The organism is Micromonospora sp. DT81.3 (assembly GCF_049847225.1).
In the GTDB taxonomy this organism is placed as follows: Bacteria; Actinomycetota; Actinomycetes; order Actinomycetales; family Microbacteriaceae; genus Microbacterium.
Genome location: NZ_JBNCNY010000002.1, coordinates 113,083 through 168,450 on the forward strand (window position 1 = coordinate 113,083; position 55,368 = coordinate 168,450).

At 68.4% G+C, this 55,368-nt stretch carries 55 protein-coding genes and 1 pseudogene (1 of these 56 only partly in view); 18 read left to right on the forward strand and 38 right to left on the reverse strand.

What is annotated here, in order from left to right:
* From ACPW96_RS04735 to ACPW96_RS04755, 5 genes are all read right to left on the reverse strand, one after another.
* On the reverse strand, positions 1–43 hold the 5' end (the start) of the coding sequence (locus ACPW96_RS04735; RefSeq protein ID WP_425882202.1) for a YhjD/YihY/BrkB family envelope integrity protein. It extends 995 nt beyond the left edge of the window; 43 of the gene's 1,038 nt are visible here — the first part of the coding sequence; the start codon lies at positions 41–43; its stop codon lies beyond the left edge, outside the window.
* Between the two features lie 76 nt (positions 44–119).
* The gene (locus ACPW96_RS04740) at positions 120–674 is read right to left on the reverse strand and encodes a prepilin peptidase (RefSeq protein ID WP_425882203.1); all 555 of its coding nucleotides are present in this window, start codon (positions 672–674) and stop codon (positions 120–122) included.
* 244 nt (positions 675–918) lie between these two features.
* Positions 919–1,212, reverse strand: coding sequence for a DUF1905 domain-containing protein (locus tag ACPW96_RS04745; RefSeq protein WP_425882204.1), 294 nt, complete (start codon positions 1,210–1,212; stop codon positions 919–921).
* On the reverse strand, positions 1,209–1,631 hold the full coding sequence (locus ACPW96_RS04750; RefSeq protein ID WP_425817838.1) for an SRPBCC family protein: 423 nt from the start codon (positions 1,629–1,631) through the stop codon (positions 1,209–1,211). Before ACPW96_RS04750 ends, ACPW96_RS04745 begins: the two co-directional genes overlap by 4 nt.
* Positions 1,632–1,694: 63 nt before the next feature.
* On the reverse strand, positions 1,695–2,642 hold the full coding sequence (locus ACPW96_RS04755; RefSeq protein WP_425817837.1) for a L,D-transpeptidase: 948 nt from the start codon (positions 2,640–2,642) through the stop codon (positions 1,695–1,697).
* A 395-nt stretch (positions 2,643–3,037) separates the two neighbouring features.
* Between ACPW96_RS04755 and ACPW96_RS04760 the strand changes: the two genes are divergently transcribed.
* Positions 3,038–4,039 carry a fatty acid desaturase family protein gene (locus ACPW96_RS04760; protein WP_425882205.1) on the forward strand — a complete coding sequence of 334 codons (1,002 nt, stop codon included), beginning with the start codon at positions 3,038–3,040 and terminating at the stop codon, positions 4,037–4,039.
* Positions 4,040–4,129: 90 nt separating this feature from the next.
* The gene (locus ACPW96_RS04765) at positions 4,130–4,333 is read left to right on the forward strand and encodes a cold-shock protein (RefSeq protein WP_425817835.1); all 204 of its coding nucleotides are present in this window, start codon (positions 4,130–4,132) and stop codon (positions 4,331–4,333) included.
* A gap of 171 nt (positions 4,334–4,504) precedes the next feature.
* Here the strand turns inward: ACPW96_RS04765 and ACPW96_RS04770 are convergent, their stop codons facing one another.
* Positions 4,505–5,134, reverse strand: a complete 630-nt coding sequence (locus ACPW96_RS04770; RefSeq protein WP_425882206.1) for a hypothetical protein — start codon at positions 5,132–5,134, stop codon at positions 4,505–4,507.
* Positions 5,135–5,314: 180 nt separating this feature from the next.
* Here ACPW96_RS04770 and ACPW96_RS04775 point away from each other — a divergent pair, with 180 nt between their 5' ends.
* Together ACPW96_RS04775 and ACPW96_RS04780 are read left to right on the forward strand one after the other, a co-directional pair.
* Entirely contained in the window at positions 5,315–5,728 is a 414-nt protein-coding gene (locus tag ACPW96_RS04775; protein ID WP_425882207.1) for a DUF4383 domain-containing protein, read from the forward strand.
* Between the two features lie 3 nt (positions 5,729–5,731).
* Positions 5,732–6,229 carry a hypothetical protein gene (locus tag ACPW96_RS04780; RefSeq protein WP_425882208.1) on the forward strand — a complete coding sequence of 166 codons (498 nt, stop codon included), beginning with the start codon at positions 5,732–5,734 and terminating at the stop codon, positions 6,227–6,229.
* A 200-nt stretch (positions 6,230–6,429) separates the two neighbouring features.
* On the opposite strand, the gene ACPW96_RS04785 is transcribed toward ACPW96_RS04780, so the two are convergent.
* The gene (locus tag ACPW96_RS04785; RefSeq protein ID WP_425882209.1) at positions 6,430–7,356 is read right to left on the reverse strand and encodes an alpha/beta hydrolase; all 927 of its coding nucleotides are present in this window, start codon (positions 7,354–7,356) and stop codon (positions 6,430–6,432) included.
* Positions 7,357–7,596: 240 nt separating this feature from the next.
* A complete protein-coding gene (locus ACPW96_RS04790; RefSeq protein WP_425882210.1) occupies positions 7,597–8,328 on the reverse strand; it encodes an MBL fold metallo-hydrolase in 732 nt (243 codons plus the stop codon).
* A 53-nt stretch (positions 8,329–8,381) separates the two neighbouring features.
* Here ACPW96_RS04790 and ACPW96_RS04795 point away from each other — a divergent pair, with 53 nt between their 5' ends.
* The gene (locus ACPW96_RS04795) at positions 8,382–8,921 is read left to right on the forward strand and encodes a WHG domain-containing protein (RefSeq protein WP_425817823.1); all 540 of its coding nucleotides are present in this window, start codon (positions 8,382–8,384) and stop codon (positions 8,919–8,921) included.
* A 37-nt stretch (positions 8,922–8,958) separates the two neighbouring features.
* Here ACPW96_RS04795 and ACPW96_RS04800 read toward each other — a convergent pair whose 3' ends face one another.
* A complete protein-coding gene (locus ACPW96_RS04800) occupies positions 8,959–9,996 on the reverse strand; it encodes an aldo/keto reductase (protein ID WP_425882211.1) in 1,038 nt (345 codons plus the stop codon).
* A 148-nt stretch (positions 9,997–10,144) separates the two neighbouring features.
* Here ACPW96_RS04800 and ACPW96_RS04805 point away from each other — a divergent pair, with 148 nt between their 5' ends.
* The 3 genes and pseudogenes from ACPW96_RS04805 (at position 10,145) to ACPW96_RS04815 (ending at position 12,972) form a co-directional block, all read left to right on the forward strand.
* Positions 10,145–12,025 carry an adenylyl cyclase gene (locus ACPW96_RS04805; protein WP_425882212.1) on the forward strand — a complete coding sequence of 627 codons (1,881 nt, stop codon included), beginning with the start codon at positions 10,145–10,147 and terminating at the stop codon, positions 12,023–12,025.
* A gap of 91 nt (positions 12,026–12,116) precedes the next feature.
* Positions 12,117–12,716, forward strand: a pseudogene (locus ACPW96_RS04810) (LLM class flavin-dependent oxidoreductase); the annotation flags it as partial.
* Between the two features lie 28 nt (positions 12,717–12,744).
* The gene (locus ACPW96_RS04815; protein ID WP_425882604.1) at positions 12,745–12,972 is read left to right on the forward strand and encodes a hypothetical protein; all 228 of its coding nucleotides are present in this window, start codon (positions 12,745–12,747) and stop codon (positions 12,970–12,972) included.
* A 23-nt stretch (positions 12,973–12,995) separates the two neighbouring features.
* On the opposite strand, the gene ACPW96_RS04820 is transcribed toward ACPW96_RS04815, so the two are convergent.
* Complete coding sequence (locus ACPW96_RS04820; RefSeq protein ID WP_425882213.1) at positions 12,996–13,709, reverse strand: SOS response-associated peptidase; 714 nt, start codon at positions 13,707–13,709, stop codon at positions 12,996–12,998.
* Positions 13,710–13,849: 140 nt separating this feature from the next.
* Here ACPW96_RS04820 and ACPW96_RS04825 point away from each other — a divergent pair, with 140 nt between their 5' ends.
* The gene (locus tag ACPW96_RS04825; protein ID WP_425882214.1) at positions 13,850–14,824 is read left to right on the forward strand and encodes an intradiol ring-cleavage dioxygenase; all 975 of its coding nucleotides are present in this window, start codon (positions 13,850–13,852) and stop codon (positions 14,822–14,824) included.
* A 44-nt stretch (positions 14,825–14,868) separates the two neighbouring features.
* Here ACPW96_RS04825 and ACPW96_RS04830 read toward each other — a convergent pair whose 3' ends face one another.
* The 3 genes from ACPW96_RS04830 to msuE all read right to left on the reverse strand — a co-directional run bounded on the left by ACPW96_RS04830 (position 14,869) and on the right by msuE (position 17,106).
* Positions 14,869–15,759, reverse strand: a complete 891-nt coding sequence (locus ACPW96_RS04830; RefSeq protein ID WP_425882215.1) for an alpha/beta hydrolase fold domain-containing protein — start codon at positions 15,757–15,759, stop codon at positions 14,869–14,871.
* 186 nt (positions 15,760–15,945) lie between these two features.
* Positions 15,946–16,380 carry an SRPBCC family protein gene (locus ACPW96_RS04835; protein WP_425882216.1) on the reverse strand — a complete coding sequence of 145 codons (435 nt, stop codon included), beginning with the start codon at positions 16,378–16,380 and terminating at the stop codon, positions 15,946–15,948.
* Between the two features lie 102 nt (positions 16,381–16,482).
* Positions 16,483–17,106, reverse strand: a complete 624-nt coding sequence (gene msuE / locus ACPW96_RS04840) for an FMN reductase (RefSeq protein WP_425817807.1) — start codon at positions 17,104–17,106, stop codon at positions 16,483–16,485.
* A gap of 163 nt (positions 17,107–17,269) precedes the next feature.
* Between msuE and ACPW96_RS04845 the strand changes: the two genes are divergently transcribed.
* Positions 17,270–17,626 carry a carboxymuconolactone decarboxylase family protein gene (locus tag ACPW96_RS04845; RefSeq protein WP_425817805.1) on the forward strand — a complete coding sequence of 119 codons (357 nt, stop codon included), beginning with the start codon at positions 17,270–17,272 and terminating at the stop codon, positions 17,624–17,626.
* 100 nt (positions 17,627–17,726) lie between these two features.
* Here ACPW96_RS04845 and ACPW96_RS04850 read toward each other — a convergent pair whose 3' ends face one another.
* From ACPW96_RS04850 to ACPW96_RS04890, 9 genes are read right to left on the reverse strand one after another with little or no spacing between them, the layout of a single operon-like run.
* A complete protein-coding gene (locus tag ACPW96_RS04850; RefSeq protein WP_425882217.1) occupies positions 17,727–19,070 on the reverse strand; it encodes an FAD-binding oxidoreductase in 1,344 nt (447 codons plus the stop codon).
* Positions 19,067–20,065: a ketopantoate reductase family protein gene (locus ACPW96_RS04855; RefSeq protein ID WP_425882218.1), complete on the reverse strand. Its 999-nt coding sequence runs from the start codon at positions 20,063–20,065 to the stop codon at positions 19,067–19,069. The genes ACPW96_RS04850 and ACPW96_RS04855 overlap by 4 nt, the downstream gene beginning before the upstream one ends.
* Positions 20,062–21,750 (reverse strand): dipeptide ABC transporter ATP-binding protein, encoded by a 1,689-nt coding sequence (locus ACPW96_RS04860; protein ID WP_425882219.1) that lies wholly within the window; start codon positions 21,748–21,750, stop codon positions 20,062–20,064. The genes ACPW96_RS04855 and ACPW96_RS04860 overlap by 4 nt, the downstream gene beginning before the upstream one ends.
* Positions 21,747–22,661 (reverse strand): ABC transporter permease, encoded by a 915-nt coding sequence (locus tag ACPW96_RS04865; protein WP_425817797.1) that lies wholly within the window; start codon positions 22,659–22,661, stop codon positions 21,747–21,749. Before ACPW96_RS04865 ends, ACPW96_RS04860 begins: the two co-directional genes overlap by 4 nt.
* Positions 22,658–23,644, reverse strand: coding sequence for an ABC transporter permease (locus ACPW96_RS04870; protein WP_425882220.1), 987 nt, complete (start codon positions 23,642–23,644; stop codon positions 22,658–22,660). The genes ACPW96_RS04865 and ACPW96_RS04870 overlap by 4 nt, the downstream gene beginning before the upstream one ends.
* A gap of 4 nt (positions 23,645–23,648) precedes the next feature.
* The gene (locus ACPW96_RS04875; RefSeq protein WP_425882221.1) at positions 23,649–25,316 is read right to left on the reverse strand and encodes an ABC transporter substrate-binding protein; all 1,668 of its coding nucleotides are present in this window, start codon (positions 25,314–25,316) and stop codon (positions 23,649–23,651) included.
* Positions 25,313–26,542, reverse strand: coding sequence for an acyl-CoA dehydrogenase family protein (locus tag ACPW96_RS04880; protein ID WP_425882222.1), 1,230 nt, complete (start codon positions 26,540–26,542; stop codon positions 25,313–25,315). The genes ACPW96_RS04875 and ACPW96_RS04880 overlap by 4 nt, the downstream gene beginning before the upstream one ends.
* On the reverse strand, positions 26,539–27,678 hold the full coding sequence (locus ACPW96_RS04885; protein ID WP_425882223.1) for an LLM class flavin-dependent oxidoreductase: 1,140 nt from the start codon (positions 27,676–27,678) through the stop codon (positions 26,539–26,541). Before ACPW96_RS04885 ends, ACPW96_RS04880 begins: the two co-directional genes overlap by 4 nt.
* Positions 27,675–28,550 carry a sulfurtransferase gene (locus ACPW96_RS04890; protein WP_425882224.1) on the reverse strand — a complete coding sequence of 292 codons (876 nt, stop codon included), beginning with the start codon at positions 28,548–28,550 and terminating at the stop codon, positions 27,675–27,677. The genes ACPW96_RS04885 and ACPW96_RS04890 overlap by 4 nt, the downstream gene beginning before the upstream one ends.
* A 509-nt stretch (positions 28,551–29,059) precedes the next feature.
* Here ACPW96_RS04890 and ACPW96_RS04895 point away from each other — a divergent pair.
* Positions 29,060–29,698 (forward strand): hypothetical protein, encoded by a 639-nt coding sequence (locus tag ACPW96_RS04895; protein ID WP_425882225.1) that lies wholly within the window; start codon positions 29,060–29,062, stop codon positions 29,696–29,698.
* Between the two features lies 1 nt (position 29,699).
* On the opposite strand, the gene ACPW96_RS04900 is transcribed toward ACPW96_RS04895, so the two are convergent.
* Positions 29,700–30,143 (reverse strand): thermonuclease family protein, encoded by a 444-nt coding sequence (locus tag ACPW96_RS04900; protein ID WP_425882226.1) that lies wholly within the window; start codon positions 30,141–30,143, stop codon positions 29,700–29,702.
* A 230-nt stretch (positions 30,144–30,373) separates the two neighbouring features.
* Here ACPW96_RS04900 and ACPW96_RS04905 point away from each other — a divergent pair, with 230 nt between their 5' ends.
* Entirely contained in the window at positions 30,374–30,631 is a 258-nt protein-coding gene (locus ACPW96_RS04905) for a hypothetical protein (RefSeq protein ID WP_425817781.1), read from the forward strand.
* A 173-nt stretch (positions 30,632–30,804) separates the two neighbouring features.
* On the opposite strand, the gene ACPW96_RS04910 is transcribed toward ACPW96_RS04905, so the two are convergent.
* Positions 30,805–31,893, reverse strand: a complete 1,089-nt coding sequence (locus ACPW96_RS04910; RefSeq protein ID WP_425882227.1) for an Ig-like domain-containing protein — start codon at positions 31,891–31,893, stop codon at positions 30,805–30,807.
* A gap of 254 nt (positions 31,894–32,147) precedes the next feature.
* On the reverse strand, positions 32,148–32,621 hold the full coding sequence (locus ACPW96_RS04915) for a hypothetical protein (protein ID WP_425882228.1): 474 nt from the start codon (positions 32,619–32,621) through the stop codon (positions 32,148–32,150).
* 701 nt (positions 32,622–33,322) lie between these two features.
* On the opposite strand from ACPW96_RS04915, the gene ACPW96_RS04920 reads away from it, so the two are divergent.
* The 5 genes from ACPW96_RS04920 (at position 33,323) to ACPW96_RS04940 (ending at position 40,503) form a co-directional block, all read left to right on the forward strand.
* Positions 33,323–34,564 carry an alpha/beta fold hydrolase gene (locus ACPW96_RS04920; protein WP_425882229.1) on the forward strand — a complete coding sequence of 414 codons (1,242 nt, stop codon included), beginning with the start codon at positions 33,323–33,325 and terminating at the stop codon, positions 34,562–34,564.
* A gap of 241 nt (positions 34,565–34,805) precedes the next feature.
* On the forward strand, positions 34,806–36,002 hold the full coding sequence (locus tag ACPW96_RS04925; RefSeq protein ID WP_425882230.1) for an Ig-like domain-containing protein: 1,197 nt from the start codon (positions 34,806–34,808) through the stop codon (positions 36,000–36,002).
* A 634-nt stretch (positions 36,003–36,636) separates the two neighbouring features.
* Positions 36,637–38,052: a S8 family peptidase gene (locus ACPW96_RS04930; RefSeq protein WP_425818607.1), complete on the forward strand. Its 1,416-nt coding sequence runs from the start codon at positions 36,637–36,639 to the stop codon at positions 38,050–38,052.
* A 234-nt stretch (positions 38,053–38,286) separates the two neighbouring features.
* Entirely contained in the window at positions 38,287–39,453 is a 1,167-nt protein-coding gene (locus tag ACPW96_RS04935) for a hypothetical protein (protein WP_425882231.1), read from the forward strand.
* A gap of 336 nt (positions 39,454–39,789) precedes the next feature.
* Complete coding sequence (locus ACPW96_RS04940) at positions 39,790–40,503, forward strand: hypothetical protein (protein WP_425882232.1); 714 nt, start codon at positions 39,790–39,792, stop codon at positions 40,501–40,503.
* Between the two features lie 247 nt (positions 40,504–40,750).
* On the opposite strand, the gene ACPW96_RS04945 is transcribed toward ACPW96_RS04940, so the two are convergent.
* The 3 genes from ACPW96_RS04945 to ACPW96_RS04955 form a co-directional block, all read right to left on the reverse strand.
* Complete coding sequence (locus tag ACPW96_RS04945; protein WP_425882588.1) at positions 40,751–40,990, reverse strand: recombinase family protein; 240 nt, start codon at positions 40,988–40,990, stop codon at positions 40,751–40,753.
* 58 nt (positions 40,991–41,048) lie between these two features.
* Positions 41,049–41,630 carry a dihydrofolate reductase family protein gene (locus tag ACPW96_RS04950; RefSeq protein ID WP_425882233.1) on the reverse strand — a complete coding sequence of 194 codons (582 nt, stop codon included), beginning with the start codon at positions 41,628–41,630 and terminating at the stop codon, positions 41,049–41,051.
* A gap of 62 nt (positions 41,631–41,692) precedes the next feature.
* Positions 41,693–42,562, reverse strand: coding sequence for a helix-turn-helix domain-containing protein (locus ACPW96_RS04955; protein ID WP_425882234.1), 870 nt, complete (start codon positions 42,560–42,562; stop codon positions 41,693–41,695).
* 126 nt (positions 42,563–42,688) lie between these two features.
* On the opposite strand from ACPW96_RS04955, the gene ACPW96_RS04960 reads away from it, so the two are divergent.
* Positions 42,689–44,695 (forward strand): ATP-dependent helicase, encoded by a 2,007-nt coding sequence (locus ACPW96_RS04960; protein WP_425882235.1) that lies wholly within the window; start codon positions 42,689–42,691, stop codon positions 44,693–44,695.
* Positions 44,696–44,873: 178 nt separating this feature from the next.
* On the opposite strand, the gene ACPW96_RS04965 is transcribed toward ACPW96_RS04960, so the two are convergent.
* The 10 genes from ACPW96_RS04965 to urtA form a co-directional block, all read right to left on the reverse strand.
* Positions 44,874–46,079, reverse strand: coding sequence for an MFS transporter (locus ACPW96_RS04965; RefSeq protein ID WP_425882236.1), 1,206 nt, complete (start codon positions 46,077–46,079; stop codon positions 44,874–44,876).
* Between the two features lie 327 nt (positions 46,080–46,406).
* Complete coding sequence (locus tag ACPW96_RS04970; protein ID WP_425882237.1) at positions 46,407–46,910, reverse strand: hypothetical protein; 504 nt, start codon at positions 46,908–46,910, stop codon at positions 46,407–46,409.
* A gap of 469 nt (positions 46,911–47,379) precedes the next feature.
* Positions 47,380–47,973, reverse strand: a complete 594-nt coding sequence (locus ACPW96_RS04975) for a TetR/AcrR family transcriptional regulator (protein ID WP_425817757.1) — start codon at positions 47,971–47,973, stop codon at positions 47,380–47,382.
* Entirely contained in the window at positions 47,970–48,587 is a 618-nt protein-coding gene (locus tag ACPW96_RS04980) for a TetR/AcrR family transcriptional regulator (protein ID WP_425882238.1), read from the reverse strand. Before ACPW96_RS04980 ends, ACPW96_RS04975 begins: the two co-directional genes overlap by 4 nt.
* Complete coding sequence (locus tag ACPW96_RS04985) at positions 48,563–50,269, reverse strand: purine-cytosine permease family protein (protein WP_425882239.1); 1,707 nt, start codon at positions 50,267–50,269, stop codon at positions 48,563–48,565. The genes ACPW96_RS04980 and ACPW96_RS04985 overlap by 25 nt, the downstream gene beginning before the upstream one ends.
* 93 nt (positions 50,270–50,362) lie before the next feature.
* A complete protein-coding gene (locus tag ACPW96_RS04990; protein WP_425817751.1) occupies positions 50,363–51,040 on the reverse strand; it encodes an ATP-binding cassette domain-containing protein in 678 nt (225 codons plus the stop codon).
* A gap of 10 nt (positions 51,041–51,050) precedes the next feature.
* On the reverse strand, positions 51,051–51,884 hold the full coding sequence (gene urtD / locus ACPW96_RS04995) for an urea ABC transporter ATP-binding protein UrtD (protein WP_425882240.1): 834 nt from the start codon (positions 51,882–51,884) through the stop codon (positions 51,051–51,053).
* Positions 51,881–52,987 carry an urea ABC transporter permease subunit UrtC gene (gene urtC, locus ACPW96_RS05000; protein WP_425817747.1) on the reverse strand — a complete coding sequence of 369 codons (1,107 nt, stop codon included), beginning with the start codon at positions 52,985–52,987 and terminating at the stop codon, positions 51,881–51,883. Before urtC ends, urtD begins: the two co-directional genes overlap by 4 nt.
* Positions 52,984–53,868 (reverse strand): urea ABC transporter permease subunit UrtB, encoded by an 885-nt coding sequence (urtB, locus tag ACPW96_RS05005; RefSeq protein WP_425882241.1) that lies wholly within the window; start codon positions 53,866–53,868, stop codon positions 52,984–52,986. Before urtB ends, urtC begins: the two co-directional genes overlap by 4 nt.
* An 85-nt stretch (positions 53,869–53,953) precedes the next feature.
* Positions 53,954–55,264, reverse strand: coding sequence for an urea ABC transporter substrate-binding protein (gene urtA / locus ACPW96_RS05010; protein WP_425817743.1), 1,311 nt, complete (start codon positions 55,262–55,264; stop codon positions 53,954–53,956).
* Positions 55,265–55,368: the final 104 nt, after the last annotated feature.

Genomic DNA, 55,368 nt, shown 5'->3' on the forward strand with positions numbered 1-55,368 from the left:
GCGCGATCAGGCCGGGGGGTTTGGATGCCGCGGGGTCCGCCATTCGTCCACGCTATCGGCGTCGCCGACTCCCCGGCGTCGTTTGCCAACGGAGCTTCGCGGATCCACTCGTGCGGTGACTAGACGCCTCCGAGGACTCCGACGTACCACCGGCTCACGGCCTCACCGAGCAGGATGCCAATCCACGCCCCGGCGATCATCCACGGGCCGAACGGGATCGCCGTGCGCCGGTCGGCGCGCCGGGAGGCGAGAAGGACGACGCCGTAGGCGCCTCCCAGCAGGAAGGCGGCGAAGGCGCCGACCGCCAAGGCTCCCCATCCGACCCACCCGAGGTACAGCCCGATGACACCGGCGAGCTTGACGTCACCGCCGCCCATCCCGCCAGGGCGGATCAGACGCAGAACCAGGTAGAAGCAGTAGAGCACCGCCATACCGATCACGCCGCGCAGCAATTGCTGCCAGGGCGCGCCGACGAGGCACGCCACCGTGAACAGCGTGAGGCCGACGACATAGCCCGGAAGCACGATGGCGTTCGGCAGACGGTGGGTCGCGATGTCGATGCGTGCCAGGACCACGCTGATCGACAGGAAGTACAGGTAGGCGGCGAGCACGACCCACGACGCCGGCCCGGCGAGCGACAGGACAGTGATGGCCTGATATGAGATATCGGCCATCACCTGTCCTGTCGCGCTTCCCGGCTTGCATGCCACCGGATCGTGCCACCGTGACCCGGCGAGTAGAACCACCGCGAACATCGCGAACGTCGTCACGATGCCGCCGGACCGAATCCGGTCCAGCCTCTCCCCAGAGCTGGATGGCGACGGCGCCCCCAGCGCCGCTACTCCCCTGACAAATCATGAGTGTTCTCTCATGTTGTGTCAACTCGATCCACCCGCGCCGAGCGAAACCTGAGCAGAACTAAAGGTCGATCAGCTCGACTTCCACGACAGCCACTGAGCCCAGCTCCAGTCCCTCGGCATCGCGGACCGCCTTCTTCAACGGCAGGGCGTACCCCGCGGATCCGGGAAAGATGGAGGTCGCCCACGAGGTCCGGCCGATTCTGGCGCGTACCCGCAGTGAGCCGAACCCGCGCGCCGGCCGGGGCAGTTCCTTGATGTCGTTCGAGAGCTCTTCCGGAAGGTGGACGAAATACCACGACGAGTCGTCACGGGCATCCCAGTGGGTGACCTCGCTTTCGAACTCGATCTTCACACCGGCTCCCCGGGCTCGAACCGGTCGACGAGCCGCGCGAGGCAGTCGGTCCAGCCCAGCACGTGGTCATCGCGGGCCTCCTCGTCGGCGAAGCCCGCGTGGGTCACGGTGACGCGCGTCGCACCGGATGACTCAGGCTCCGCGTGCACAGCGATGTCGGTGACCTCGGGCTCGCCATCCCACACCCACGTCGAGCGCAAGGTGGACGGCTTGTCCAACTCGGAGTACACGCCGGAGACGCCGATGCCGATGGACGTGGAACGCGCCGACCACGATCCGCCGGGCTGCGCCTCGATCTCGGCGATCGTGCCGAACGAGGCGGGCCACAGCCACGTGGCGAAGACGTGGGCATCGGTGAACGCCTCCCACACCTCGCCGACCGTCGCATCGACGATCACGGATGTCTCGAGCTCTGGCATGCACGTCACGATACGGCTACTCGGGATGCCGCCGCGACCGCTTTCCGGGCGCGGAAGAGGAGATCACGGCCGGAGAGTGACGGGCGTGCCGTCGGGCAACGCAGCGAGCGCCTGTGTCACCTCGGCGCCGACGCGGAGGCATCCGTTGGAGACGGGCCCGGAACGCACGTCGTGGTAGTGGAAGGCGGTGATGGCAACCGGCGCGCCGCCGAACCCGTCGAGCGTCTCCGACTGCACCGAAAGGTAGATGATCGGGTTGCCTCGTGTGTACGCGTACTCCGGTTCGATGCGCGTGGTCATCAGGAACGCACGGCCGAGCGGCGTCGGCGTCGCCTCGACACCCCAGCCGAAGTCGGTAGCGACGCGCTCGGCCACGCCCGCGCGCACGATATCGATCGTCCTGGCAGAGATGCTCACATCTACGGCGACATCGCCGGGCGTGAGCTCGACATCCTGGGCGCGGAGCCAGCCCGTGAGCTGGCGAGGGTTCCCCTGCGACGGCATCGCCTGGCGACCGACGAGCAGCACCTTCACCCAGTGCTCCTGGCGCTCGAGAACGGGTACCACCGTGCCGCCGTACACGTACTCACGAGGCAGCGCGGCGACGGGTTGGCCGAGGGGGTCGGCGAAGACAGGGGCGAACGCCGCCGCGGACCGCGCGCGCCACGGCGTCACCGCGCCGAACGGGTCGTCGTCGACCGGAAGGGCGGCGTGGATCCCGAACACGTCGACGGGGGGAAGGGAGACCGTGTCGTAGACCGTCGTGTTCGCGGGCGGCCCGGTGGGTGCCGGGGTCGGTGTCGGAGTCGGTGTCGCCGTGCGATCCGTCGGCGGGGTGGATGCCGGGGCCGTCGTTTCGACCGCCACGACCGGCGCGGCGTCGCGTGAAGCGAGGAGGTAAGCGGTGCCGATGCCGGTGGCCAGGGCGACGAGGACGGCCAGGGCGACAACCACTGCGCGACGGCGCCGCGGGGGCGCGGCCGCGGCATCCTGTTCCCTCGCCTCCGGCATGAGTTCATCGTCCGCGCCGGACGACGGAGGGTCAAGCGGCGCGCTCGTCCTCCGGCGTGTCGGCACCGGACGGACGCTGCTGCCGCCGCGGAAGGATAGGACATCAGTGTCCGGTTCCGGATACTTCGTGAAATCGGCATACGCGTTACCACGGGGTAAATTGCCAGGTCAATCCCAGCCCCTCGAGCCACCGGCACGCTACATTGAAGGAAGCGATCGGCGGTTTGCCTTTGGCGTAACCCAGGTCCGGGCAACGGACCGCCGAGCGAAGCGAGAGACATATCTCTTCTACGGCATATACGTCCCTTACTGGGGCCGGACCCGTCCGCGAGACCCGACCCCGTATCGAAGGGTCAGCGCCCAACATCGCGCAGTCCTACTCCGCGGTCTCCCGAGTGGTGAAGGAATCGGGTCTGCTTCGTCGGGCCCGCTGGTTCTACGCCCTCGTCGGCTCCGGACTCACCGTCGCGCTCGTCGCCACGGGCTTCGGAATCTGGCTGCTCGGCGACAGCTGGTTCCAGCTGCTCATGGCCGCCGCACTCGGCATCATCTTCACCCAGTTCGCCTTCCTCGCTCATGAGGCCTCGCACCGGCAGATCCTGAAGTCCGGTCCGAACAACGATCGCCTCGGTCGCTTTCTCGCCACGTTCGTGGTCGGCATGAGCTACGCCTGGTGGATGACGAAGCACACCCGTCACCACGCGAATCCGAACCAGATCGGTCGCGACCCCGACATCGAGATCGACACCATCTCGTTCATCGAAGAGGATGCCGCCTCGGCCAAGGGCCTTCGCGCCCTCATCACCCGCAAGCAGGGCTACGCATTCTTCCCGCTGCTGCTGCTCGAGGGCGTGAACCTGCACTTCATATCGATCAGGACGCTGGTCTCCCGCGCGCCGGTCAAGGGCCGTTGGATCGAGCTGACCAGCATCGCGCTGCGCTTCGCGCTCTACCTCGGCGTCCTGTTCTGGTTCCTTCCGCTCGGCATGGCGTTCGCCTTCCTCGGCGTGCAGCTCGCCGTCTTCGGCCTCTACATGGGAGCGTCGTTCGCACCGAACCACAAGGGCATGCCGATCATCGCGAAGGACGCGAAAGTCGACTTCTTCAGCAAGCAGGTGCTGACCTCGCGCAACATCAAGGGCCGCGTCTGGGCATCGACCCTCATGGGCGGTCTCAACTACCAGGTGGAGCACCACCTCTTCCCGAACATGCCGCGGCCGTACCTGGCCCGTGCGAGCGAAATCGTGCGTGAGTACTGCAAGACGCTCGATGTTCCGTACACTGAGACAACACTGATCCGTTCTTACGGCATCGTGATCGAATATCTCAACCGCGTGGGCCTCTCCGCCCGCGATCCCTTCGACTGCCCCCTTGTAGGACAGTTCAGGCGCGTCTAGCGTCTCCCACAGAACGTCTCCGCACTACGGTGCGGCGCGAGATGGGGCCGGAGTACTGGCCCCGGTACAACGAAAGTAAGGAATAACATCATGACCACCGGCACCGTTAAGTGGTTCAACTCCGAAAAGGGCTTCGGCTTCATCGCTCCTGACGACGGCACCGCCGACGTCTTCGCTCACTACAGCGCAATCGCCACCGGCGGTTACCGCAGCCTCGAAGAGAACCAGCGTGTCGAGTTCGACACCGCTCGCGGCCCCAAGGGCCTGCAGGCGGAGAACATCCGTCTCGTCTAGTCTTCTCTGCGAAGCGCCCGGTCCCTTGGGGCCGGGCGCTTCGTCATGCGTGCGGCGTGTGGGCGGCCGCATCCTCGCTTCGCGTCCCGGTAGCTCCCGCCTGCGGGTGACGCAAGCCGTGCCGCAAGCAGGCCGCACTACCGGATCCGCCCGCGCCGCCGCTTCACCGGATCACTCGCGCCCCGACGAGCCTGATTCCGGCCCGCCGTTCGGCCGCAGCCCGGCCGGCGCGTGCGTCAACACGGGACGGAACGGGATCGATGCCGCGAGCACGAGGATCATCAGCAGCGATGCCGCCAGCAGCAGGGTCCACCAGCCGCGCGCCTCATTGCCGGGCAACGCAGCGCGCCCGAGGAACAGCGCGGTCGCGGCGGCGCCCGCCAGCAGCACAGCGCTCAGGACCCCGCAGACGATGCGCGCCCACAGTGGACCTCGACCGGAGATCGCGAATCCGCCGCCCATCGCGAGCAGCGCCACCCCGACCGCTCCCCCGCCGAGCCCCTCGGTGAGGAGGGCCTCCAGCGCTCCCGGCAGAAACATCGGTGCGACAGCGAAGAGAAGCGGGGCGAGTGCGAGCCAGCGCCAGCCGGGCCGGCCGCCGCGCATCCGCAGCGCATGCGCCCAGCCGAGCAGGCCACCGACGATGGCGCCAGGCAGCACGATGGCACCGAAGGTTCCGAACCAGTCGATCTTCGAGGCAGGCCCCGCGAGCTCGCTCATATAGGCCCGGAAGGCGGCCGCCCACGCGAAGCCGAAAAGGGCTCCGAGAGCGACCGCAACGCGCACGCTGGGCGGTGCCATCGAGGATCCTTCCGTGCTGCGACGGCGGCCGGCGGGGGCGGGCATCCGTTGCGGACTGGTGCTCACACTCAACCACTCGGAGGTGCTCAGCGCATCCTGCTGCATCGCCGGGACATCCGATCGGGCGTCCACTCCGAAGACTTGTCGACACGGACAGTCCGTGCGGAATGGAGTCCCGTCATGCGCAATTCACCCAATCGGATCGTCGGGGTGGTCTTCGGCGCCGTCTACCTGCTCGTCGGACTGCTCGGCTTCGCCTACACCGGCGGCGTCGGATTCATCGCGACGGAGGGCGGCCTGCTGCTGGGGATCTTCGCCGTGAACCCCCTGCACAACATCGCCCACCTGCTGATCGGCGCCGCGCTGCTCATCGGGGGCCTCGTCTCGGTCAAGGCGGCGAAGACCGTCAACGTCGTCGTCGGCGCGGCATACCTGCTGCTCGGCATCGTCGGGTTCTTCCTGGTGAACACGGCGGCCAACATCCTGGCCCTCAACACGGCCGACCACTTCCTGCACCTCGCGAGCGCGATCGTGCTGCTGGCCACGGGTCTCGCGGCCGACAAGGTCGTCTCGACCCGGACTGCGGTGGCCTGACCCATGCTCACGCGTCAGTGGCCCGCCCTCTGTGCGTGGGGGGCGGGCCTCATCCACCTCGCCGTGGTGGCCAGCTCTTCGCCCCTCTGGGCAGTGCTGCTCGGCGCGATGGGTGCGCTGGAGCTCGCGTGGGGCGTGTATGCGCTCCGCAGCGGGCGGATGACCGGGCCCCGCGTCGTGATGGGTGCGGCGCTCGGCGCCATCGGGGTGTCGGGAATCGCGGGCCTCTCCGGCTCTTTCGCCGGGGTGCCGCTCGCCGCGGCAACCGTCTTGCTGCTCGTGATCGCCTTCGCCGCCGCGGCGGTGCTGCGCGCGGAGAGACGGCGATCGCCGCGCCGCAGCACGTACGAGGCGTCGCGGCAGCGCCCCGGACGCACCCTTCTCGGGCTGCTGGCCGGCGCCGCCCTGGTCGCCGGCCTCACGACTCCCGCCCTCGCCCTGACGGATGCTGGGGAGCATGCCGTTCCTCACGGCGAGACGTCGCGCCACGGTGGCCACTGACGGCAGCGGCACGCCGCCGCGCTGCACAACGGCGGATATCTCTGCCGACACGCCGGGCGATACGGTTCTCGTCCGGCATGTCGAGCACGATCTCCGCCGTTGTGCACCGCCGAAACGCCGCGGAACACCGCCCCGTCCGTCCCGTCGGCCAACGGCATCCGCCCTTTTGAACAGCCCGCGCCACCTGCGGACGACGACCCTCAGTCGAAGAGCACCGCCCGCAGCGCCCGTGCCTGTTCGGCCCAGAACTCCTGGGTCACGTCAGCCTTCCGGAAGATCGCATCGAACCCGTGGAACGCTCCGGGAACGACGTACACCTCGCAGGCCACCCCTGACTCGTTGAGGCGCCGCGCGTACTCGATGTCCTCCTCATAGAAGAGATCGAGCGTACCGACGCCGATCCACGCCGGTGGAAGACCGGAGACGTCCACCCGCCGCGCCGGAGCCGCGTACGGCGAGACATCGGATCCGCCCGGCTCGGCCCCGAGATACGACTCCCAGGCGAACCTGTTGCTTCCCGGCGTCCACACCCGCACGTTGCGGGTGTCCATGTCGGTGCGCGCTGCCGTCCGGTCATCGAGCATCGGGTAGACCAGCAGCTGGAACACCGGCGCCGGCGCGCCGCGGTCGTAGACGAGGAGCGCCAGCGCGGCCGCCAGCCCTCCCCCGGCGCTCGCGCCGCCGATGGCCACGCGCGCGGTGTCGATGTTGAGCCGCTCGGCATGCTCGAGGAGCCCCAGATAACCGGCGTAGACGTCCTCGACAGCCGCCGGTGCGGGATGGGTCGGCGCGAAGCGGTAGGCGACCGCGGCGACCGTGATACCGAGCTCACGGGCGAAGGCGATGTTCGTCGCGTCGTCCTGCTGCGGGGAGCCGCCGATCAGCCCGCCGCCATGAACCCAGAAGAGCGCCGGTGCAGCGACGGTGAGCCCGTCCGGCCGGAAGACGCGGAGCACGACATCCGGCCCGCCCTGCGGACCCCGCACGACGAGCTCCTCGGCCGTCACGCCCTCACCAGGCTCCTTCGGCTTGGGAGCCCTGGTCGCCATGAACCGCGCGAGGCGCGGTCCGTACGAGAACTTGGGGATGCAGCGGCCCGCGCGCAGGTCGGGATGGAACACGGTCATCGGGTCTCCTGTCGAGTCCGTTCAGACTATGGGCGTTCTCGATGCTCATCGTTCGGTATCCCCGCGCGCACAACGGCAGGAATCAGGGCCGACACGCCGTGTGACGGATGCCGCTGCCGGCGTGTCGCGAACGAAGTCCGCCGTTGTGCGCGGCGGCGGCTGTCGGGTGGCGCCGGGTCGGGTGTGGCCGGGCCGGGTCGGGTGTGGCCGGGTGAGGGTGGAGCAGAGGGCGGTTTTGGGTCAGGACCGGGTGCGGATCGCGTCGACGAGCGCCCGCGGGCTGCCGTGCCAGGGTGCACCGTGGCCGGGAATGACCCAGTCCACGTCCAGATCGGCGATCGCATCGAGCGATCGGGCCGCGGCATCCGGATCGTCGGTGAAGGGCGCAGGCTGCGGCGCCACCTCGCCCGTGAGCACGTGCCGGGTAGTCAGTGCGTCCCCGACGAACACCGCCCGGGCCAGCGGAACGTGCACGGCGATGCTTCCCGGCGAGTGCCCGGGCAGCTCGATGATGCGGGGCGCGCCCGGCAGGGGCAGGATCTCTCCGCCGCGCATCGCGACCACCTCGGTCAGCGCGGTCGTGCGGAGCCCGCCCTTTCGGAGCGAGTACCAGAAGAACCCGATCGTCGGTGCGACATGCATGTGCTGGCGCGCGGTCTTCGGCGGCTTCGCCCCCTTGGCCCTCGCGGCATCCGCTTCGTGGACGTACACCGGAACACCGGCCTCCCGGCGCAGCCGCTCGGCGAAGCCGACATGGTCGGAATCGCCGTGCGTCAGGATCACTCCCTTCACGTCGTCGAGCGACCGGCCCATCGCGTCGAGCTCGTTGGCCAGGTCCTTGCGATGACCCGCGAGCCCGGCGTCGACAACCGTGATCCCCTCGTCGGTCACGATCAGGTGCACGGCGATGATGTCGTTGCCGATGCGGCGAATGTGCGGTGCCAATTCCATGGCGGCCTCCTCTGTAGACATGGCTATTCTACGTAGCTATAATGGCTATTGTCAATAGCTATCGAGGAGATCCCATGCCCACTCCCCCGCGCACATCCGTCGCCGACATCATCGCCGCCGGTCGGGACATCCTCGAGGCCGACGGACTCCCGGGCCTCACGATGCAGGCCGTTGCCGCGCGGGTCGGGGTGCGTGCGCCCTCCCTCTACAAGCACGTCAAAGACCGCGACTCGCTCGTCGGCCTGGTCGCCGACGACACCGTACGCGATCTTCGCGAGCGGCTCGAGCGAACGGATGCCGGGCTGGCGCACTTCGCACACGAGTTCCGGGCATTCGCGAAGGAGTCCCCGCAGGCGTACCAGCTCATCTTCGCGCTCGGCCCCGACGCCACTCGCCCGAACTCCGAGGTGATGGCGCAGAACAGCGAGCCGATCCTTCGCGCCGCCCGCGATCTTGTCGGAGAGGAGAACGCGCTCGAGGCCGCCCGCACGATCACCGCGTGGGCGAGCGGCTTCGTCGGCATGGAGCTCGCCGGCGCCTTCCAGCTCGGAGGGGACGTGGACCGCGCGTTCGACTACGGCATCGAGGCGCTCACGCGCGGACTCACGCGCTGAGTCCGCGGGCGTGCGCGATCCGCGCGCTCCCGCCGACCTACCAGAGCGGGTGGATGTCGGCCCGGAGTCGCCGGTCGTACACATCGCGTACGACGTCGGCGAACGCCTCCACATCGAAGCCGCCCACGTCGAATCCCAGGTCCTCGAACGGCCGGTCCTCTGCGTCGGCGTCGAGCAGGGCCGCCGCATCCGCGTTCGAGACCGCCTGCGCGACCGTGCGCGCTCCGGGGATGACAGTGGTCACGCCCGGGCGCGACGCCACCCAGGCGAGCGATGCGGCCGGCAGCGAAACCTCCTCCGGCACGGCCGCGGCGAGTTCGCGCGCCGCCTCGATCCCGACCTCGAAGTCGACCCCCGAGAACGTCTCGCCACGGTCGAACGCCTCGCCGTGGCGGTTGTAGCTGCGGTGGTCGTCAGCCGCAAACGTCGTGTCGGCGGTGTACCGGCCGGAGAGGAGCCCGGACGCGAGCGGGACGCGGGCGAGGATGCCGACTCCCGCGGCCTCCGCGGCAGGCAGCACCTCGTCGAGCGGCTTCAGCCGGAACGGATTCAGGATGATCTGGATGCTCGCGACCCCTGGCCGGGCGATGGCCGACAGTGCCTGAGCGCAGGTCTCGACCGAGACGCCATAGGCGGCGATCGACCCGTCCGCGACGAGGGCGTCGAGCGCGTCGTAGGTCGCGTCGGCCTCGATGACCTCGCTGGGCGGGCAGTGCAGCTGCACGAGGTCGAGGGTGTCCACCCCGAGGTTGGCCCGGGAGCGGTCGGTCCACAGGCGGAAGTTCTCCGCCGCGTAGTTCTCGGGCAGCTGGGCCTCGCGCCTGCCCATCTTCGTGGCGACGAAGACTCCGGCCTCGGCGCGCTCCGCGAGAAACCCACCGATCAGCTTCTCGGAACGACCGTCGCCATAGACATCCGCCGTGTCGAAGAGGGTGACACCCGCATCGACCGACGCGGTGAGGATCGCGCGAGCGTCCTCCTCGCTGACGTCCCCCCAGTCCGCGCCGAGCTGCCATGTGCCGAGACCGATCGCGGAGACGTTCCGTCCGGTCCTGCCGAGGATTCGCTGCTGCATCCCATTCCTTCCGTCGGCGCCACCCTACCCGCTGCGCGGCCGACCGGGACGGATCACGTTCAAACCTTGAGAACGCTCTCACCGTTTGGTTACAGTGCTGTAAGTGAGTGGCATCCGCCGCCGATTCCCTCGATGGAGAGGTTTTCGCATGACCAGCACACCCAGGCGTCGGTTTCGACGTCTCGCCGCTTCCGTGACGGGTGCGGCACTCGTCGCTGCCGCCTTGGTGGCATCCCCGGCGCACGCCGCTCCACCTCGGGCGGTCGATGCGTACGACCCTGACCTCGGGCCCAACGTCACGGTCTTCTCTCCGGACACTCCCTTGGCCGAGATCCAGAGCACGATGGACGAGCTCGCCGACCAGCAGCGCAACAACGAGATGGGCACCAGCAGGCACGCCGTCTACTTCCTCCCGGGCGACTATGGCACGCCGGAGATGCCGCTGCAGTTCGAGGTCGGCTACTACACCGAGGTGGCCGGGCTCGGGGCGTCGCCCGAGGATGTCAGCATCAACGGGGCCATCGAGGTCTACAACCGCTGCCTCGCCGACGGGGGAACGGCCAACTGTCTCGCCCTCGTCAACTTCTGGCGCACGATCTCCAACCTCTCGCTCCAGGTGAACAAGGCGGGGCAGGACGAATGCCGCGCGAGCGCGAACTTCTGGGCCGTCTCGCAGGCGGTCTCGATGCGCCGCCTGGACATCTCGGGTGCCAACCTGTCGCTCATGGACTACTGCACCGCCGGTCCGCAGTACGCCAGCGGTGGGTACATCGCAGACTCGCGTCTGCCCTTCGTCGTCAGCGGATCGCAGCAGCAGTGGCTGACCCGCAACAGCGAGGTCGCGGGGTGGAGCAACGGCGTGTGGAACCAGGTCTTCTCGGGAGTCGTCGGCGCCCCTGCGGATGACGCATTCCCGGCGCCCCCGTACACGACGATCGAGAAGACCCCCCTCAGCCGGGAGAAGCCGTACCTCTCCGTGGATGACGCGGGCGCCTACAACGTGCGAGTGCCGGCGGCGCGGACGAACACGAGCGGCGTCTCCTGGGCCGATGGCGAGACAGCGGGGCGCAGCATCCCGATCACCGACTTCTTTCTCGCGACGCCGTCGGACAGCGTGAAGGACATCAACAACGCGCTGGCCCGCGGGCAGCACCTGATCTTCACGCCCGGCCTCTACGACATCGACCGGACGATCGACGTCAAGCGGGCCGACACGGTGGTGCTCGGTCTCGGGCACGCCACGCTCACCGCGGCGAACGGCGTGGTCCCGAGGGAGATCAAGGGTGTCGAGGGCGTCGTCGTCGCCGGCATCACGATCGACGCGGGCACAAGCCTCTCCCCTGTGCTGCTGAAGGTCGGCAAGAAGGACAGCGGCAAGCAGCTGTCGGAGTCGAACCCGATCACGCTCAACGACGTGTACTTCCGCGTCGGTGGGCCGCACGTCGGCAAGGCGACGACGGCCGTCGAGATCAATTCCGATCACGTGCTCATCGACCACATCTGGGTGTGGCGCGCCGACCACGGGCTCGAGGGCTTCACGAACGGAGTGAACGGCGACACCGACCGCTGGGCGACGAACATCGGCACCAACGGCGTGATCGTCAACGGTGACAACGTGACCGCCACGGGTCTGTTCGTGGAGCACTTCCAGCAGTACAACACGCTGTGGAACGGCGACGGCGGCCGCGTCATCCTGTATCAGAATGAGCTGCCCTACGATCCCCCGACCCAGGCAGACTGGACACAGCCCGACGGCACGCTCGGCTATCCCGGATACGCCGTGGGACCGGATGTCACGACGCACCGCCTCGACGGCGCCGGCGTGTACGTCTTCAACCAGAACAACCCGTCGATCGTCACGGCCAACGGGTTCACGGCACCTCAGGCGCCGGGCGTGCAGTTGCACCACATCATGACGGTCAACCTCAGTGCCGGCATCATCCAGCACGTGGTGAACGGCGTGGGTGGCCAGGTCGACAATACGAACACGGGCGCTCCGGCGTACGTGCCGGCCTACCCGGCGCCCTAGGCCCCGCCCCCGAGAGGCAGGCAGCCGGTAGGTGGACGTCCCGGCGGTGCAGCACGCACCGCCGGGGCGTCTCCTGCGTCACAGTGGAGGGATGGATTACGGGCATCCGCTGCACTTCGGCACGTTCATCACTCCGACGAACGCCGAGCCGCACGGACCGGTCGCCCTCGCCGTGCTGAGCGAGGAGCTCGGCTACGACCTGGTCACGTTCCAGGACCATCCGTATCAACCCCGATTCCACGACACGTGGACGCTGCTCTCCTACGTCGCCGCGGTGACGACGAGGATCCAGCTCGCGCCGAACGTGCTCAACCTGCCACTGCGGCCGGTGCCGGTGATCGCCCGTTCCGCGGCGTCGCTCGACCTGCTGAGCGACGGACGCTTCAACCTGGGGCTGGGCGCCGGTGCGTTCTGGGATGCCATCGAGGCCATGGGCGGTCGGCGCCTGAGTCCGGGCCAGGCGGTCGACGCCCTGTCCGAGGCGATCGACCTGATCCGGGGCATCTGGGATCCCGGTGACCGCACGCCTCTGCACGGCGGCCGGTACGACACCGTGCGCGGGGCCAAGCGCGGCCCGGTTCCCGCCCACGCAATCCCCATCTGGGTGGGAGCCTACAAGCCCCGCATGCTCGGGATCACGGGTGCCAAGGCCGACGGCTGGCTGCCGAGTCTCGGGCGCATGGAGTCCGCGGATCTGCGCGAGGCGAACGCGCGGATCGATGACGCGGCGGATCGCGCGGGCCGCGCCCGCCGACGTGCGCCGGCTGCTGAACATTTCCGGACGGGAAGGGGTGAAGCGCCTCGCGGACCTGGCACTGGTGCACGGGTTCAGCACCTTCATCGTCGGCTCGGACGATGGCGCGTTCCTGCGCTCGTTCGCAGAGGAGACAGCGCCGCGCGTCCGGGAAATCGTCGAAGACGGGCGCCGCGCGGGACCTCGGGGCTGATGCCCTCCGCGATCGGGCGCGGGTCAGTCCGTCGAGATGGGTTCGATGAGGGACGCGTCGGTGGGATCCGCGGTGCGGGTGTTGTTCACTCGCCGATCCACCTCGTAACCCGCGATGGTGCCGGCGACCTTGTCGGACTCCTCGTTCAGCAGCTCGATCAGCTGTTCCTTGCCGGCGGCATCCAGCTTGTCCGGAGTCAAGAAGTGGTCCCAGGCCGCCGGCTCGAGGAAGACGGGCATCCGGTCGTGGATCTCGCCCGACGCATCCCGCGCCGGACGGGTGATGATCGCCGCCGAGACCTCCCAATCGTCGTCGACCTTGCGAACGGTGTAGATGCCCGCCGCCGCGAGAAGTCCGCCTGACTGAGCGCGCAGGAAGTGCGCCTGCTTGTTGCCCGGCTCTCCCGTCCATTCGTAGTAGCCGAGCATCGGGAAGAGGGCTCGGGAGGACGCGAAGGCGCCCTTCCAGAGACCGTTGGTGGCGACCGTCTCGATGCGGGCGTTGAACTGTGGGCGCTTGGATTCCTTCATGAACGCCGGATGGAAGTTCCACACCGCGGCATCCACCGTCCGCGTGATCTCACCGGTCTTCTCGTCCGCTCGCTCGCGCACGATCGGCACCGTGTTCGTCGGCGCTATCGAATAGCTTCCCGTCCACTCGCGGAAGTCCCCGCCGGCAGCGACGAATTCCTGGATCAGCTCATCAGTCTTGGCGTTCAGCGCGAACCGGCCACACATGCGCCGAGGGTACCAGCCCGCATCACCCGGCGTGACCCGCCAGGCGACATAGGAATCGCATAGCGGACGCAACGTTGCGTCATCGACAGGGACCGGATGCTGGTTCTCGTCAGGATTCCGTCGACTTGCTTGGAGAGATCATGCGCCGCATTCCCGAACCGCAGCAGACCCCGCAGGGCCCCCGTTTCGAGGGCCGATTGCTCGATCATGCCCGTGAGGAGGTGGTCGACCAGGGCGCGCCGTTCGACATCCGCACGCTCATCAGCCGACGCGGGGTCCTCAGCCTCGTGGGTGTGGGTATGGGCGCGGCCGCGCTCGCGGCGTGCGCGCCCAGCGCGACGGGCACCACTTCGACCCCCACGTCCACATCGTCCGCGACCGACACCCCGACCGAGTCCTCTGCGCCCGGCTCGACGGCCGTCCCGGCGGGTGAGATCCCGGACGAGACTGCGGGACCATACCCCGGCGATGGGTCCAACGGGCCCGACATCTTGGAGCAGTCGGGCATCGTGCGCAGCGACATCCGCAGCAGCCTCGACGGCGGAGCGACCGCCGAGGGCGTACCGATGACGCTCAACCTCACGATCCTCGATGCCGCTCATGGCGATGTCCCATTCCAGAACGTCGCCGTCTACGCGTGGCACTGCGACGCCCAGGGCGGGTACTCGATGTACTCGGAGGGCATCGAAGACCAGACGTACCTGCGCGGCGTCCAGGTCGCGGACGCGAATGGTCTGGTCTCGTTCACCTCGATCTTCCCCGCCTGTTACGCGGGACGGTGGCCGCACATCCACTTCGAGGTCTACCCGACTCTGGATGCGATCACCGACTCGGCCAACGTGATCGCCACCTCTCAGGTGGCCCTGCCCAAGGGCGTCAGCGACACCGTGTACGCCCTGTCCGAGTACAACGGATCAAGCGCGAACATGTCGCAGGTGTCCCTCGCCGGCGACAACGTCTTCGGCGACGACGCCGGAGCGCTGCAACTCGCGACCGTCACCGGCGATACGACCGCCGGCTTCACCGTCGCGCTGACCGTGCGCGTCGACACCGCCACGGTGCCGGCGGCCGGATCGGCGCCCGGAGGCGGCGGGCCCGGCGGCGGCCGCCCCTGACCTCCGCCGTGAGGGTGACATCCGGCGCGATGACCTTGGGAAACCTAGATCGCTTCTCGCATCCTCCGGACCACCTCGCGCTGCGCATCGAGTCCCGCGCGCGTGGGGATGAGCGGGTAGACGTGCACCTGCCCGGCGACCTCCCGCAACTCGAGTGCCACGCCAGCAGCATGAGCTCTTCCCGCAAGAAGGTGCGCGTCCGGGTTGAGGACGTCGCGTGTCCCGGTGAAGACGGTCACCGGCCCGAGCCCGGCGAGGTCGCCGAAGAGTGGACTGACGGCTGGATCGAGGAGGTCCAACCCGCCCCGCCAGTGCTCTGCCAGGACTTTGCCGCCGGGCGTACCGAGCCACGGGTCCGTCGGCTGCACCGCCGGGATTCGGGGGTTGCTCCAGGAAAGGTCGAGCGCAGGAGAGATGAGGAGGGTGTGCGGCAAGACCACGCCCTCGTCGCGAAGCGCGAGGGCGGTGGACAAGGCGATCTGACCCCCCGCGGAATCGCCGGCAAGGCACGTCGCACCGAACCGCTCACGACTGCGACGCACCAGCGCGAGGACCCCCTCGCGCGCCTGCCGCGCGGTGCCGAAGGGGACGAGCGGGTAGATCGGCACGGTCACCGCCATCGACGCCTCGTCGGCGATCCGAGCGGCCAGCTGCCAGTGCTGGGGCGCGATCTCGTTGACCCAGGCGCCACCGTGCACGTAGACGGCACCGCCCTGGATCTCCCGCGGCAGGATCGTATAGACCGGCCAGCCGTCGACATGCTCGACGTCGAGACGGATGCCCGGCCGCAACCGCGACGGGGGTCCGTACGGGATGGGCCGGAGCTCGCGTTGCCGGATCCGTCTCCTGGCGCCCTCAGCGGTGACGAACGGGCGGTTGGCGCGGAGCAGCCGCAGCGCCAGCGGCACGAAAGCGCCGGGAACGACGAGTGTCATCCCCCCAGCATCGTGCACGGATGATGAGACGAGGCACGCGATGATGGGTTCATGCCTCCGCCCTGAGATTTCCCGCCCTGCTCGACCTCGCCTTCGGCGAGCGGTCAGACGTCTAGGGACGGGGACGATCGACACCGTTCCATACCTACCCCTGACCGAGCGGGTGGAAGCGCGCGACGCGGACAGCTATCCGGCGAGGATGCGGTCCAGCTTCGCGAAGGTGCGTTGCCAGCCTTGTTCGTAATCGTGATCCGACCCGCCGCGGAGTTCGCCGTGCACGAAACGCATTCGCGTGCCGGTGTCATCCGCCGTGAAGAACACGCTCACTCGTGATGGGGCGTTGGTCTCGCTGAGCCACGACCAGGTGAAATCCAGCTCGGTCATCGCCTCGATCCGAAGGTACTCGCCCGTGCAGGTGTGCAGGTCACCGCTGGAATCTTGGAACGAGATGGCGAAACGGCCGCCCGGTCGCACATCGAGTGCTGCGGATGTCACAACCCCGTCAGGGTCGGAGCCCCACCAGCGACGCACGACCGCCGGATCCGTCCATGCGTCCCACACGACCTTCTGCACAGCATCGAAATGATGGTGGACGGTGATCGATGATGCGGGCTCGGCCATGTGCCGAATGCTCTCGCCGAGAGTCGAAAGTGGGGCCGCGGATCGGATGACGTGTGCCGGGTATGTGTCTCTCTGCGCGAGGGTCAAGCGCCCACGCCGGACCTACCAGGTCGAGACGTACGCCGAGGTCTGCAGTTCGGCCGCCTGCTCGATGAGGGGGAGCCCGCGGCCGACAGCCTGCTCGATGCGCTGTAGCGCCGCATCGCTGCGCAGCTCGTTCCCCTCGAAGTCGGCTGCGCTGGCGTAGACGCCCAACGGCAGGGTGATCGCCTGGAAGAAGCCGAAGAGCGGGCGAAGCTGGTGCTCGATGATGAGCGCGTGGCGTTCGCCACCGCCCGTGGCGGCCAGCAGAACGGGGCGCCCGACCAGTGCGTACTGGTCGACGAAGTCGAAGAGGTGCTTGAACAGGCCGGTGAAGGACGCACGGTAGACGGGACTGGCGACCACGAGCAGATCCGCGCTCTCGATGGCGCGCAGCGCCGCGTCGACCTCGGGAGTGACGTCGTCGCGACGTAGCGCCCCGGCGAGCGACGGTCCGATCCGGGCGAGCTCGATCAGCTGCGATTCGATGCGCGCTCGGCGACCCACCGCGCCGATGATCTCCGAGACGAGCGCGGTGGTCTTGCTGGGTGTGTGCAGCGACCCCGACACACCGACGACCTTGAGCGGAGCGCGCAGTGATGGCGGCGTGAGCGAGGACTCGCGATGGGCGGCGATCGTGGTCATGAGGCGACGCTACGTCGATCCCGGAGCTGGCGCCCCTCTCCCCCGACACCTGGCGTCACACGGGCGTCACGACGCGTAACGCGGGCAGCCGCAAGAGCGCCGCGCGGATAGCGTGACAGTCCGACGCGGTCCTGCACCGCCTGTGCCGGAAAGGGACACACTCATGAGCGACTTCTTCGATCGCGAAGCCGACCGGGCATACACCCGCGTCTACAAGACCGAAACGCCCGACATCCTCAAGGCGTGGGCCGAGTTCGACGGCGCGGTGTTCGCCTCCGAGGGACGCGAGATTCCGCTGAAGTACCGCGAGCTCATCGCCCTCGCCGTCGGGATCACCACGCAGTGCGTCTACTGCATCGACGGGCACAGTCAGAAGGCCGCGCGCGCCGGGGCCAGCGAGGCCGAACTGGCCGAGGCCGCGTGGGTCGCCACCGCCATCCGCGCCGGCGGCGGCTTCGCGCACGGCCGCCTCGCGTTCAAGTTCGCCGAAGACGCCCTGGTGCCCGCGCACCAGCACTGAGGGATCGCGAGACCCCGGTCCCTGAGCCTGTCGAAGGGTCGGGGTGACGACGCCTCGACAGGCTCGGCGACCTCGGACCCGCCGCATTCGGCGCGGTGCGTCAGACGCTGCTCCCTGGATTGAGGATGCCCAGGGGGTCGAACATCCCCTTCAGCCTCAGCTGCAGGACGTGCACATCCCGTCCCAGCTCTCGCTCGGCCCACGCTCGTTTGAGCCGGCCGACGCCGTGCTCGGCCGTGATGGTGCCTCCGAGTTCGAGCGCGAGGGCGAAGATCCGGTCGGCCGCCGCGAGCGCCTGCGGCCGCACCGGGGCATCGACCGGGCCCCGCTCGGTCACGATGATGGGGTGCAGGTTGCCGTCGCCGGCGTGCCCGAAGACGAAGACGCGCACGCCCTCTTCCCGGGCGATCGCCTCGATCCGCTCGACGGCCTCCGCCAAGCGCCGTCGTGGTACCGCGATGTCCTCGATCAGGGTACGGCCCAGGGCCTCGAGCGCGGGCAGCGCGCGGCGGCGTGCGAAGAGCAGGGCTTCGGATCCCGCGGGATCCGTCGCCGTCTCCACGTGTGTGACCAGAGGCGCGATGGCGGAGGTGATGACGCCGAGTTCCTCCTCCGCACCGAATCCGTCGGTCTGGATGACGAGCAGGGCGTCGCCGCGGTCGCGCAGGGTGGTGCCCTCGAGCGCGTCGATCGCGCCGAGCGTCGGTCCGTCGAGGATCTCGAGCACCGCGGGCCGCGCCCCCGATCGCGTGATGGCCGTCACGGCGCGTGCCGCGGCCGCGATGTCGGGAAAGTAGGCGGCCGCGGTGACGGTGCGGACCGGGCGAGGAATGAGCCGCAGGGTGGCTCCGACGATGACGCCGAGGGTGCCCTCCGACCCCGTGAAGAGGCCGACGAGGTCGTATCCGGTGACGCCCTTGATGGTGTCCCGGCCGACGTGGATCAGGGTGCCATCCGCGAGCACTACATCGAGCGCGAGCACGTGGTCTCGTGTCACGCCGTACTTGGCGCCGCGCAGGCCGCCGGCGTTGGTGGCGATGTTGCCGCCGATGGTCGAGATTCCCACGCTGCCGGGATCGGGGGCGTACATCAGACCGTGAACGGATGCCGCGGCATCCAGCTCTGCGGTGATGACGCCCGGTTCGACGCGGGCGAGCTGTTCGTCCGCGTCGAGGTCGAGAATGCGGTCGAGGCCGGAGAGGTCGAGGACGAGGGCTCCGGTCACGCCGACAGCGCCCGCGGCGAGGCCTGATCCGGCGCCGCGCGCGATCACCGGAGTTCCCGTGTCGTGCGCCCATGCGAGCAGGCGCTGCACCTCGGAGACGTCGCGAGGGCGCAGCACCCCGGCGGGGTTCGTGACCGGCCATCCGGATCGGTCGGTGGCGGCGGCCCGCAGCACGTCGAGGTCGGTCAGCACGTCGACGGGCGGAGACGGCGGCGTCATGCTCGCAGCCGTTCGCGCGGCAGCCACCCTGAGGCGAATTCGGGCGGCAAGCTCACTTCGCCCGGGCGCCCTCGGTGGGCGGCGAGCGCACCGAGTTCCCGTGCCACGGCGGCGTTGAGCGGCGCATGGATGCCGTGCCGGCGGGCGATCAGCGCGATCTCGCCGCTCAGGAAGTCGACCTCACTCGAGGCCCCTCGCGCGAAACTCTGCCAGGTGGAGAGGTGCCCCGGTTCATGCCCCGGCACCTCGGCGACATCGATGCGCGGCGCATCCCACGGCGGTGCGGCGACGGCAAGGCCGGCCGAGGCGAACACCCGACGCGCCTCCTGCGCGAGGGCCGCCTCAGCGTGTTCCTGCTGCTCGATCGTCGCATCGAAGACATCGACCACGTTGCGAAGGTTGGCGATGAGCTTGCGGCGCTTGGCCGCCGCGATATCCGACTCGATCAGCGCGGCGAAGCCCGCCTGCGCGAACGCACCGCGGTGGCGCTCCTCCTCGCCCGGCAGCGACGTGGGATACCCGCCGATCCAGGCGACCCCGACGACCGGCTTCGCGGGCGAGACGACGACGCCCGGTTCGAGGTGACTCGCGGGGATGCCGACCGAGACTCCGATCACGCGATCGAAGCGGCGCAGCGCCGCGTCCTCGCTCGCCAGGCCGTTCTGCAGCGTGAGGATCGGCAGATCGGCGACCACTCCTACACGGTGGGCGAGGGGGATCCAGGCGATCTCGGCGATGGCCGACTCGGCATCCTGCGACTTGACGGCCAGCACGACCGTGTCGGAGAGGCGCGGAGCCGCGTCGCGGATCGAGGACACCACGTCCACCGAAACCACTTCGTCGCCTTCCGGACGCCGCACCCGGATGCCTCGAGCTGCGATCGCCTCGTAGGACGCGCCTCGGGCGACGAGGGTGACGGGCACCTTCGCGATCGTCCATTGCGCGGCGAGGAGCGCACCGAGGGCTCCCGCACCGACGATGATGTAGCGACTCATGCGACAGCCTCTCGGAGGGTTCGACCGGGCACGGCATCCAGCAGCGCCCCCGTGTATTCGTGGGTGGGGGCGGCGAGCACGCTGGCCGCCGTTCCCTGCTCGAGCAGGCGTCCCCGCCGCATGACGGCCACCTCGTGCGCCACCTGCGCCACGACGCCGAGGTCGTGGGAGACCAGCACGAAGCCGACGCCGAGGTCCTGCTGCAGCCGGGCCAGCAGTCGCAGCACCTGGTCCTGCACCGACACGTCCAGCGCCGAGACCGGTTCGTCCAGATACAGCAGCTCGGGCTCGATGGCGAGGGCCCGGGCGATCGCGGCGCGCTGGCGCTGGCCACCCGACAGCTCTGCCGGGCGGCGGGTCGCCGCATCCGCCGGAAGCGCGACGAGATCGAGCAGCTCGGCGACCCGGGCGCGACGCGTGGTGCGCGTGCCCAGACCGAACGACACGAGCGGCTCGGCGATGCTGCGGCCGATCGAGAATCTCGGATCGAGGGACGAGAACGGATTCTGCTGCACGAGCTGGAACCGGCGACGCAGCGGTCGGGCCTCGCGCCAGCTCAGCGAGGTGACGTCGGTGCCGTCGAAGAGCACCCGGCCCCGCGTCGGCTTCTCGAGCCCCAGCGCGATGCGCAGCAGGGTGGTCTTGCCTGACCCCGATTCCCCCACGATCGCCAGGGTGCGACCGGCGCGGGCCTCGAGGGAGACGTCATCCAGGGCGCGGAGGGAGGTGGATGCCGATCCCCGCGGCAGCGGGAAGTCCTTCCCGACGCCTTCCCATCGCACCAGGACGGGCGCCGCCTCCGGCTGCGGGTGCGGCGGGCACGGTGAGACGAGCCCCGGAGCGGCGGCCACGAGCCGCTTGGTGTACGCGTGAGCGGGCCTGGCGAGCACCTCGACGGCCGCGCCCTGTTCGACCACGAGCCCGTCCTGCAGCACCAGCACGCGGTCGGCGCGGTCGGCGGCGACCCCCAGGTCGTGCGTGATGATCACGAGCGCGATGCCGCGTTCGCGGACGAGGGCATCGAGGTGATCGAGGATGCGGCGCTGCACCGTGACGTCGAGGGCGCTGGTCGGCTCGTCGGCGACGATGACATCCGGGTCGCCGGCGAGCGCGACCGCGATGAGCACCCGCTGACGCAGACCCCCGGACAGTTCGTGGGGGTACTGCTGAGCTCGTGCCACCGGGTCATCGATGCCCGCCTGAGTGAGCGCCTCGACGACGGCCGCATCGACCGCGGGTTTCGGCACGCCTCGTAGGCGAACGGCCTCGGCGACCTGGTGGCCGATGCGCTGCGTCGGGTTGAGCGAGACGGTCGGATCCTGCGGCACGAGTCCGACGACGCGGCCGCGGATGCGGCGTGTTACCCGCTCCGGCGCGCCGGCGAGCTCGACCCCGGCCACCTTCGCCGAGCCGGCTACGACACGGCCGGTGTGCGGCAGCAGCCCGAGCAGCGCCAGCGAAGCGGTGCTCTTGCCCGAGCCCGACTCCCCCACGATCGCCACCCGCTCGCCGCGCTCCACCCGCAGGTCGATGCCTCGGAGCGCGTGCGTGAGGTGGCCGTCGCGACGGTAGTCGACGGCGAGGCCCCGGATGTCGATCAGCGCGGCGGGTTCGATCAGCGCGGTGGGTTCGATCGGCGCACCGGGTTCGATCGGGGTCGCGCCGTTTCCGGCATCCGGGCTCATCGCTGCACCTCTTCCAGGCTCTTCGCCAGATGGTTCAGGCTCAGCACCACGACGGCGACGAACAGCCCCGGCAGGAGAGACACCCACGGCGCGGTGATCAGGAAGTTGCGCCCGTTGGAGATGAGCGTCCCCCACTCGGCCGCGGGCGGCGCCGCCCCGAAGCCGAGGAAGCTCAGCGCGGCGACGGCGAGGATCGCGGCGCCGAAGTCCAGGACGGCCAGGACGGCGACCGGCCCCCACGAGTTCGGCAGCACGTGGGTGAAGAGGATGCGCCCCCACGACGCCCCGCCGGAGCGGGCCGCCTCGATGTAGGGCAGCGTCTTCACTCGCAGCACCTCCGCCCGGGTCGTTCTGGCGAAGCCCGGGACGATGCCGATGCCGACGGCGATCGCCACCGGAATCGTGCCGAAGCCGAGGGCGGTCACGATCGCCAAAGCGAGCAGCAGGCCGGGGATCGCGAGGAAGACGTCGACGATCCGCATGGTCACCGAATCGACGCCCCCGCCGAGGAACCCGGCGAGCACTCCCAGCGTGAGTCCGGCGACGAGCGCGATGCCGATCGCCAGCACCGTGGCCGCGATGGTCAGGGTCGAGCCGTGCACGACCCGCGAATACAGGTCGCGGCCGAGGTCGTCGGTGCCGAACCAGTGCGCCAGGCTCGGCGGCTGCAGTCTCGCGGCGGGCGCCGTGGCGGTGGGGTCGTAGGTGGCGAACAGTGAGGGTGCGATCGCGGTCAGCAGCGCGAAGGCGACGATCGCCAGCGCGACCACGACGCCGGGTCGGCGGAGCAGCGCCGGGACCGGGCGCCGACGGCGGCCGGGGGTGGATGCCGCGGCCCGCGGCGCCGGCGTTGCGCCGGTCTCCTCGGTCGGTGCGGTGGCGACGAGGGGCTTCTCGAGCAGGTCGGTCATGCGCGGCTCACATTCGGGGTTCGGGCATTCGGGGTTCGGGCCTTCGCGGTTCGGGCGATGCGGGGATCGAGCAGGGGGTAGAGCAGATCGACGATCAGATTGACGACGACGAACGCGGCCGCCGCCAGCACGACGATCGCCTGCACCACGGGGATGTCCTGGGCGAGCACCGACTCCTGGGCGAGCCGGCCCACGCCGTTGCGTGAGAACACCGTCTCCACGACGATCGAGCCGGTCACGGTCGCCCCGACCAGCAGGCCCAGGATCGTCAGGGTGGGCAGGGCCGCGTTGCGGAAGGCGTGACGCACCTGCACCGCGAAACGACTGAGGCCCTTGGCCCGGGCGGTGGCGATGTAGGCCTCACCGAGCGTGTCGTCGAAGCTGCGGGTCAGCACCTGGGCGAGCACCGCCGCGGTGGGGATGGCCATCGTGACGGCCGGCAGCACGAGGCTCTGCCACCCCTCGCTGCCCATCGCCGGGAACCAGCCGAGGGTGAAGGCGAACACCTGGATCAGCAGGAGCCCGATCCAGAAGTTCGGGACGCTGACGCCCACCGCGGGCACGCGGCGCAGCAGGTCTGCCAGCCGCCCCCGGGGCAGCCACGTCGCGAGGAACGCGATGGCGACGCCGATGACGAGGGCGAGGACGATGGCGATCACGCTGAGGGTGAGGGTGCCGGGGAGGCGCTGCGCGAGCAGCTCGGTGACCGGGATGCCCTTGGCGAAGGACACCCCGAAGTCGCCGCGCAGCGCCGCCCCGAGCATGCCGAGGTACTGAGCCCAGAGGGGGCGGTCCAGCCCGAGTCGGGCCGCGGCCACCTCCCTCTCCTGCGGCGTGAGCGAGTCGACCTCGATGTTGTTGGCCGACAGCATCAGGGCGACCGGGTCGCCCGGCAGCAGGTAGAGGATCGCGAAGGTCACCGTGTAGGCAGCCCACAGCACCAGCGCGGCCTGTCCGATCCTCTTCAGCACGTACCTCGTCATGGCGCTACTCCGCGCTCTTCCAGATGTCGTAGTAAGACAGGAACGACTCGCTCGTGAAACGGAACCCGTTCACGCCCGGCGCGGTGGCGGCGAGCTGCACACGCTCGAAGATGGGGAAGGAGACCCCGTCCGCGATGAGCAGCTGCTGCAGCTCTGCGTAGATGTCGGACCGGTCCGCCGGATCGGCCTCCTGCAGTCCCGCGTCGAAGAGCGCCTGCACCTCTGCCGCGGTCTCCGGGGTCTGGGCGTTCTTGGCGAACGCCTTGGACCCGGCGTAGCGCTCGTCGAGGATCCAGGCCAGCACACCGGGGTCGGCCCTGGTGTAGTAGGTCGCGAGCAGGTCGTACTCGCCGTTCGCGGTGATGGCAGCACGATCGGCCGGCTGGTAGACGTCGAGCTTCAGCTCGATGCCGACCTGCTTGAGCTGGTCCTGCAGCAGCACATCGCCGGGCGTCTCGGCCGTGATGGGCGCCACGAGCGTGAGCGTCTGGCCGTCCCGACTGCGATACGTCGCGCCGTCTTCGAGCACCCATCCGGCTTCGTCGAGGATCTCCCCGGCCTTCTCGGGATCGTAGGCGAGCGCATCCGCCTGGCTCTCGAAGAACGGCGTGGTGGTGTCGAACGGTCCCTCGACCACCGGGTAGTCGGCGCCGTAGATGGTCTGGGCATAGGTCTCGCGGTCGATCGAGATCTGCAGCGCGTCGCGCACCGCCTTCTCGGAGAGCGGATGACCCTCGCTCACGTTCGGGTAGTACGCCGAGGATGGACCCGGCAGCGACCGGCTCTCGATCGTGGCGCCGCTGCTTTCCAGGAGCGCCCGGTCCTCGGGGGTGAACGGGTTGCGCGGCCACGCGATGTCGCTGGCGCCGCTGGCGAGGTCGCCTACCCGCACGCTGTCCTCTGCGACGTAGTTGATGTGCACGGCGTCGAGGTAGGCATCGCCCTGGTGGGCATTCAGCTCGCTCGCCCATTCGTACCCGGTGCGCTTGGAGAGGTCGATGCCCTCAGCGGGCGTGTACTGATCGAGCACGAACGGGCCGGAGCCGACGACGTTGCCGAGGCACCGCTCCTCGGGGGTGGCCTCATACGACGACGCTGCGAGGATCGCGAGGTTCGTCGTCGACGTGCCCTGCAGGAACGCGGCGTTCGGCGTCGAGAACTGCACCTGGACGGTGTCCTCATCCACGGCCGTGCTCGACGCGTATCCGGAGACGTACACCCCTCCATAGGCGCCGGGAACGGCAGCGAGGGTCGCCTTGGCGCTCTCCAGGGCGAGCACGACCGAATCGGCCGTGAACGCCGTTCCGTCGCTGAAGGTCACGTCATCGCGCAGGTTGAAGGTGTACGTCAGTCCGTCGGGGCTGACCTCCCAGTCGGTGGCGAGCCACGGCACGATCTCGCCTGTCTCGGGGTCCTGGTCGGTCAGCGAGTCGGCGACGTTGCGGATCACCTGGCGGTGCTCGATCCAGTAGGTCTGGAATGGGTCGACGCACGAGAACGCGGCATTGTCGGGCCAGAACTCGACAGTCAGCTCGCCGCCGGCGACGGGGTCTCCCTCGGGGGCGGTTGTCGCCGCGCCTCCGGCGGTTCCCGCGCAGCCCGCCATCAGGACGACGGATGCCGCGGCCAACGCGGCGAGCGCAGGGGTTCGGTATCGATGGGTCGTGCTCATGGTGTCGTGCCTCTTTCTTGGTGGGTTCGACTGGCATCGGTCGTTGAGCGAGGGAGCGAAGCGACCGGGCTGTGTTCGAGGACGCTCCGGCCGGCCGCGACGAGGGCGGCGTCGTCCTGCGGGGGGTGCGGGCGGGCGCACAGCACGTCGCGCAGGTGCCGCTCGAACGGGAGGCTGCGGGTCAGACCGGGGTTGCCGATCGCGGCAACGAGCCCCTGCACCGCGGCGATCGCGCCGCGGGAGGTCAGGAGCTTGACGAGACCCGGCGAAGCGGGATCCGGTCGTCCTTCATCGGTCTGCGCCGCGACGGCGTCGAGCACCAGCCGGGCCTGGGTGAGCTGCGCCTGCGCCTCGCCGGCGACCGACTGGATGCGCTCGAGCGTTGCGATCGGCCGCCCGAGCGACGCGGGTACGCGCTCGTTGGCGAACCGGGCGAACGCCCCGAGCGCCGCCTGCGCGATGCCGACGTACAGCGACGGCACCGCGAGGGCGATGGAACCCGGGATGCTGCCGTTGTTCGGCACCGTGCCGACCGGAGCGCCGCTGAAGTTCTCGAACGGCACGCGCACGTCGTCGTAGATCACGTCGTGGGTCGAACTGGCGCGCATGCCGAGGTGGTCCCACGTGCGCTCGATGCGGATGCCGGGCGCGTCGCCCGGAACGAGGACGTGGCCTACGCGCTGGTCGATCTCATCCGTGACGACCCAGACGAGGTGGTAGGCCAGGCCCTCCGAACCGGTGGCGAAGCCCTTGTGGCCAGACACCGACCAGCCGTCCCAAGTGCGCCGCGCCGTGGTGGCCGGCAGCCCCCCGCGCGCGGGAGCGCCGAGCTCCGGCTCCGCGCGGACGGCGTTGAGAAGCGTCGGCCGCTCGGCCGATTCACGAAGGATCTGCGCGTAGAGCTCCACGGGCAGCGCCCCGGTCGTTGCCTGCAGGGCGTGCTGGGCGACGGTCATCGCCGTGATCAGGGCGACCGAGGGGTCGCCCTGCCCGAGAGCGAGGAAGACCTCGACGGTCTCGTGCGCCGAGAGGCCGCGCCCGCCGTCCCGCTCCACCACGGATGCCGTCAGCAACCCGGCTTCGTGCACGGCAAGGATCCCGGGCCAGGGAAAGGAGGCGTCGGCGTCGTGCGTCGGGGCGTGCGCCGCGAGGGCCGCCGTCACGGCCGCGAGCGAGCCCGCATCCAGGCGCACCTCCCGGAGGTCCGCGGCGGCGACCGCGCTCACGCTCGGACGCCCTCGGTGATAGGAGGCTGCGCCACGATCTCGCCGCGGACGCCGGTGGCCTCCCGGTGGGCCAGCTCCTGGCGGACGAGCGGCAGGATGTACCGGCCGTAGTCGATCGCGTCGTTGAGGTTGTCGTAGCCGCGGATCGAGATCAGCTCGGCGCCGAGGTCGACGTAGTCGAGGATCGCGGCGGCCACCGTCTCGTAGCTGCCGACGAGCGCAGTCGAGGCACCCTGCGCGTTGGTCACAGCGGCGGGCCTGGTCCACAGGGCACGGTCGTGCAGCTCGCCGCGCGCCGCGGCATCGAGCAGTCGCTGGGAGCCGACGTTCTGTGGGGTGCCGGTCTGCCCGCGGAAGGGCACGAGACCGGCGTTGGCGTAGTTCTCGGCGAGCGTCGCGATCTGGGCGTGCGCCTTCTCCCAGGCGAGCTCGTCGGTCGCGGCGACGATGGGCCGGAACGTCACCCAGATTCGAGGTGTGTCGGTGCGCCCGGCGGCGGCCGCGCTCTCGTTCACGCGGGCGATCTGGTCGCGGGTGTCGGCGAGGGGCTCGCCCCACAACCCGAAGATGTCACCGAGGGCGCCGCCCACCCGGTACGCCGCGTCCGAGGATCCGCCGACCGAGATCGGGATCTCGCCGTGCGGCTGGAATCCGGGCCCGAAGTCCTCGAAGCGGTAGTAGGTTCCCTCGTGGCTGAACGGCGCTCGCTCGTTCCACGAGCGCCGGACGATCTGGATCCACTCCGCCGAGCGGTCGTAGCGCTCATCCTTGTTCAGGAAGTCCCCCTGGCGCGCCTGTTCGGCGTCGCTGCCCCCGGAGATGATGTGCACGACGGCACGGCCGTTCGAGAACTGGTCGAGTGTGGCGAGCTGCTGCGCCGCGACGGTGGGGAAGACGGTGTTGGGCCGCACGGCGACGATGGGCTTGATCGATTCCGTGGCCGCCGCGACGGCTGTGGCCACGACGAACGAATCGGCGCCCGAGCTGCCGTAGGGAACGAGGGTGTAGTCGAAGCCCGCATCTTCGAGCGCGCGCGAGTAGTGGCGCAGGTAGTCCGGGTCAAGGCTTCGCCCCGGAAGCGGGTTGAGCTCGTCTCCTGGGCGGACGTTGACGGCGCTGATGAATTCGACGGTCATGACTTCTCCTTCTGGATGGACGCCAGGGCGCCTTCGGGTTCGGATCCGATGGCGACCGGGCGGTCGGGGTGGTTCGACCACTGGCTCCACGACCCCGCGTACAGGGTGGGGCTGTAGCCGGCCAGGGTGAGGGCCACGAAGGCGTGGGATGCAGTGACGCCCGACCCGCAGTAGACGCCGACCGGCTCGCCATGCTCGATTCCGAGCTCGGCGAACTCGCGGCGCAGGGTCTCCGGATCGAGGAATCGCCCGTCGGCGTCGACGTTCTGCGCGGTGAAGCGGTTGAGGGCCCCCGGCACGTGGCCGGCCCGAGGGTCGATCGGCTCGAAGTCCCCGCGGTAGCGCTCGGCAGCCCGCACATCGATCAGCGCCCCCCGTCCGGCCAGGGCGGCCGCCTGGTCGATGTCCACCTGAGGCAGGTGCCCTCTCGAGAGCGTCACACTGCCAGGGGCGGGGACGGCATCGCCCTGCTCGAGAGCGTGGCCGGCGTTCGTCCACGCGCGAAGCGACCCGTCGAGGATACGCACGTCGGCGATGCCGGCATCCGTCAGCAGCCACCACGCGCGGGCCGCCGACAGGGACTTGAGGTCGTCGTACACGACGACGACGTCGCCGTCGTTCACCCCCCAGCGGCGAGCCGCCGTCTGCAGCAGGGCGTTGGAAGGGAGCGGATGCCGTCCGTCGGCCGGTGCGCCGTGTTCGGCGAGCTCGGAATCGAGGTCGACGTAGACGGCCCCCGGGATGTGGTCGTCGAGGAACTCGGGCCGCCCATCGGGGCGGTCCAGGCGCCAGCGCACGTCCAGAACGCGGACTGGTGAATCGGCGGAGAGCAGGTCGGCGAGTTCGTCTGCGGTGATGAGGATCTGGGACACGATTGTCTTTCGGAGTCGGCGGATGTCGAGCACCGGGCACGAGGGTGCCGGGCGCGGAAGGAATCGGATGCTGCCGGAGCGAGTGTCAGCGCAGCGAGGCGCTGACGGCCGAGCGCATTCGACGACGCCTCGCGGCACCGGGATTCAGCGAACAGAGGCTCAGCGAGTCGGTCACGTCCACGCCACGCGCCACGCCGACGCCCCGAAGGGTCGTGGTGAAGGGTGCGGGTCGCATCCGAGTCCTGTCTGTCGAGGTGCTCTGGCCAGACTATGGACAACGGCGGGCGAGCTCGCCCAGATCGCGCGGCATATGACGCCGCGTGTCACACGGCGTCCTGGTGATGGCCGGGGCGAGATCGAGACGCCGCGTGGCGGTTGCCGGATTTCGGCCTCACCTGGTGTTTGTCGACTCCGGCGCATCGTGGTCGGCGGAGCGGACTGCGCTCGAAGGGACGCTTCGGCGCTCGGTTCATTTCGCCGCGTGTCATTCCGGGCCCCGATCTCCCCGGATGTCTTCGCAGCTGCGCGCGGTCTCTGCGCGACGATCGACTGCGCCCATAGACACGGCGACACCGAGCCGGGCGGGTGCGCCGGCGGGGTGCGAGCACGCAAGAGATGCAGACGACATCAAGACGCTGTTCGTCTTCACACCCATCGTCGCGGCAAGTGCAGACGAGGCGGACCGGATCGTGCGTGCCTCCCTGGACCCAGACGAGGCCGCGCTGCGTGACGCCGCCGAAGCGTGGTCCAGCGACCTGGAGACCGATCTGACAACCCTCGACCTGGACAAGCCGCTCGACCCCGCGGTCTTCGGCGAGCACGTCTCGCAGGGCACCATCAAGGGGCTTCGCGCCGACTTCGACAGCTTCGCCGAGGCCCCCTTGCGCGACGTGCTCGCCAGCAAGGCCCGCCTCGGCCGAATCGGGAATGGGACCGGCGGCACGGTCGGCACGGCAGAGGAGATCGCGGACCTCGTCGAGGAGTTGGGCGAGGACGCCGACAACGACGGGCTCCTCTTCTCAGGCGACCTTCACCCGGTGACGCTCCACCGGATGCTCGACGAACTCGTCCCGGTACTGCGACGTCGCGGCATCCTCCGCTCGGAGTTCGCCACCGGCGGATTGAGGGAGAACCTCTCCTCCTTCTGACTCACTGGTGATTGATCTGCTGCTCGGCCGCGATCCTTGCCTGCTCTGCCGCATCGGCAGCCGTCTTGCAGGCAACCGTCGTCACGGATCCATCGGCCGCGACCGTCGCAACCTGCGCGGCATGGTAATCCGTCTCCCGGGGGTGCGCGGGGTAACCATCGGTCGAGTCGTAACGCGCGACGGCGAGACCCGCCGTCAGCAACGACAACCCGACATCCACACCCTGCGCCGTGTCGACGTGGCGCAGCATCCTGCCGTACCGGTCCTCGTCGTTCTGCCCCTCGGGCAGCTCCAGGATCGCGGGATCCGCCTTGCTCAGCAGGGATGAGACGAGCGCCGCGGCTTCCGCGTACCCGCACACGCCGCGCTCCGGCGCGTCGATCCCGATGATGCGCACCGTGCCGTCGCTGGTCTCGATCGTGTCACCGTCGACGACCCAGTCCACTGTGGCTGTCGAAATCAGGGTGGGAGCGGAGCCTGACGTTGGCTCAGGTGCACAGCCCACCACGAGACCAGCGACAGCGACACTCACGAGCGCCACCCGAACTTCGCGCATGGTGCTGAGCATAAGGCGTGCTGCATCCCGACCGCCGAACCGTCCCCAGCGCGACGACGCTCGCGCTGAGCCGTGACGGAGCTCTTGCGCCGATCGAATATTTGTTCGAAGCTAAGCGCATGACGGACCGCGAGTGGCACCCCGTCCTTGCGGCGCATGAAGGGCCGACAGGAACGTGGCGCATGATCGACCCGCAGGGACGGGTGTACGGCAGAGTGCAGATCCGGCGCCTCAACGGCGAGATCCGATACCGCGCCGAGCTGGGTGCCGAGCTCCTCGGATGGGCGAACTCTCTGAAGCTCGCGACGTACCGCCTGCACATGGCTCACCTTCGTCAAGCATCCGGGCGGGAAGGGCCGCCGAACGCGCCGCGCTGACCGCGAGCCGCTCCTGTGCCGAGGGCTCAGCCAGGGGACAACGCAACAACCCCGAAGACCAGCGGCGCGATGTCGATCCCGGCACTGTAACGAGAGCCGAGCCCGCGACTGAATCGGTCCTCCGTGGACCATGAATCCTCCGGCGGGCGGCGCCGCGGACGACGGATCCTGCCTCAGATCAGGATGCGCAGGGAGGATGCCGCGCTGGATGAGGACTTCACCGCGCCCGTGCCTCGAAAGGTCGCGACCACCACGTGCTTGCCGCGCGCGAGCTTCGGCAACTCAAGGGACGCCCGCCCCTTCGCGTCGACCGCCACGCTCCCGACCAGCTTCTCATCGACGAAGAAGTCGATCGTCCCCCCGGCCACAACACCTGCGGAACTCTTCACGAGGGCGGATGCGGTCAGCCGCTCCCGTGAGGTCCCGACCCGGCGCTCGAGTGCGAGGAAGGTGCTCGAGGGCGCGGCCGCTTCGAAGGTGACCGGCCCGCTCCACGCCGTCCGGTAGGCCCACGTTTCGGGCGCCTGTCTGCTGTAGCCCGATTCGCCCGCGAGAGTCGCAGCGGCGTCGGTGAAGCCCGCGGGGAGATCAGAAGGGATCTGCACCACCAGCCCGTCCGAACTGGTGGACGCCGGGAGATTGATCGGAGCGAACCGCCGGTCGCTCGAGGTGAGAACCGCCGAAGCGTAGCCGTCGAACTCCGGATCGGCATACTCCCACGGTCCTTCCAGCAGAACCGTCGCCCCGGGGGAGATCACATGCGGTGGGCCGGAATCGAAGGTCCTGGCTTCCACGACGAGGTACGGATCCTCACGGGCGAAAATATTCGTGGAACCCGGGCTGGTGCCGAGGAACCATCGCATGCGCCACTCCCCTTCGGCGCCCGCTGAGGTGCAGATCAGCTGCTCCGCGCCGGGGGAGAGCGCGCCGGCCGGGATGACCATCTGCGCCCCTGCGGGCGCGTCCCACTCCTCGGCGGTGAAGGTAGCGCTGACCAACGTGGCCGTGTTGTTGATGAGCGCGCATTCGGCCGTGGCTCCGGCAGCGGAGAGGCCGAAGATCGTCAGCGAGGTGGCGCCCGACGAGACGGCAGCGGACGGCAGCGACCAATCCTCGCTCGTCGTGCCGCCCGTCGTGGGGATGACGATCGTTGGTGGCTCGGCGGCATACGCGGACGAGGCAGAGGCGACGAGGGTGATCACCGCCGCCACCGCGATCGCTGCACGTGAGAACAAGCGGCGGGTGTGCGTCATCGGCGTCATAGCTCGTTCATATCGATGGGTGAGGCGCTGGTCAAGGCCCACGCCCTGCCGACCGGCACCGGGCGCAACCGCCCGCGCTCTCAAGTTCCCGGAGCACCTCGTGGAAACTCAGGTCGCAGTAGTCGTGCTCGCTGCGCCAGCGGATCTCCCGGGCCGGACGAGCTCGGCGATCGATGTATCGGGGGGGAGTGTCAACAGTCGGTATTCGGTGGGGTCGGCTGTGTCAGTGCGGTCGGGCCTTCGCTGCGATTTTCTCAGCGATCCCGCACAGTGAAGTAGCCTCGTTCGACCGGCGAGGAAGCGAAAGCAGTCGTGTTTGCGCAGTTGATCTGTTCAGACATCCGCACCAGGTGCGGATTCACGAAATCCATGCTCCCTTCGTCGACCACGTTGTCCCGAATGCCCATGATGACGTAATCGTAACCATCGCTTGATGCAGCGCTTGTCACAGGCCCCGATACAACCGCTTCATTGCCGACCACGTTGACGCAGTCGATTGTTCCAGCGACATCCTGATACAGGGGGTGATCCGGGATGTGGATCTTGTATCGACCGTGGGCGTCTGTCGTTGTTCCGTAGCCGACCACCCGGACATGGCCCGGCGAGCCACCGGCGAAGATCACTGTGCCAGATCCCGCCACAAAGTCCTCGGTCGCCGCTGTGGCCGGCGTCGCTGACCACACGATGATTCCGAGGGCGGACAGAGTGACGGCAATCACTTTTCGCATGGTGCCTCCACGTAGGGTCGATTGCTGATGGGGAGCGCACGCTCCCGTTCGGGATAGTACTCCGAGCCCTGTTTCGAGGCGTCAAGAACTCATGCCCTCGGGTGGCGAATTGCAGAGGGATCGTGTGTGGGCGGCAGAGGAAGGCTGCTTATGGAGCGTGGCTTATCAGGGCGATGGAGAAGGTCCTGCGGATGGGATGGGCGTGCATGTGACGCTATCGACGGGGCGTGCCGTAGAGGAGTATCGTCCGCACCAAGGGGGTGAGGCGTGAGTCGGCGCCCCGGGCGGCGCGTCGGGTTTCGAGCGCTGATCCAGGCATCGCCATAGCGCGACGGCACGCACCCATGAGCACGGTCCACACGACGCATTCGGACTCGGATCGCTCGATCCGCCGCCCCATCCGCGGGCTCGCGGCATCCGTTCCACTTCTTGTTCTGCTGCTCGGCGCGTGCACGGCGCCCAACGACGATTCGGACGACACCGTGCCGACCCCCCAGCCGACAACGGCGTCGAGCTTCGAGTACGTCGACTGTCCGTCGCCCAACATAGAGGGTGTCCAGGGTCTCGACTTTGCGCCCGAGGTGCGGTGCGGCTATCTCACGGTGCCCGAGAACAGGGGCGCCCCCGAGGGAAAGCAGATCCGAATCTTCGTGGCGCGTGCGTCCGCCACCTCAGACGACCCCAAGCCCGACCCGCTCGTGATGCTCGCCGGAGGGCCGGGCGGTGCGGGTTCGTTCGAGATCACAGGCAAGATGGCCGCGGGACTCAACGCCGAGCGCGAGGTGATCTTCGTCGATCAGCGCGGAACCCACCTTGCCGATCCGCTACTCAAGTGCCCCGAAGCTGAACAGGCCGACAATGATGCGATCAGCATCCCATTCCTTTCGGCAGATGCGACTCAGGCCCAGGTCGCGGCTAACGAGGTGTGCATACGCCGCGTACGGGACGAGGGCTTCGACCCGGCGGCATACAACACCGCCGAGAATGCGGCCGATTTCGCCGACCTGCGCGTTGCGCTAGGCATCGACGAATGGAACGTCTACGGCGTCTCCTACGGATCGCGGCTCGCGTTGTCGTACTTGCGCGATCACCCCGAAGGCATCCGCAGCGTTGTGCTCGATTCCGTGTCGCCCCCGAACGTGAATATTGCCGAAGACTGGTGGTCCGCCCCCGCGAGCTCGTTCCGCGCGATATTCGAGGCATGCGCAGCCCAGCTGTCGTGCGCTACGACGTATCCCAACCTCGAGGCCGACTTCTTCGCAACGGTGGACCGGCTGGCCGCGACGCCCGAGGTGGTGGAGACGACGGATTCCGCGGGGCGGCCGATCATCGTCAACATCGACGCCTTTCCGTTCCTGTACGCCATCATCATGGCAAGCGAGCGAGGCGATGCGTCGGGGGTGCCCAAGATGATCGATGACATGGCGAATGGCGATACGGCGTCCACGGTCGAAGCGGTGCTGGCGCTTCAGACACCCGACTTCTTCCTCGGCCTGGGTGGCTGGGGTCTGGCATTGACCATTTTCTGCGGCGAGAGTGCGAACATCACGACCGAATCGGCATACCTTGCGCGGTCGAGGGATGTGCTCCCTGAGTTCCCCGAAGAGGTATTCGCCGTACAGCCCAAGCAAGGACGCCTGTTCCAGCAATGCCCTGTCTGGGACGTGCCCGACCGGCCAGACCTCAGCGATCCCGCCGTTAGCGATGTCGATGTGCTTCTCATGGTGGGCGAGTTCGACGCGGCAACCGCACCCGCGTGGGTCGAAGCGGTGACGCCGCACCTGTCGAATGCGCAGGTCGTGGAGTTCCCCTTCACCGGGCACGATGTGCTTGACAAATCGCAATGTGCGAAGGACGTCATGTTCGCGTTCCTCGACGATCCCTCGGCTCCCGTCGACGGGTCGTGCGCGGCGGAGATCGAGCTGGTCTTCACAACGGAGTGATGTGTGGGGAATCACCCTGACGAGTGCGCGAAGTGGACGCACCTACCCTGGGGATGTGTCCGCACTTGCCGAGTGATCGCTTGTTGTCATACTGGCGCGGGCGATCTTGAGCCACCTCGTTTCGGGGTGGTCCACGCCAGCGGTCGCGCCGGCCTTGACGGCGACGAGTGGATCGGGTCGAGCCGTTGTTCTGGGACGCAGGTGCTGTCAGGATGCACACACATCGAGCGGCGGAGGTTCCATGTTCTCACTCGGGCAAACATGGCGCGGGAAGTCGTTATTCGCGCTCCTCCTCGCGCTCGCGCTGCCGGCGGCGGTCGCGTCGCCGCTGGCTGCAGTGGCTTCGCCTGCAGAGCCGGACACGGTTTCAGCGGCCTCCCCTGCGGAGCGGGACACGGCTCTCGAGTTTTCACTGGGCACGCCGCTTGGGGGCGGAGAGCGACGGTCCTTCGGCGATCTGTCGACTCGCCGGATCCTGTTCGGCGCAGACACGACCCGGCTCGTCTTCGCGACGGATCTGGTTGCTATCGGCCCTGTACACTGCGCCGTCTATTCCAGCGCGGGAACAATCGCCCAGCGTTCCTGGTCGCCGGAGGAGTGGGATGCGGCGGCGGACCGCGTGCTCGACGTCCCCGCCGGCTCGACCGGCCCGGGCAAGTTCCCAGAAGCGACCTGCGCCACGGGCGTCCACCCGGTGGAGAACACTGACCGTTGGAACCTCATCGGCGTCGCGGCCGCCGGCCCCACGGTGATCCTCACCGCCGACGTCAGTCTGTTGGACTTCTCCTGGAGCAGCGCCGCCTACGAGAACCGCACCCGGCCCAACGCCTACCCTGGGCAGCGAATCCTCGTGACCGGTCCACCCGGAACATGGACCGGGACCGGGACGATGGACCCCGACAACGCGAGGTATGGCGCGCAGTTGGCGCTCTCCGGGCATCCGGATAAGTACGACGTCGACATGCCGGTCGAGGTTTCTCCTGACGGGGCGACGGTCTCGGTCACCCTTCCGAACGAACTTCCAGCGGAGTACTTCGGGGATAGCCCAGCCGGGCTCGCTATCTTCTTCGAGAATCTCGTTCAGAACACCCCGGAGTCACCCGGCAGGTCGGAAAGCGTCGACTGGTACGCGATCCTCGACATCGCCGATCAACGAGTGAGCACAACGTTGACTATGAATCGAACCGTCACCCTCCCGCGGCTGCCTATCCGGGCGACGGCGGTGGTGGATACCGCGTCCACCGGTGGCACGGTCACCTTCACCGTCGACGACAAGACGGTCAAGGCCGTCAGGTTCTCGACGGCGACGAACGGCACTGTCACGACAACGCTTCCCAGCCTCCCCCGCGGTACGCACGTCGTGCGCGCGGTCTATTCAGGTGCCGGAGCAGTCGGCGGATCGGAGAGCCTTCCCGTCACGCTCCGCATCCTTGGCTGATCCGACACATCCGATCAACGCGGGCCAGCTTGACCCCGTCGTCAAGACACTCCAACGCCGCCCGTCCGTCCCGCGGCGTGCTATCGAAAGTTTGATGGTCTGTCCCGCTTGGGCCGCCGGTCTGCCTCGCACGTGGATTTCACACTCGGTGATCTTCCCGACGATCAGTGTGAGGACGACGGGCGGCGGGAAGACGACGGCGGCAGGAAAGGACGCGTGGGCGCCGCGATTGTGTGCTCTAGCGCTTCGGACCACCGCGCTTCACCGGCTACCGAAGCCCCACAGCCAGCGCTCCTTCATGACGATGACAGCGACCGCCGAAGCGATCACGAAGAGGTTGAACACGGCCGGACAAAGGAACATTCAGGCAGGCCGAGCACTTTTGAGACGCGATGCACAAAGTCCTTGCGGCGCTGTAGCAACCGGCTGTATGGTTCTCCCGAACTGGATGCAACGCGCCTCTACTCGCGTCCCTCCTCGCTACCCGAAAGCGCTGAGAGAGGCTTTTGTCGTGCCTGTGACGCTCCGCCAGCGAGAGATCGATCGACCTGAGGAGCATCCGATGACTGTTTCTGCGTCCATCACACCGCGTCGCCGGCGACTGCTGGTGACACTCGTAGCAGCGGTCGCCGTGATGCTTCCGCTCGCGGTCGCCTCGCCGCCGGTTCACGCCTCGCCCGCGAGCGCCGCTGTCGCGCCGCCCCAAGGCGACTGGGCGTCGCTCGAGGCGACTGCAAAGAAGCAGGGCGAGGTGCCGGTGATCGTGACGCTGAACACCTCCACCACGATCAAAGCGCCCGATCGCCTGGACAAGCCGGGGCTCGAATCCCAGATAGCCGCGATTGCCCGCGCTAATGCCCGGCTGCTGGCGCTATTGGGGCCGGTCAACGCGCTCAAGACGATGATGGAGTTCCCGTTGGTGGCGTTCCACGCGACTTCCGCGGACCTGGCGCGCTTGCAGCGCTCTCCGCTTGTCGTCGATGTCACCGAGGATCTCGAGAGGGCGCTGGATGTCAGCGAGCGCACCGCGACCGAATCGAAGTCGATCGAGGGTGTCGCGGGACCCCAGGCGACCTCGAACAGCGGCCAGTACACGCAGCTCACGAACTGGTGGGATTACTACCGGATCGGTGTCGACAAAGCCGCCGCTGCCGGCTATAGGGGCACGGGCCAGACGGTGGCGATCATCGATTCCGGCGTCGACCGGACGCACAACTGGATCACCAACGTAGTGAATGAGGCCTGCTTCGCCTCTGCCACTGTCGGCTCCTCCGCCGGCTACTGCCCCAACGGCGCATGGAAGCAACTCGGCTTCAATGCCGCGCGGCCGTGCTTGCAGGCCGGGTGCGCGCATGGCACCCACGTCGCACACACCGCCGCCGGGACCAATGGCGTCGCCCCCGCCGCGAAGATCATGGCGATCCAGGTCTTCCACCCCGGAGCGACGGGAATCACCTACTGGGACAGTGACCTCATCTGGGCGATGAAGCATGTGTACGACGTGCGTTCCTATTACAAGATCGCAGCGGTCAATCTCAGCCTCGGCTACTCCCTCAAGTTCGTCGGCTACTGCGACAACTACTACTCGACCACCTCCGATATAGGCAAACTGACCGGCTGGATCAACCTCCTCAAAAGCGTGGGAATCGCGTCGGTGATCGCCAGCGGCAATAGCGGTTTCCGTGGAGGGGTGTCGCATCCGGCCTGCCTGTCGAACGCCGTCACTGTCGGCAACACCACCCTCGTCGGCACGGCGACTGACGCCGTGTTCACGTCATCGAACTCGGGACCGCAGATCGACCTCCTCGCGCCCGGTACCGACATCTGTTCCGCGGTCCCCGGCAACCGGTACGAATGCGCGTGGATCGGAACATCGATGGCAGCTCCTCACGTAGCCGGCGCCTACGCCGTGCTGAGACAGAAGAGGCCCACGGCAACCGTGGACCAGATCCTGCTCGCTCTACAGCGGTCGGGAGTCGCGGTCGCCGATGGGCAGGGCATCACGAGGACGAGAATCAATGTCTACACGGGTCTGCAATACCTGAACTGACAGAGTTTCATGGAGTGCTCGCTGAAGTAGCGGCGGCCGGCGCCGTCCCGCTTGCCGCGTTGCTCGATCGGACGTGCCTCCAGCCTTACGCGGCGCGGCGGGGTTGGGGCGTGCGCGGACAACATCGGTGCGGCGCTGATTCCGTGGTTCGGCGAGACGCCTTGTCGCGCATCCCGCCGAGCGAGACACTTAGTCCACGCTGACCCAGGAACGGTCACCTACCGGGAGCGAACAATGACGGTTCGACGCAATTGGCGATTGAGTACGGTGGTTCTGACGGCACTGGTTGGGATGCTGTTGTTGCCGCTCCCGGCCACGGCGATGTCCGTGTCTCCCGCCCGGACACAAGCAACAGGCCTGCGGGATCTGGGCACCCTCGGTGGCCTGAATAGCCAGGGCGAGGACATCAACGCTCGGGGTCAGGTCACCGGGGTGGCGGACACCGCCGGCGGGTCACCCCACGCCTTCATGTGGACAGCGTCGGGGAATATGCAGGATCTGGGCACCCTCGGAGGCGCCGACAGCCGTGGTGTCGCCATCAACGAGTTGGGTCAGGTCATCGGCGAATCCAGTACAGGCGTGAACGGCGAGAGACATGGGTTCGTGTGGACGGCGTCGGGAGGTATGCAGGACCTGGGCACGCTCGGCGGTTGTTGTTCCGTCCCGGTGGCGATCAGCGAGCGCGGGCAGGTGACCGGGTACTCGAACCTGCCGAATGATGTGGGTATTCACGCGTTTCTGTGGACGCCTGCAGGCGGCATTCGTGATCTCGGTACCCTCGGCGGGCCGATCAGTGCTGCCACCGGAATCAACCTGCTCGGACAGGTCGTCGGCGTTTCGAGTACGGCAGAGGGAAGCACTCATGCGTTTCGGTGGACCGCGTCGGGCGGCATGCAGGACCTGGGCACGCTGGGCGGGGCCAACAGCTTCGCTCCACGGATCAACGAGTTAGGTCAGATAGTGGGGTCCTCAGAAACGGCCGACGGCTCACATCATGCGTTTCGGTGGACCCCGTCAGGTGGTATGCGGGATCTCGGCCCCTTCGTCCCCGCTGCTATCAACGCTCTCGGCCAAATCGCGGGCACAGCGATCGCTGCGAACGGCGCACAACACGCGTTCCGGTGGACGGCGTCTGGCGGTTGGCAGGACCTGGGCACCCTCGGCGGTGAGAACAGCGCAGCGACGGGAATCAACGACCTCGGTCAAGTGATCGGGCAAGCTCAGACCTCGAGCGGATCGCGGCATGCGTTTCGGTGGGCGCCGAGCAGCGGGATGAGGGACTTGGACCCACTCTTCACCAGAAGCAGCGGTGCATCTGCAATCAACATACGAGGTCAGGTCACCGGGCAGTTCTCCGCCACGGCTTGGCCCAACCCGCATGCATTCTTCTGGAGTCCATAGCAAGGCGGTCGCCGTGACACACGAGTCAGCGTCGTGGTCACTCGTTGATCGGCGATGTCGAGCATCCGACCCAGCTGACCCATCCGTCCCGCCCGGTGACTCGGGCGTGGTCTGAGCGACGTTGTCGTCGTAGATCCAGAGCGCGGCCGGACTGTCCCCGAAGCACTCCGCTGGAAGTTCGAAGTAGCCGGCGCCGCTCGAGACGAATGTCAGCAGGCTGTCGTCGGCGGTGAGATGATTCTGCACTTGCGTCCGGGGTAGCGCGCGCCGGACATATCACCCTACGCGGTGAGCATGCATCGTGAACCGTATCGGCCCGATCCGGCAATACTTAACATGAGGGCAGACAGCGAAATCATCGGACGGTCGATCGATATCCCGTCCGCAGCCGTGGCAATCACCGACCGGCACGCGGTTCGCACCGCGTCCGCCCTTGCAGGCGTGGCGCTTGTCGTCGCGGCGCTCACCGGGTGCGCGACGCCCCGCGAGGCATCCGACAGCGCCTCGCCAACGACATCGAGCCCTCCCCCGTCGAGCACGGCCCTCTCCTCGTCGGCCTCCCTTGCTGGAGCTGCGGGCACCGCGCTGGTGCTCCCCGAAGCGTGCGAGGACATCTACTCCGACGCGATGTTCGCCCATCTGACGGCCACGGCGCCTCCACTCAACGATCCCGGGCACACCACGCCGTCCACCGAGCTTGCGGTCGGCCGGGAGGTGCTCGATACGGCCCCGACCCTGCGCTGCACGTGGGGTGGGCCCTCCGAGTACGGACTCTCCACCAACGTCACCATCGTGGATGCCGGTCAATCGGCATCCATCGAGCAGGCCGCCGTCGAGTCCGGGATGACGTGCACGCCGCACGACGGCGGCACGATCTGCCGCACCCGGGAGGACCTCTTCGTCGACGGGGAGCTCTACGCCACCGTCGGAGAGACGCACTACTTCCGAGACAACGGCTGGATCGCCACGCACTGGACCAACTTCGCACCAGAGGGCTACACGGAAGACATCGTCGCCACGTTGTGGCCCTCACTCCCGCCGACGGGGTGAACAACCCACAGATGCACTCGCCCGCGACCTCGCCCCGTTGAAGCGCGAACTGGCGCCCGGAGTGCGAGAACCACCCGCGCCCGCCCCGGCGTCCGAGCCCCCGCGGGGGCCCGCCGACATTCTCAGTCCGCTGGAACCCCATCGTTGCGGCTCGAGAGGTCCACGGGCCGGGAGCGCACGCCGACGGACGCATCAGAAAATGTGAACCTCAGATGAGGCGCGGAACAATGCCCGGCGACGCTGTAGCTCACGGTAGACGGTGGCTCGGTCTGGCAGCACTCACCCTGTCGTGAAAGAAGGGCACGCTGAGCCTTCGAGAGCTTCGGATGCTTCCCCTTGAGTCTCCCTTCGGGCGGGCGACCGCCATCCCTTCGCGGATGCGCATGCTGATCAGATCACGCTCAAACTCAGCCACCAAGCCGAGAACGTTGAACAGCAGCCGCCCGATCGGATCGGTCGGGTCGTACCGGCTTCCGCCGAGACTCAGCGCGACGCCGTTGACACCCTCGCATAACCCACCTGTGTCTCATTCATCCGCACAGGATTCAGCGGCGCACTCGATAGCGCAGGTGAAGCACCCGGTTGCCCTGAACAACAACGTCTGGGTTTTCCAGCAGGTGCTGCGAGTCGACGGAGCCGAAGTAGCGCTTGCCGGACCCGAGGACGACCGGGGCGAGGTCCATGCGCACTTCGTCGACCAAACCTGCGGCGAGCACCTGGCCGCCGACGTCGCCGGCAGCGACCTCGACAGTGCGGTCACCCGCGAGCTCGTGCGCCTTGGCCACGGCCGCCTCGATGCCGTGGATGAAGTAGAACGGCGCGTCGGGGTCCCAGCCCTGGGGCGCCGGCCGGTGTGTCACGACGACCACGTGGTCGATCCCGCTCGGAGGCTTCCCATCCCAGCCGTCCGTGATGTCGAAGCTGTGGCGGCCGGCGATTGTCACCGCGATCGCGTCCCAGTACGGCCGGACGTGGTCGTAGGACGCTTGCGACACGTTCAGCACGCCGCTGTCGTCCAACGGCACGTCGCCGCTGACCAACCATTCGAACAGTGGACCGGGATCGTCGTTCTCGGCCGCAATGAAGCCATCGACCGAGACCGACGCATTCATGACCACTTTTCCCATGGGTTCCTCCTCTGTTCGAAGTCCCAGTCTCGTGTGTCGTGAGTTGGCGCCCTTGTAAGGAATCAATCGGCGGGCAACGGCCACCCATCCAGCGCGTGGTCGGGATGCTCGCGTTGGAAGCGTTGCCGGACTTCGACATACCGGGTCGGCGTGAGCCCCGTGAACTCATGGAACTCGTGGACGAAGTGGGCCTGGTCGAAGTAGCCTGCGCGCGCGGCAACGTCGCCCCAGTCGATCGGTGCGGTCACGTCGATCGCCAACACGGTCATGGTGAACCGGTAGCTGCGCGCCAGCCGCTTCGGCGTGACGCCGATGACCTCCTTGAACCGCTTCGCCACGTACGTGCTGCTGGCGCGGGCTGCCACGCCCAGGTCGCTGATCGGCACCGCTCCGCCGGTCTCCGCGATGGCGCTGCTCAGGTGGCGGACGATGTCCAGGCCGTCGACCGCACGCAGCCGTCGCACCAGCTCCTCCTCCAGCAACACCAGCATTTCGTGGGCTGTGTCCGCCGAGGCCAGTCGGTGTCGCAACTCAGCGGTAGCGGGCTGGCCCCAGACCTGCTCCACCGTCGCCGGTCGATCGCACAACTCCGCCGCGGGCATCGGAAGAAACGGTGCCAGCCCCCACGGCCTGAAGTGGACGCCCACGGACCGCGTCGGGGTCGGGTAGCCGAACTCCCACGCCCGGGTGGGCGTGGTGACCGCGCAGCCGTCGGTGTATTCCGCGGCCCCTACGTCCGTGCCGACGCGGATCAGAAACGGCGCCCCGAGGTTGACGATGAGCAAAGGCGCGGGCGCCGCCGGCAGAATGAACCGGGAGTACGGCGGGGCGCCCTCCAGGTAGTAGCGGTCGTCGATCAGCCCGGCGAGCGGCGGACCGGGCACTCTGGACACATACTCCACGCTGACATCATCCCGGAAGCCCATCTGCATCGCGCGCCGCCTCACGGGCTCGGCTCGGAGCATACCGCTCCGACCCGATCGCACGGACCCGCTCTAGCCTCTCCGCAGACTCGCCGTGGTGGCTGAATGTCCGGGGGCCTCGTTAGCGTCACTTCCGTGGGAGTATTCGATGCGCGCGCCGGTCTGGATCCGGCACAGCTTGAGGCCGTTGAGCACGCCGATGGGCCGCTTGTGGTCGCGGCGGGGGCCGGCACCGGGAAGACGCGCGTACTCACCGCACGTGTCGCGCGGCTGTTGGAAGCGGGCGTCGTACCGGAACGGATCCTGCTGCTGACATTCACCCGGCGCGCAGCGTCCGCGATGCTCTCTCGCGCTGCGGTGATGTGCGGCGACGCGCAGGCTGCGCAGCGCATCGCCGGCGGCACGTTCCATGCGGTCGCGCACCGCATCGTCGCCGAGCACGCACAGCATCTGGGGCTGGAGGACGTGACGGTCATCGATCCCGACGACGTCATCGACCTGATCGACCTGCTGCGCGCGGAGCACGGGCTCGACGGCACCGAGGTACGGCTGCCCACGACGCGCGCCATCGCCGACATCGCCTCTCGCGCGATCAACACCGCAACCCCGGCCCGTGCCGTCATCGAAGAGCAGTTTCCCTGGGCGCTCGAGCAGGCCGACGCGATCGCCGGCCTGTTGCGGCATTACCGCGACCGCAAGCGCGAACGCGGCCTGCTGGACCTGGATGATCTGCTCATCGCCTGGCGGGCGCTGGTCAGTGATCCCGACGTCGGGGCGCGCCTGCGGGCGCGCTGGGACTGGGTGCTCGTCGACGAGTACCAGGACGTCAATCAGCTTCAGGTCGACATCGTGCGTGGGCTCAGTCCCGACGGCCGCGGGCTCACGGTCGTCGGCGACGACGCACAGGCGATCTACGCGTTCCGAGGGGCGAGCGCCGGGCACCTGCTCGAGCTCATCGAGGCGTACCCCGACGCCACGCTGGTGCGCTTGGAACGCAACTTCCGTTCCACGCAGCCGATCCTCGACCTCGCGAACCAGGTGCGCCCGGGCGAACTGAGGTTGCGGCTCGTCGCCGACCGTCCGCAGCCGGGCGCCCGGCCGACGCTGGTTACCTGCCGCAATGCCGACGACGAGGCCCGCACGATCGCCGACCGCATCCTCGCCGCGCACGTCGATGGCACGCCACTGCGTTCGCAGGCCGTGCTGATGCGCACCGGATCCCACAGCGCGCAACTCGAGGTCGAGCTCAAGGTGCGGGCGATCCCGTTCCACAAGTTCGGCGGGATCGGCTACCTGGAGACCTCGCACGTGCGCGACCTGCTGGCGAGCTTCCGAGTGGTGCTCAATCCGGCGGACGAGGTCTCCTGGTACCGCCTGCTGACCCGGCACCGCGCGATCGGCAAAGCGAGCGCGCGCGGACTCGCCGGCATACTCGCGGACGGGGGCGTCGATCGCACGGCCGACGCTGTCGCGGCGGCACCGGCGAAGGCGCGCACCGGGCTGGCGTCAACCCTGTCGCTACTCGGCGCCGTCGACTCCACAACCGCCGTGCCGAAGCTGGTCGAAGCGTGCCGAGGGGCGGTGGATCCTCTGCTTCGCGGGCACTACCCGGATTGGCACCGGCGGGTGACCGAAGTCGACGGCATCGCCCAGGCCGCCGCTCAGCACAGCGATCTCCGCACATTCGTGAGCGAGCAGGCGATCGACCCGGTGAACGTCGCCGGCGACTGGGCGAAGCAGCCACATCTCGACGAGGACTGGCTGACCCTGTCCACGATCCACTCCGCGAAGGGCCTGGAATGGGACACTGTGCACCTCCTGCGCACGAACGACGGCGCGATGCCCTCCGACATGGCACTCACCTCGCCCGCGGGCCTTGCCGAGGAGGAGCGCCTCTTCTACGTCGCGCTCACCCGCGCACGCGACGCCCTCGACGTCTACGTGCCCTCGCAACTGCCCACGCATCCCACCGCGTTCCTGGCCAAGCACGTCGCGGCCAAGCCCAGCAGATTCCTGACCGAGTCCGCACGCGCTCTCATGGAGCCGGTCAGCACCGCCGCCGTCACACCCGGGGCTGTGATCAAGCGGGCCGCCGCTGCGCCTCGCGTGCGCACGGACGCGTTCGACGAACTATTCGCCTGATCGGCCATCGGCAGCGGATTCAGACCACGGCTACACGCTCAGATGTGACGGGCTTTTTTTATGATCACGTCGATGCCTCTCCGTTCTGAACAGATTCTGCTCATCGCGGGCGGCGATGAAGATCGCACCGAGATCGCTGCTACGCGCGCCGAAGCGCACGAGCCTGCGACCAAGCTCTTCACGCGACGGCGCGGCGGCGCATGATCGAGCCCGCCGCGACCGTCGCCGCCAGCACGGCGGCGACGAACACGAGCAGCACCGCCACCGGAGGCGCGAACGCGAGCGCGATCCCGACCGCCAGGACCGGGATGACCGGCCCGGCGTAGGCGATGAGGAACAGCAGCGCCAGCGTCTCGCCGGCGTGTCCCGGCTCGGCGATCGCGACCGCGGTGCCGATCGCACCGCGGAAGAGCACGCCGACCCCCAGCCCCGCGACGACGCCGCCGCTCAGGAACAGGACGATCTGCGGCAGCAGGGCACCTACGGCCACGAGCGTCAGGCCTGCCGCGCACGCGATGATCCCGATCGTCAGCTGCCTGCGCAGCGGCGCGCCGGCGAGCGCGAGTTGGCCGGCCGCCGCGGAGGCGAAGATCGCGAAGACCGCCACTCCCGCGAGCAGGTGATCTCGATCCCCGAACGTGCCGGCCAGGAACGTCGGGATGAGCGAGCTGAAGAGGCCGAACACCGCGAATCCGGCGAAGGCCCCGAACGCCGCGACGAGGAAGATGGAGCGGTGGGCACGCGGAACCGAGAGCCTCTGAGGCCGGTAGCGGTGCGAAGCACTCCGGCCGGCGACCGTCTCGGGCACCGTGAGCAGCGCCATTCCGGCGGCCGTGAGCAGCACGAGGAAGACCACGTGGGGCAGCACGAGCGGATCGGGCAGGAACTCGGCGCAGAGTCCGCCGATGAGCGGACCCAGCGCGAGGCCGCCGAGGTTGGCCGCACCGGCGACCGATGTGGCCACGACCGGGTTCTCCGCGGGCCGGGCGATGGCCCGCAGTTCTCCGAGGTGCGCGGTCGCCGTCGCCGACAGGATGCCGATGCTCACGCCGTTCACCAGCCGTGCACCGATCAGTCCGAGCGATTCCGGCCAGAGCAGGAACATCACCGCGGACGCGATGGAGATCAGCACGGCGACCATCAGCATCCGCCGGCGGCCCAGCCAGTCACTCACGTGTCCGGCGAGGTACAGGCTGAGCATGACGCCGACCGCGTAGGACGAGTAGATGACGGTGACCAGGCTCACCGGAAAGCCGTCGCGCTGCTCGTACAGCGGATACAGCGGCGTCGGCACGGTCGAGTAAGCCATCGCCGTGAGGAAGACCGCCGCGACGATCCAGAACCCCGTGCCGTGGCTCGCGCCGCCCACCGTCAGCCGAGCCATCGGCGGCTCGATGCAGCGCAGGCGAAGGGGTGCACGCCGTAAGCGTAGCCACCGCCGCCCAGGGCCGCACGGTCGGACCTACAGGCCGACCATCTCGCCGCGAAGCCGCCGATCGCCAGGCGAGGCGCGCTCATCGGCTTATCGCCGGTCCACCGGCGACGGGAGCGTGTCGCGTTGCTGCTCGATCCACGCGCGCACGTCGGAGCTACGCGGCCAGATCGTTGACCTCCGGGAGCGGCTCCAACCCCAGGGTTCCCTGCCGCGGTGCATTCGACGTCCATGCCGAAAAGGGCGGCACTCCCCGAAGCAACCCTGCCGGACGGGCAGTCATCGTTTCTCGGGCGCGTTACGGCGCAGCAGTCGGGACACGATCACGACAAGGGCGTACATCGCGGTGAGCGGAAGTAGCGCGCTCGACACCGCGAGGGAAGCCAGTTTCAGCGCCTTTCCGACGAGCGCCCCGGTGACGGCGGCAAACGCACCCTCCGTGATCACGGCGAAGGCCAGGAAGATGTTCTCGACGTAGTCGAACATCACCGGTAGCAGGCAAAGGAGCGCGATCCATTCCGGGACACTCCAGGATGTCGCGCGATTGGAGCGTCGGATCAGCCAGAGCGTGGTGGCGGAAAGCAAGAGACCTGCCGCCGGGGGGAAGACGTAGTCGATCGCTGCGAACAACTCGTAGGCCTCGACGGCGGGTTCTGAGTATGAGCGGATCTGTTCGACCATGCTCTCCGGTGTGATGACGCTCTGGGTGTCAAGCGTCGAGAAACCCCAGATGCCTGCGAACACCGCGTCGGCGCGGAAGAGAGCCCACTGGCTCAGAGCCACGGTGTCGTCAGTGCCACAGCTCAGGACATCGCGAAGAAGGTGTCGTTCAGCGTTCCCGGCGGGACCAGTTCTCGGCGCGTCCTTCTGACTGATCTGGCAGACGCCGACTGGTCGCTCGAGCGACGTCGCGCAGACGGAGAATGGGATCGGGTGAGTCTGACAAGCGGTAGAACGGTGTCGTCAGAGTTGGAAGCCGGCAACTACCGGTTACGACCTCAGTAGTTCCGCGGAGGGCCGGGTAGGTTTCGGTGAGGTGGTCATATCTCACCAACTGAGAAGTCCGGGAACCCGCAGGTTCCCGGGACTTTCCAGGAAGTGATGACCTCGGCCTTACGTAGCCTGACGCGGCTGCACCCCGTTCTCGATCGTCGAACGCGTCTGAGCGGGACCAACCGCAGTGAGGTCTGACGGGCCCGCGCCGCCCCGAGCACCGGATCGCCGAGTGACTCGAAGGACGAGCTTTGAGGCTTCAGCCGGCGCGAGCGCGAATCGGGTCCAGCACAGCCTCCGCCGCCCATGCGGCGGCGTCGGCGATGTCGCTGCGGCTCATCCCGAACTCGCGACGGAACGTGACCCACGTCGCAGCGGAGTCGAGGTGCGCCAAGCTTGCCACGATCGCCGCGCGCTCGGCGTCTCCCAGTGAAGGAATCTCGGCGTCGATCATCTGCTCGAGCATCGCCCGGCGCGGGCTGGGCGCCGCACCGCTGATTCCCCGCATGGTCGTCTCGGCCACGACGTGCGCCAGTTCCGGGCGCTGGTCGTAGGACTCCATCGCCGCTCTGATGGCGAGGGGCATGTCGAAGATGCTCGAGCAGTCCTGCCGAGCGAAGGCGGTGCTGTCGATCCATGCGGCCGTCGCGAGCAGCAGGTCGTTCCTCGTCGCATAGTTGCGGAAGACGGTGCGCTCGCCGACGCCGGCGCGTCTCGCGATGAGCCGGAACGACACGTCGTCGGTGCCCAGCTCTTCGATGAGCGCGGCGTAGGCGACAAGGATCGCCTCCTGCGTGCGACTCACCTCGCTCGAGGTTCGCCCACCGGGTTCGGCGATCGGGGACATCGTCATCGGGGCGTACGTCGCGGCGCGCCATCCACCTCGGTGCCGGTGAAGACGATGATGTCTTTCAGGACCTCTGCGGCCGCCCGGTCGAACGCGTCCGCGATGGCCGGGGCGCTCATTTCGAAGCCCGTCCGCATGCGAGCCCAGAACTGCGCCGAGGCGAAGTAGCGCAGGCTCGCCGCCACGCGACGCAGGTCCCGCTCGTTCACAGAAGGATGATTGGTGGCGAGCATGGCCACCAGGGCGCGGGTGAAGAAGGTGGGCTCCGGCTCGCCGGTCGGCGAGATGGATGCCGCGCGCGCACACACGAAGGCGAATGCCGGCGCCGCGTCGAAGGCCCGGAACCGGGCGCGCGACGCCTCCATGAACTCCGGGACAGTGACGAACGGCGGCATCGGGAACTCGGTCGACTCGATCCAGCCCGCGACGCCCTCCAGAAGATGAGATCTCGTCGGGAAGTGACGGTAGACCGTCCTCTCCGAGACGCCGACCGCGTCACCGAGGGTGCGATAGGAGATGTCATCCAGCGGGTTCTCGCGAAGGGCCGCGACGGCGTGCACGAGGATCGCGGTCGGAGTGTCCACCGCCTCCGGCATCATCCGCCCCTTCCCCTCTGCCATCTGCTCTCTTCGGCCGTCCGCGGTGACGAATGGGCTTGTCGCGCCGACGACTCGGCCGGCAGCACGTAACGATCCGAGTCGTCCAGGGTCAGTGCGAGCGACGACACGAACTGCGTCTCCCCGTGCGCCCCTCGCTCCGCGGATGCCAGCATATCCGGGCGCTCGAAGATGTAGCCGGTGACATGGCAGCGCAGCCGCTCACCCGACGGGTTGCCGTCGGCATCGAACATGGGCGACGCGATGCCGTCCGACTGGCGTCGCAGGTAGTACCTCCCCCGCGTGACAAGCGCCATGAACGGGGTCGTGACCACCGCCACCCCGATCGCGATGAGCACCGAGAACGGGCGCACCCCCTCGCCGAGGAGGCCCCCGAACGCCGCGAGTGACAGGAGCGACGCCAGGGCGACCGACACGAGGCCGACCGGGTTCCAGTCGCGCAGCATCCCCCGGCGGAACTCCGGGAAGATCGGCGAGATGCCCAGCACGTGCTTGTTGATCGCGATGTCGGCGGCGATCGTGACCAGCCAGGCCATCACCACATTCGCGTACAGGCTGAGCACGAAGCTGATGAGGCTGAAGACATCCATCCACATCAGGGCGAGCGCGATCGCGAGGTTGAAGAGGATGAAGATCGTTCTGCCCGGGTAGGTCTTCGTGAGACGCGTGTAGACGTTCGACCACGCCAGCGACCCCGAGTAGGCGTTCGTCACATTGATCTTGATCTGCGCGACCACGACGAGGACGAGCGCCAATCCCACCGCCAGCCACTCGGGCATCAGGGACTCGTACAGGGCGATGAATTGGCGCACCGGCTCCGCGGCCCGCTGGCCCAGTTCGGGGTCGACCCGGGTGAGGAGGTAGACCGCGAGGAAGACCCCGATGACCTGCTTGATGCCGCTGAAGAGCACCCAGCCGGGTCCCGCGAAGAGCAGCGAGGCCCACCACGACAGCCGATTAGCCCGCGTGCGGGGCGGCATCGCCCGGATCACGTCGATCTGCTCGGCCAGCTGCGGGGTCAGTGCGAAGCAGACGGCGGCACTCGCGACGATCGCCCCGAAGCTGACGATCCCATCGGACTCGCCGGGGAACGCGACGAACGCGCTCACCGCGCCAGGGTCGGAGACGATCACCCACAGCAGCGGCAGCAGCGCGAGCGCGAGCCACAGCGGCGTGGTCCAGAACTGCAGGCGCTCGAGCGCGCGCATCCCATAGATCACGATGGGGATCACCACCACGGTGGAGATGAAGTAGCCGATCGGGAGCGGGACGGCGACCGCGACGTGCAGCCCCTGCGCCATGATCGCCCCCTCGAGGGCGAAGAAGATGCACGTGAACACCGCGAAGATCACGGTCGTGATCGATGAGCCGTAGTAGCCGAAGCCCGACCCGCGCGCGATCAGATCGAGGTCCAGGTTGAAGCGGGCGGCGTAGTAGGCGATCGGCAGGCCGACGACGAAGATCACGATCGACGCGAACAGGATGCCGAGGACGGCGTTGTGCGTGCCGTGCTCGATCCCGACGCTGGCCCCGATCGAGAAGTCCGCGAGGAAGGCGATCGAGCCGAGCGCCGTCACCCCGATCGAGCCGGCGCTCCACCGTCGGAAGGACCGCGGGACATAGCGGAAGGCGTAGTCCTCGAGGCTGTCCTCGGCGGCTGCCCGCGCGTTGTCTGCCCTGCTCACCCTGAACTGCACATCGCGTCGCACTCCCTGCGCCTCGCACGTGGGGCTCATTGTGCCCGTCGCGTGTTACAGCCGCATTGCGCGCCGTCAGCGCTAGATCGTCATGGCGGCCCGCACGCCCTCCGCGGCGAATGCCCCTCCCTCGCCGGCGCGCGATGCGAATCCGCTCGCCAGCACGAGGTACTTGTCCGCGGCCTCCAGCGCGAAGCCGATGTGCTGCTCGACGAGCAGGACGGAGAGTCCGTCGCGCGCGAGCTGCATGATGGTGTGCTCTATCTCGGCGACGATCGTCGGCTGGATGCCCTCCGTCGGCTCATCGAGGATGAGCAGCTTCGGTTCCGTGATGAGCGCCCGGGCGATGGCGAGCTGCTGGCGCTGACCGCCGGAGAGCAGGCCGGCTTTGCGGCCGGCGAACTTCTCCAGCGCGGGGAACCGGGCGAGCTGCTGCTCGATGAGCGCCTTCCCCCGCTTTCGGCCGTCGGCCACGAGCTGCAGGTTCTCCATCGTCGACAGCTGCGGGAACGACTGCTGGCCCTGGGGCACGTAGGCCATCCCGCGCGCGACCCGCTTGTTGGGAGGCAGGGTCGTGACGTCGGCGCCGTCGAAGATCACCTGCCCGCTGCGCGGCTTGATGAGCCCGATGGCGACCCGCAGCAGAGTCGACTTGCCCGCGCCGTTGTGACCCAGCACCGCGACCACTCCATCGGAGGTGGGAAGCGTCACGCCGTGCAGCACGAGCGTGCGCCCGTAGCCGGCCTGGATTTCGTTCATCTCGAGCATCTCAGGCTCCCTCGCCGTGTGCAGCGGCATTCGTCGCGGTGGTCGCCGCCTCGATCGTGGGGTCGGCCACTACGAGCATCGCCGCCGTGGTTGTGGCGCCCGCCGTGCCGAGATAGACCTCCTGCACCTTGGGGTCGGCCTGCACCTGCGCCACGGTGCCCTCGGAGAGCAGCTTCCCCTGGTGCAGCACCGTGACCCGGGAGGCGTACCGGCGCATGAAGTCCATGTCGTGTTCGACGACGAGCACGGTGCGGCGCTGCGCGATGCGCTGCAGCAACTCGCCCGTGGCGGTGCGCTCGTCCTGGCTCATCCCCGCGACGGGCTCGTCGAGCAGCAGCGCCCTCGGCTCCTGGACCAGCATCATCCCGATTTCCAGCCACTGCTTCTGACCGTGGGACAGGATGCCGGCGGGCGTCTCACGCTCGCCGCTGAGTCCGGTCTCCTCGAGCGCCACCTCGATCCGCGGATCGACGCCGCGCCGGGCGCGCAGCAGGGAGAGCGATGAGCGATGCAGCCCGGCCGCGATGTCGAGGTTCTGCAGCACCGAGAGCTGCTCGAACACGCTCGCCGTCTGGAAGGTGCGACCGACCCCGAGCCGGACGATCTTCTGCGTCGACCTGCCCAGCAGCTCGTGGTCGCCGAGCGTCACCGATCCGCTCCCCCTGGACAGGCCGGTGATGGCGTCGATGCAGGTCGTCTTTCCCGCGCCGTTCGGGCCGATGAGGAATCGGACCTCACCGGGGTGGGCATCGAAGGAGACACCGTCGACAGCGACGAAGCCGTCGAACTCGACGCGCAGGTCCCTGACGACGAGCGAGCCGTCCGCGGCGGTCACTTCTTCACCTCGTCGAGCACCCGCGCCGGGGCCGGGGCAACCGGTGGCTCCGGGGTGGCGCGCGAACGCCACAAGACGCCCTTCGCCCGGCCGAACAGGGACGACAGCCCCATGGGGAGGAACAGCGTCACCAGGATGAAGACCAGCCCGAGGATGTAGATCCAGCCATCCGGCCAGCTGGAACCGAGGCTCGACTGCCCCCAACCGATCGCCATCGCGCCGAGCGCGGGGCCGAACAGCGAGGCGCGGCCCCCGAGGGCGACACCGGCGATCATCAGAATGGAGGCGGACGCGCCGATCTCGGCCGGCGTGATGATCCCGACGATGGGTACGAACATCGCCCCCGCGATGCTGGCCATGAGGGCGGCGACCACGTACGCGACGAGCTTGATGTTCGCGGGGTCGTAGCCGAGGAACCGCACGCGCTCCTCGGCGTCGCGCGTCGCGATCAGGAGTTCGCCGAAGCGGCTGCGGTTGAGCTGCCACACCGCCAGCAGGCAGAGGATGAGCAGCGCGGCGGCGATCATGAACACCATGAGCTTGTTCGCGTCGTCGTCGAGGACGTAGCCGAAGAAGTACTTGAAGTCGCTGAGTCCCGTATCACCACCGGTCTCGCGGATCGTCGAGCTGATCAGCACGGCCAGGGCGACGGCGAGCGCCTGGGACAGGATGGCGAAGTACGCCCCCTTGATCCGGCGCTTGAACAGCGCGTAGCCGAGGACCGACGCGACGATCACGGGGAGCAGCACGATGGCCAGCAGCGTGAACAGATCGCTGCGGAACGGCTCCCAGAACGCCGGGAGCGACGCGGACGGGTCATACAGGATCATGAACACCGGGAGGCTGTCCGGCCCCGAGGTCTCCAGCGTGAGGTGCATCGCCATGGCGTAGGCGCCGAGCCCGAAGAAGACCCCCTGGCCGAGCACCAGCATTCCGCCGCGGCCCCAGGCCAGGCCGATCCCGACCGCCGCGATCGCCCAGCAGCAGTACTTGCCGAGGTTGTTGATCCAGTGCATCGAGAGCACGGCCGGCGCGACGATCAGCAGCAGCACGGCGAACACCCCGATGCCGATCAGTGGAAGCCAGGGCTTCAGTTTCGTCATGTCAACCCCCGGGTGCGGACCGTGAACAGGCCCTGTGGTCGGAATTGCAGGAAGACGACCAGGAGCACGAAGGCGAGCACCTGGGCCATGCTCCCCGTGGTCCAGTCGGCGAAGTAGGACAGCGCGATCCCCAGGGCCCACGCGGCGATGACCGTGCCCTTGATCTGGCCGACACCGCCGGCCACGACGACCAGGAAGGCCGGGATGATGTACTGCGTGCCCATCTGAGAGTTCGTGCCGCCGATCAGGGAGGCGGCGACTCCTGCGACGCCGGCCAGGCCGGATCCGACGAAGAAGGTGATGCGGTCCACATTGCGCGTGCGGACGCCGCTGGTCTCGGCGAGATCCCGGTTCTGCACCGTCGCCCTGATTCGGCGTCCGAAGGACGAGTACTTGAGCCACGCCGCGAGGGCCGCCAGGCACAGGGCCGCGAGCACGATCGTGAAGACCTGGCGCAGCGGCCACGCGTACCCGAGCACGTCCACCTGACCGTCGAGCCAGCCCGGAGCCTCCACGGGGACTCCCTGTGCGGGAAAGATCTGCAGCGCGATCTGCTGCAGGATCAACGCCACCCCGACGGTGACCAGGAGGGTGTCCAGGGGCCGTCGGTACATCCACTGGATGATTCCGATCTCCAGGAGCAGCCCCAGGAGTCCCGCGCCGACGAAGGCAAGGGGCAGGGCCAGCAGGATCGATATGTTGCTGGAGCTCACAAACAGCTGCGTCACGTAGGCGATGAAGGCGCCGGCCATGATGAATTCGCCGTGCGCCATGTTGATCACCCCCATCTGGCCGAAGGTGAGCGTGAGCCCCAGCGCCGCGAGCAGCAGCAGAGCACCCAGCGCGGTGCCGTTCAGGAGCGGCGGTATGAGTGCGTCCACGGGCTGTCGCTTTCTCTCGTGGGGATGGTGGGGCGGGTGCTCAGGGTCCCGTGGTCGGCCACGGGACCCTGAGCGCCGTGGCGGATCAGCCGGCCGCGGCTACGAGCGCATCGCGGACGTCGGAGGGGAACCAGTCGTACCCCTCGAGGTACGGGTCGGGCTCGATGACGCCCTCGGACGACCAGACGATGTCGAACTGGTTGTCGGCGTTGATGCGGCCGATGTTGCCGGGCTTGGAGATGTGGTGGTTCTCGCCGTCCAGCGTGACGACGCCCTCCGGCGCGTCGACGGTGATGCCGCCCGCGGCCGCGGCCGCGTTGATCTCATCGACGTCGAACGTACCGGCTGCCTCGGCAAGAGCCTTGTAGAGGTACAGCGAGATGTATGCGGCCTCCATCGGGTCGGAGGTCACCCCGCTGCTGCCGGGGTAGGCCTTCCAGCGCTCGATGAAACCCGGGTTGTTCGGGGTCTGCAGTGACTGGAAGTAGTTCCACGACGCGTAATTGCCGGTGACCTCGTGACCCATCGCCGGCGCCTCCTCCTCGGCGATCGACACGGAGATGATGGGGGTCGTCTCCGGGGTGAGACCGGCGTCGTAGTAGGCCTTCACGAATCCGACGTTCGACGAGCCGTTGATGGTGTTGAAGATGAAGTCGGGGTCGGCCTCCACGATCTTCGCGACCTGCGTGGTCCAGTCGTCCCGGTCGAGCGGAACGTACTCCTCGCCGACGATCTCGATGCCGAGCTCGGCGGCGTAGAGCTTGATGATCGCGTTCGCGGTGCGCGGGAACACATAGTCGGATCCGGCCAGGAAGAGCGTCTCGACGCCCTGGGCGGCGAGATAGTCCATGGCCGGGATGATCTGCTGGTTGGTCGTGGCACCGGTGTAGTAGATGTTCGGCGAGGCCTCGAGGCCCTCGTATTGCACCGGGTAGAAGAACAGGCCGTTGTGCTCTTCGACGACCGGCTTGACGGCCTTGCGGGACGACGAGGTCCAGCCGCCGAAGATCGCGGCGACGCAGTCCTGGGTGAGCAGCTTCTCGGTCTTCTCCGCGAAGGTGGGCCAGTCGGTGGCGCCGTCCTCCTGGATGTACTCGATCTGCTTGCCCAGGATGCCGCCGTCGGCGTTGATCTCGTCCGCGGCCATGTGCAGGACGTTGGAGACGGTCTGCTCGGAGATGGCCATGCCACCCGTCAGCGAGTTGAGGAAGCCGAGCTTGATCGTGTCGCCGGACGAGTCGATGCAGCTCTCGGACGCGGCGGCGCTGCCCGATGCCGCGGGCGCTGCGGTGTCGCCGGCGCGGGCGCCGCATCCCGCGAGGAGGAGCGCCGCGGCGGCGGCCATGGCCGGAACGGCCAGCAGGCCGCGCGCCCTTCGATTCCGTGTGGTTGTCATGGGGAACTCCGTTTCTGTGTGGTGCAGGTGGTGCGTTCTCGGGATGGGTGGTGCATCCTGCAGGCACGCCGATCGACGCCGGGATGCCGGCGAGATGACCGGGC

Excerpts from the sequence above, each read along its gene's own strand:
- ACPW96_RS04800 (WP_425882211.1), bottom strand. The coding sequence starts at position 9,996 with ATGCAGCAGCGAATCCTCGGCAGGACCGGACGGAACGTCTCCGCGATC.
- ACPW96_RS04965 (WP_425882236.1), bottom strand. The coding sequence starts at position 46,079 with ATGGCTCGGCTGACGGTGGGCGGCGCGAGCCACGGCACGGGGTTCTGG.
- ACPW96_RS04750 (WP_425817838.1), bottom strand. The coding sequence starts at position 1,631 with ATGCCAGAGCTCGAGACATCCGTGATCGTCGATGCGACGGTCGGCGAG.
- ACPW96_RS04920 (WP_425882229.1), top strand. The coding sequence starts at position 33,323 with ATGCTCGCCGGAGGGCCGGGCGGTGCGGGTTCGTTCGAGATCACAGGC.
- ACPW96_RS04930 (WP_425818607.1), top strand. The coding sequence starts at position 36,637 with ATGCTTCCGCTCGCGGTCGCCTCGCCGCCGGTTCACGCCTCGCCCGCG.
- urtC (WP_425817747.1), bottom strand. The coding sequence starts at position 52,987 with ATGACGAAACTGAAGCCCTGGCTTCCACTGATCGGCATCGGGGTGTTC.
- ACPW96_RS04755 (WP_425817837.1), bottom strand. The coding sequence starts at position 2,642 with ATGCCGGAGGCGAGGGAACAGGATGCCGCGGCCGCGCCCCCGCGGCGC.
- ACPW96_RS04950 (WP_425882233.1), bottom strand. The coding sequence starts at position 41,630 with ATGGGAAAAGTGGTCATGAATGCGTCGGTCTCGGTCGATGGCTTCATT.
- urtA (WP_425817743.1), bottom strand. The coding sequence starts at position 55,264 with ATGACAACCACACGGAATCGAAGGGCGCGCGGCCTGCTGGCCGTTCCG.
- ACPW96_RS04990 (WP_425817751.1), bottom strand. The coding sequence starts at position 51,040 with ATGAACGAAATCCAGGCCGGCTACGGGCGCACGCTCGTGCTGCACGGC.
- ACPW96_RS04935 (WP_425882231.1), top strand. The coding sequence starts at position 38,287 with ATGACGGTTCGACGCAATTGGCGATTGAGTACGGTGGTTCTGACGGCA.
- ACPW96_RS04865 (WP_425817797.1), bottom strand. The coding sequence starts at position 22,661 with ATGACCGACCTGCTCGAGAAGCCCCTCGTCGCCACCGCACCGACCGAG.
- ACPW96_RS04830 (WP_425882215.1), bottom strand. The coding sequence starts at position 15,759 with ATGACACTCGTCGTTCCCGGCGCTTTCGTGCCGCTGGCGCTGCGGCTG.
- ACPW96_RS04855 (WP_425882218.1), bottom strand. The coding sequence starts at position 20,065 with ATGAGTCGCTACATCATCGTCGGTGCGGGAGCCCTCGGTGCGCTCCTC.
- ACPW96_RS04845 (WP_425817805.1), top strand. The coding sequence starts at position 17,270 with ATGAGCGACTTCTTCGATCGCGAAGCCGACCGGGCATACACCCGCGTC.
- ACPW96_RS04780 (WP_425882208.1), top strand. The coding sequence starts at position 5,732 with ATGCTCACGCGTCAGTGGCCCGCCCTCTGTGCGTGGGGGGCGGGCCTC.
- ACPW96_RS04860 (WP_425882219.1), bottom strand. The coding sequence starts at position 21,750 with ATGAGCCCGGATGCCGGAAACGGCGCGACCCCGATCGAACCCGGTGCG.
- ACPW96_RS04940 (WP_425882232.1), top strand. The coding sequence starts at position 39,790 with ATGAGGGCAGACAGCGAAATCATCGGACGGTCGATCGATATCCCGTCC.
- ACPW96_RS04910 (WP_425882227.1), bottom strand. The coding sequence starts at position 31,893 with ATGACGCCGATGACGCACACCCGCCGCTTGTTCTCACGTGCAGCGATC.
- ACPW96_RS04805 (WP_425882212.1), top strand. The coding sequence starts at position 10,145 with ATGACCAGCACACCCAGGCGTCGGTTTCGACGTCTCGCCGCTTCCGTG.
- ACPW96_RS04955 (WP_425882234.1), bottom strand. The coding sequence starts at position 42,562 with ATGCAGATGGGCTTCCGGGATGATGTCAGCGTGGAGTATGTGTCCAGA.
- ACPW96_RS04770 (WP_425882206.1), bottom strand. The coding sequence starts at position 5,134 with ATGGCACCGCCCAGCGTGCGCGTTGCGGTCGCTCTCGGAGCCCTTTTC.
- ACPW96_RS04815 (WP_425882604.1), top strand. The coding sequence starts at position 12,745 with ATGACGCGGCGGATCGCGCGGGCCGCGCCCGCCGACGTGCGCCGGCTG.
- ACPW96_RS04850 (WP_425882217.1), bottom strand. The coding sequence starts at position 19,070 with ATGACGCCGCCGTCTCCGCCCGTCGACGTGCTGACCGACCTCGACGTG.
- ACPW96_RS04875 (WP_425882221.1), bottom strand. The coding sequence starts at position 25,316 with ATGAGCACGACCCATCGATACCGAACCCCTGCGCTCGCCGCGTTGGCC.
- ACPW96_RS04975 (WP_425817757.1), bottom strand. The coding sequence starts at position 47,973 with ATGACGATGTCCCCGATCGCCGAACCCGGTGGGCGAACCTCGAGCGAG.
- ACPW96_RS04885 (WP_425882223.1), bottom strand. The coding sequence starts at position 27,678 with ATGACCGTCGAATTCATCAGCGCCGTCAACGTCCGCCCAGGAGACGAG.
- ACPW96_RS04835 (WP_425882216.1), bottom strand. The coding sequence starts at position 16,380 with ATGGCCGAGCCCGCATCATCGATCACCGTCCACCATCATTTCGATGCT.
- ACPW96_RS04790 (WP_425882210.1), bottom strand. The coding sequence starts at position 8,328 with ATGTCTACAGAGGAGGCCGCCATGGAATTGGCACCGCACATTCGCCGC.
- ACPW96_RS04775 (WP_425882207.1), top strand. The coding sequence starts at position 5,315 with ATGCGCAATTCACCCAATCGGATCGTCGGGGTGGTCTTCGGCGCCGTC.
- ACPW96_RS04980 (WP_425882238.1), bottom strand. The coding sequence starts at position 48,587 with ATGGCAGAGGGGAAGGGGCGGATGATGCCGGAGGCGGTGGACACTCCG.
- ACPW96_RS04785 (WP_425882209.1), bottom strand. The coding sequence starts at position 7,356 with ATGACCGTGTTCCATCCCGACCTGCGCGCGGGCCGCTGCATCCCCAAG.
- ACPW96_RS04795 (WP_425817823.1), top strand. The coding sequence starts at position 8,382 with ATGCCCACTCCCCCGCGCACATCCGTCGCCGACATCATCGCCGCCGGT.
- ACPW96_RS04740 (WP_425882203.1), bottom strand. The coding sequence starts at position 674 with ATGGCCGATATCTCATATCAGGCCATCACTGTCCTGTCGCTCGCCGGG.
- ACPW96_RS04820 (WP_425882213.1), bottom strand. The coding sequence starts at position 13,709 with ATGTGTGGCCGGTTCGCGCTGAACGCCAAGACTGATGAGCTGATCCAG.
- ACPW96_RS04925 (WP_425882230.1), top strand. The coding sequence starts at position 34,806 with ATGTTCTCACTCGGGCAAACATGGCGCGGGAAGTCGTTATTCGCGCTC.
- ACPW96_RS04870 (WP_425882220.1), bottom strand. The coding sequence starts at position 23,644 with ATGACGAGGTACGTGCTGAAGAGGATCGGACAGGCCGCGCTGGTGCTG.
- ACPW96_RS04905 (WP_425817781.1), top strand. The coding sequence starts at position 30,374 with ATGACGGACCGCGAGTGGCACCCCGTCCTTGCGGCGCATGAAGGGCCG.
- msuE (WP_425817807.1), bottom strand. The coding sequence starts at position 17,106 with ATGACCACGATCGCCGCCCATCGCGAGTCCTCGCTCACGCCGCCATCA.
- ACPW96_RS04765 (WP_425817835.1), top strand. The coding sequence starts at position 4,130 with ATGACCACCGGCACCGTTAAGTGGTTCAACTCCGAAAAGGGCTTCGGC.
- ACPW96_RS04915 (WP_425882228.1), bottom strand. The coding sequence starts at position 32,621 with ATGCGAAAAGTGATTGCCGTCACTCTGTCCGCCCTCGGAATCATCGTG.
- ACPW96_RS04895 (WP_425882225.1), top strand. The coding sequence starts at position 29,060 with ATGTCTTCGCAGCTGCGCGCGGTCTCTGCGCGACGATCGACTGCGCCC.
- ACPW96_RS04825 (WP_425882214.1), top strand. The coding sequence starts at position 13,850 with ATGCGCCGCATTCCCGAACCGCAGCAGACCCCGCAGGGCCCCCGTTTC.